The organism is Leifsonia sp. 71-9 (assembly GCF_001898805.1).
GTDB lineage: Bacteria > Actinomycetota > Actinomycetes > Actinomycetales > Microbacteriaceae > Leifsonia.
Window position 1 is genome coordinate 166,066 of sequence record NZ_MKVJ01000017.1, and the last position, 57,671, is coordinate 223,736.

A 57,671-nucleotide genomic window follows, 5' to 3' on the forward strand; every position below is an offset into this window, starting at 1 on the left:
GGCCACGCCGCTCAGTTCGCCGGAGTTCCGGCGTCGACCGCGGCCACGCCGCTCAGTTCGCCGGAGTTCCGCAGCGACCGCGGCCACGCCGCTCGGCTCGCCGAAGTCCCGGCGGCGACATTCCCCTGCCCGGCCGTCGGACGGCGGCGCGCCGGAACTCCGGCACCGACCGCCGCCACGCCGCTCAGCTCGCCGTAACTCCGGTGAACAGGCCGCGATGGTGCCGAATCTCCGGAGATCCGGCGCACTGGCGTGCGGGAGCGCCGCAGACGCGGGCACCGCGCACGCCTACTCGTCCCGGTGGTCGTCTCCATCCGTGCCCTGGTTCTCGTCCGCGCGGCGCGAGCGCAGCAGGGCGAAGGAGGTCTCGCCGACGATGACGCTCGGCTCGTCGGCGGCCACGGTCAGCTCGGGGTCGCTCGACAGCGCCAGCTCCCACGGCTGCCCGTCGGACGCGGGCAGGGTGAAGTCCACCCCGTTGCCCGCGGCGTTGAAGAGCAGGAGGAACGCGTCGGCGCCCTCGTGGCGCAGCACGAACCCGATCGAGCGGGCCTCCGGGTCGCCCCAGTCGTCGTCGCCGAAGGGCTCGCCGTCGGTGCGGACGATCTGCACGGTGTCGGGGCCGCCGACCTCGGGAGCGTGCCGGTACCACTCGGGGCGCAGCGCCGGCTCCGTGCGGCGCAGGCGGATGAGCTCCGTGGTGAAGCGGTGGAGGTCCCAGTCCGCGTTCTCCCAGTCGAACCAGGAGATCTCGTTGTCCTGGCAGTAGGCGTTGTTGTTGCCCTGCTGTGTGCGGCCGATCTCGTCGCCGCCCAGGATCATCGGCACGCCGGCCGAGAGCAGCACCGTCGCGAGGAAGTTCTTGCGCTGCCGGATGCGGACGGCGTTGATCGCCTCGTCGACGGTCGGGCCTTCGGCTCCGTAGTTGCGGGAGCGGTTGTCGGACTCCCCGTCGCGGTTGTCCTCGCCGTTGGCCTCGTTGTGCTTCTCCTCGTAGCTGGTGAGGTCGGCGAGGGTGAAGCCGTCGTGCGCGGTGACGAAGTTGACGCTCGAGAGCGGAGCCCGCCGCGAGTCCTCGTAGATGTCCGGGCTGCCCAACACGCGCTGCGACAGGGTCGAGAGCACCCCGGGCTCCCCGCGCCAGAAGTCGCGCACGTCGTCCCGGAACTTGCCGTTCCACTCGGACCAGTCGGCCGGGAAGCCGCCCAGCTGGTAGCCGGCGACATCCCACGGCTCCGCGATCAGCTTGACCTCGGCGAGCGTCGGGTCCTGCTGGATGAGCGTGAGGAACGCGCTGTGGAGGCTGGCGTCGCCGCCCTGGCGGGTCAGCGTCGTCGCGAGGTCGAAGCGGAACCCGTCGATGTGCATGTCCTCGACCCAGTAGCGCAGCGAGTCCATGATCAGCTGCAGCGCGGCCGGGTGGCTCACGTTGACGCTGTTGCCCGTGCCCGTGGTGTCGAAGTAGTGGGCGGCGTCGCCCTCCACCAGCCGGTAGTACGAGGGGTTGTCGATGCCCTTGTAGCTGTAGGTCGGGCCGAGGTCGTTGCCCTCCGCGGTGTGGTTGTAGACCACGTCGAGGATGACCTCGATGCCCGCGGCGTGCAGCGCCTTGACCATGCCCTTGAACTCGTCGACCTGGTGGCCGGTGTCGCCGGTGGCGGCGTACTCGTTGTGCGGGGCGAAGAAGCCGATGGAGTTGTAGCCCCAGTAGTTGCGCAGGCCCTTCTCGAGCAGGTGCGCATCCTGGACGAACTGGTGGATGGGCAGCAGCTCGACCGCGGTGACACCGAGGTTCTTGAGGTACTCGACGGCGGCGGGATGCGCGAGCCCGGCGTAGCTGCCGCGGAACTCCTCCGGCACCCACTCCATCAGCTTCGTGAAGCCCTTCACGTGCAGCTCGTAGATGATGGTCTCGCTCAGCGGCGTGTGCGGGCGCTCGTGGTCGCCCCAGTCGAACTCCTGCCGGTCGACGGCGACGCCGAGCGCCACGTGCCGGGCGCCGTTCGTATCGCTGCGGCGGCGCGGGCGACCGAGCTGGTGCCCGAAAACGGCCTGGGTGTTGTCCCACGACCCGGTGACGGCACGGGAGCGGGGAGGCAGCAGCACCTTCGCGGGGGAGAAGCGGAGGCCGTTGGCCGGGTCCCACGGCCCGTGCACGCGCAGGCCGTGACGCGTGCCCGCGGTCAGGCCCGGGACGAAGCCGTGGAAGACGTGCCCGGTGCGCTCGGTGAGCACGGTCTGCTTCTCGCGTCCACGATGGTCGAAGATCGAGACGACCACCTTGTCGGCGCGCTCGCTGTAGACGGCGACGTTCGCGCCGCCCTCCACCAGCGTGACACCCAGAGGGTACGGCCGAGACCGCTCAGCGGTCACCTGTGGGCCCCGCGTGCGCGGGCTGCAGGTGCTGCAGTGCGGGGGTGGGATGGGCTGGGCTCGCTCACGGCGCCTCCGATCGTGGAACCGTCAGATTACCGGGCGCCGATGGGCGCTCACCAGCGGTTGACAGCGCGGGCGCGGGCCGTTATCGGGGCGCAGGCCAGGCGCGATCACTCCTCTTCGCTTGTATTATGGTGTCATTAATGGCACCATAGTGGATGGCTGGCGTCGAGAAGATCCTTGTTCGGATGCGCTCCAACCCGAGGGGCGTGTTCTTCGACGACCTGGTCAAAGTGTGCGAGGAATTCTTCGGGCCGCCGCGGCAGACGGGGTCCAGCCACATGGTGTTCCGGATGCCGTGGCCCGGTGATCCGCGCGTGAACATTCAGAATGGTCGCGGAATAGCGAAGCCGTACCAGGTGCGTCAGGTGCTGGCGGCGATCGACCGGCTGAAGGGAGAGGGACGATGAGCGAATACCTGCACTACACGTATCGAGTCGAGTGGTCGGCGGAGGATGGCGAGTTCGTCGGCAAGGTGGCGGAGCTCCCCGCGCTCTCCTGGCTCGCGGAGACGCAGGCCGAGGCTCTGGCCGGGATCGTGAACCTCGTGCGCGAGGTGGTGGCCGACCTCGAGATTGCCGGAGAACCCGTGCCGGTCCCGTTCTCGGAGCGACGGTACAGCGGAGAGTTCAAAGTCCGCGTCCCGCCCGAGCTGCACCGCGCACTCGTCGTCCGGGCGGCGGAGGAGCACGTCAGTCTCAACCGCCTGGTCAGCATGAAGCTCGCCTCTTAGAGCGAGGCGCGCGTCACCCGCACGGCGTCCGCGAAGGAGGCCACGACCTCCCCGTCCGCCGCGTCCCGGGGCAGGCCGCTGCCGCTGAGCGCCGCCTCCACCCGCAGGCCGCCGCGCGTGAACGCGAACACGCCGTCGTCGAACTCGACTTCGGTCGCCGGGGCGAGCGCCGGGATGCCGCTGCGCAGCGCGGTGAGCGTGCGGTACCAGTCGAGGAGGCGGGCGTGGTCGGGCTGCTCCGGCTCCGACCAATCCAGCTTCGAGCGCTGGAAGGTCTGCGGATCCTGGGGGTCGGGCACGGTCTCCGGGTCCCAGCCCATGCGGGCGAACTCGGCGATGCGGCCGCGGGCGGTGGCCTCGCCGAGCTCCTTCTCGGGGTGGGAGGTGAAGAACTGCCACGGGGTGGTCGCGCCCCACTCCTCGCCCATGAAGAGCATCGGCGTGAACGGGCCGAGCAGGGTGAGGGCGGCGGCGACGGCGAGGGAGCCCGCGCCGAGGGTGGCGGTGAGGCGGTCGCCGGCGGCGCGGTTGCCGATCTGGTCGTGGTCCTGGCTGAAGGCGACGAGCCGGGTGAACGGGATGTCGGCGTCGAGCGGGCGGCCGTGGTGCCGCTCGCGGAAGCTCGACCAGGTGCCGTCGTGGAAGAAGCCGCGCTCGAACACCTTCACCAGGGCGGCCGGGTCGCCGAAGTCGGCGTAGTAGCCGGTGACCTCCCCGGTCAGGTTGGCGTGCAGCGCGTGGTGCACGTCGTCGTCCCACTGGGCGTCGAGGCCGTACCCGTGGTGGGCACGGGAGCGGATGAGCTTCGGGTCGTTGAGGTCGCTCTCGGCGATGAGAGTCGCGGGGCGGCCGGTCCGCTCGGCGACGGCGGCGGCCTCCCGTGCCATCGCCTCCAGGATGTGCTCGGCCCGCGAATCGTGGAGGGCGTGCACGGCATCGAGCCGCAGCCCGTCGACGTGCATGTCGTCGAGCCAGTAGCGCACGTTGTCGAGGATGTACCGGCGCACCTCGTCCGACTGCGGACCGTCGAGGTTGACGGAGGCGCCCCAGGTGCTGTGCGCGTCGCCGAGATACGGCCCGAAGACGGGGAGGTAGTTACCGCTGGGGCCGAGGTGGTTGTAGACGACGTCCTGGATGACGGCCACTCCGCGCGCGTGGCAGGCGTCGACGAAGCGCTGGTACGCCTCCGGCCCGCCGTACGGCTCGTGCACGGCGTACCAGAGCACGCCGTCGTAACCCCAGTTGTGCGTGCCGTTGAACGCGTTGACCGGCAGCAGCTCGATGGCCTCCACGCCGAGGTCGACGAGGTGGTCGAGCCGGCCGGCCGCGGCGTCGAGGGTGCCCTCGGGGGTGAAGGTGCCGAGGTGCAGCTCGTAGATCACCGCGCCGGTGAGGTCGCGGCCGCGCCAGGCGGTGTCGCCCCAGGCGTACGCGCCCGGGTCGAACTCGCGGCCGGGGGCGTGCACGCCGTTCGGCTGCCGTCGCGACCGGGGATCGGGACGCGGGTCGGACCCGTCGACCGAGAACGCGTAGTCGAGGGGGTCGGGGGAGGCGGCGAGGGGCTCGGCCAGCCGCCACCAGCCGCCGTCGCCGCGGGTGAGCGGCAGGGGATCGCGGCCGGTCACGACGAGGTCGACGCGCTCGGCGTCGGTCGCCCAGACGGGGAAGGAGCGGGCAGGGAAGGTGCGGTCGTCGCTCATCGTGCGTCCTCCTCGGTGGCGTCGGTCGCGACCAGCAGTGCGACCGGGTATCGCTCGAACACGTCGGCCAGCCGGGTGCGCCCGCTGTGCGTGCGCGCGGTGAACGCGTCGCGCAGCCTCCCCTCGCCGAGCTCGACCGTGGTCTCGCCCCAGCCTCCCGCCTCGGCGAGCCCGTGCGGCAGGCGCGTCGCGAGCGTGATCGCGCCGCCGCGGTCGAAGCCGACGAGGTGCCCGGCCGCGGGTCCGTCGGCGAGTACAGGGCGGTAGTCGGCGAAGAGGTCCGGGCGGTCGCGGCGCAGCCGCAGGGCTCGGGAGGCGACCAGCACCTTCGCCGCGCCCGACGAGTCGATCGGCGGCAGCCAGCCGTCGTCCACGTGCGCGAGGAGCGCCTCGGCCGCCTCGAACTCGACGGGGCGCCGGTTGTCGGGGTCGACCAGCGAGCGGTCCCAGCGCTCGGTGCCCTGGTAGACATCCGGGACGCCCGGCATGGTCAGTTGGATCAGCTTGGCGGCGAGGCCGTTGCTCGCGCCCGGGGCCTCCACGATCGCGGCGATCGCCTCCACCTCGGCCCGCACGCGGTCGTCGTCGAAGGCGGCGTCGACGAGGCCGGCCATCCGCTCCTCGAACGCGGCGTCGGGGTCGATCCAGGAGGTCGAGGCTCCGGCCTCCCGTGCCGCCTTCAGTGCGTAGTCGTGCAGCCGCTCGCGCGAGGCCGGCCACGCGCCGACGATCGACTGCCAGAGCAGGTCCTCCAGCGGCTCATCGCCGAGCGCGACCCGCTCGCGCACGGCGTGCAGGAAGCGCGCCCAGCGCTCCGGCAGCTCCGCCAGCACAGCGACGCGCGCCCGGGTGTCCTCGCTGCGCTTGGTGTCGTGCGTCGTCAGAGCCGTGAGCGAGTGCGGGAGGTCGGCCGCGCGCTCCGCCTGCCGGCGATGGAAGTCGTCCACCGACACGGCGAAGACGTTCGGCTCGCCGCCCACCTCCGTCAGCGAGACGAGGCGCGGATAGCGGTAGAAGGCGTTGTCCTCCACGCCCTTCGCCATGATCGCGCCGGTGGTCTGCTCGAAGCGCGCCGTCGGGGCGCCCGGGCCCGGGGTGCCGACGCGCTCGACGACGGACGCGATGGTCGCGGCGAGGTCGGGGCGGGAGGCGGTGGCCGCCTCCTGCGCTTCGGCCAGGTGATCGGCGCCGAACGGCAGGTAGCTGCGGTACACGGGGAAGTTCGCGGCGAGCTCGGCGACGGCGTCGGCGGTGCGCTCGGCGACGTCGGCGGGCTGCTCGGCCTCGGCCGCACCCAGCTCGCGCACGACGCGCAGCACCTCCGAGCGCAGGATCCCGTCGGCCACGGCGCGCTTGCGCTCGCGCACCAGGCCCGTCCACTCCGGGGCGCCCGCGAGAGCGGTCAGCTCGTCCTCCCCGGCGGGGTCGGTGAGCACGCGGTCGACCAGGCCGAGCGCGTCGTAGCCGGTCGTGCCGTCGACCGGCCAGGCCGGCATCCGCTCGTCGCCCTCGAGGATCTTCTCGACCCAGATCGGGGCGCCGTCCGCCAGGCGCGCGAGCCGGTCCAGGTAGGCGCCGGGGTCGCGCAGCCCGTCCGGGTGGTCGACGCGGAGGCCGTCGACCAGTCCCTCCCGCAGCCACCGGCCGATCTCGGCGTGGGTCTCGTCGAAGACGCGGTCGTCCTCCACGCGCAGCCCGGCCAGCGTGTTCACGGCGAAGAAGCGCCGGTAGTTCAGCTCGTCGTCCGCTCGGCGCCACGACATCAGCTCGTAGTGCTGCCGGTCGTGCACCTCGCGGGGACTGCCGTCGCCGGTGCCGGGCGCGATCGGGAAGCGGTGGTCGTAGTAGCGCAGCTCGCCGTCCTCCACGCGCAGCGCATCCAGCTCGTCCGGGCCGTCGCCCAGGATCGGGAGCCGCAGCCTCCCGCCGCCGAACTCCCAGTCGATGTCGAAGAACCCTGCGTGCTCGGCGTCGCGGCCGTGGGTGAGCACCTCCCACCACCAGGCGTTGTCGCGGGGCGTCGCGACGCCCATGTGGTTCGGGACGATGTCGACCAGCACGCGCAGACCGCGCTCGTGCGCCGCAGCGGAGAAGTCGCGCAGCGCCTCCGGGCCGCCGCGGGACTCGTCCACGCGGCTGTGGTCGATCACGTCGTACCCGTGCGCCGAGCCGTGCTCGGACTGCAGCAGAGGCGACAGGTACACCCAGTCGGCGCCGAGGCGGTGCACGTGATCGAGCACCTGCGCGGCGTCGCGGAGGGTGAAGGCGGGGGAGATCTGGAGACGGTAGGTGCTGGCGGGGCGCGGGATGCTCACAGGCATTCATTCTGTCCGTCGCGCCGGGGCAGGTGAAGAGGCGCACCGTCCGGGTGCGGGGGGTTGATTTCCCAGGCGTGCCGTGCGGACTGGACGAGGGCCCGAGGCGGTGGGAACGTCGAAGGTGTCCGGTCAGACGGACGACATGAACTCACGGACGAAAGGGGACGACATGGGACTCGACGACAAGATCGAGAACGCGGGGGAGAAGCTCGGCGGTCAGGCCAAGGAGACCACCGGCAAGGCCACCGGCGACGAGCGCCTCGAAGCCGAAGGCAAGGGCGACCAGGTCAAGGCCGACATCAAGCAGGCCGCTGAGAAGGTCAAGGACGCTTTCAAGCACTGACCCACGCGTATCGAACGCCCCCGCCCGCACTGCGGCCGGGGGCGCCGCGCGTTCGGGGACGGCGTCGCGCGTTCGGGGAGCGTGAGGATGTCCGCCTCGGCCGTGAGGATCTCGTGAGGATCGCTCCACGGCACCCCGCCCCGGCGTAGACCGGGATGCGTGACAACCACGATCCACCTCCCCGCACCGCGCACCCGCACCACCCGCCTCCTCGAAGGCGCGTACCGCTGGGGCCGGATCGAGGAGAGCACCGCCCTCTTCACCGCGCGCACCGGCGTGTGCGTGCGGCGCCTCGTCGTCTACGCGCCCGGTTCGGACGCCGCCGACCGCCGCATCCTGACGCTCTGGCGCTCCTGGCCCGTCGTCGGCGGCGCGCTGGCGTTCGCCGTCGCGCTGGCGCTCGCCCCCGTGGCGCCGCCGGCCGCCCTGGTCGGGATGCTCGCCGTCTACATCGGCGGCCTCGCGATCGTCGGGAGGCTGTCGAAGCGGGCGCGGCACGGCTGCCGCTCGCTGAAGTCGTCCAGCGTGCAGCTCACCACCGGCGTCGAGACCATCGGGGACGAGGAGCAGCTGGAGGAGGCGTTCGCCGAGCTCGCCCTGCTCGAGAGTCTGCGCGACCGTGGGCGCCTCGACGAGGTCGCCTTCGAGCTCGGCTGGGCGCGGGTCTACGACCGCCTCGGAACCGGCCGTTAACTGCGCGTTCATCTGGCGTCAACCGCTCAGGCGGAGTAGTTTGCGCCGCATGGGAGACCGTGCGGAGCGCGCCCGGGCGTGGCGCGGAGTGAGTGCGGGGACCGTGCTCGCGGTCCTGGCGCTGATCGCCACGGCGGCGCTCGCCGTGGCCATCCCGACCCAGGGCGAGAACCCGCGGGCCTGGGGAATCATCGTGTGCGGCGTCGTGACCGCGGGGCTGTGCGCCTCGGTCGCGCGCCGCAATTGGCTGCTGCTGCGGCACTTCCGCGGCGACGACCTGAAAGCGGTCGCCGCCGCGCGCGTGCGGCATCACTGAGCCGGGGCGGGTCGCCCCGGCCGCACCGATCAGTAGCGGTAGAAGCCTTCGCCGGTGGCGAGGCCCAGCTTGCCCTTGTCGATGTAGTTCTCCTTGAGGTACGCGGCGAACTCGCGCTGCTTCGGTCCGGAGACCGAGGCGATGTTGTAGGCCGTGGTGAGGCCGACGATGTCGTAGATCTCGAACGGCCCCTTGGGGGCGCCGGTGCCGATGCGCCAGGTCTTGTCGATCGTCTCGGGGTCGGCGATGCCGTCGACGAGCAGCTCGGCCGCGGCATCCAGCAGCGGGACGAGGAGGGAGTTGAGCACGTAGCCCGCCTTCTCCTTCTTCAGCTCGATCGGCACCATCCCGATCGCGGACGCGAAGTCGACGACCTGCTGGTACACGTCGGGGTCGGTCTTCGTCGTGCCCATCACCTCGGCGGTGTTGTTCACCCACACGTGGTTGGCGAAGTGGAGGGCGAGGAACTTGTCGCCGCGGCCGGTGTAGCCGACCAGGTCACTCGGCAGCAGGGTGGAGGAGTTGGTGGCGAAGATCGTCTTCGCCGGCGCCAGCTCGCCCAGCTTCGTGTAGATGTCGCGCTTGAGGTCGAGGCTCTCGGGAACCGCCTCGATGACGAGGTCGGCGTCCTTCACGGCCTGCGCAAGGTCGTCGGAGTAGCGGATGCCGCCCAGCGCCTTGTGCGCGGCGCCGTCCGCAGCGCCCGCGACCTCCTTCTCGTACACGGCCGCGAGGCCCTCGAAGCGCTTCTTGGCGGCGTCGAGCGCGTCGGAGTTGATGTCGTACGCGGTGACGGCGAAGCCGTGGAACGCGGTCTGGTACGCGATCTGCGAACCCAGCACGCCGGTTCCGAGAACGGTGACATTCGTGATGCCGGTCATTTCTCTTCCTGTCCTGACTGTCCTGAGGTGGTCGGGTCTGTCTCGTAGCCGCGGACGATCACCTCGAAGTCCGCGGCGAGGTCGGTGAGCAGCTCGCTCGTGGAGCGGCCGTGGGCCGCCGCATCCGCGATGGCGAAGTGCAGCATGGCGGAGAGCGCGCGGGAGGCGGCGGCCGGGTCGGGCGCGGCCGCTTCGGGTGCGGCCGCGACGGCCCGTGCGCGTTCCCAGCTGTCGGAGAGCAGCGCGCCCATCCGCTCGCGGAGCTCGCCGAACAGGGCCAGCCCCTCCTCCCGGTACCGCTCGCCCTGGTCGCCGAACAGCAGCTCGCGCTGGTACGCGAGCGTGTTCTCGTCGTTGTCGCGACCGGCGAGGACCAGCGGGGTGATGAGGGAGAGGATGCGTGCGGTCGCAGGAGCGGACGGGTCGTCCGCCTCGACGCCGGCGCGGATGCGCTCCCGGCTGCGCTCGTTGCTGACCATCATCAGCAGCTCGGCCTTGGTGGCCGCGTAGCGGAACACGGTCCCGGCGGCGACGTCCGCCTCGTCGGCGATGCGCTGCGTGGTGACGTTCGCGAAGCCCAGCTCGTCGAAGAGGCGCTCCGCGGCATCGAAGATGCGCGTCTGCTTCTCCTCCTTGTTGCGCTCGCGGCGCCCTGCCGGCATCGTCCTCAACTCCTTAAGTGAGTTTGCTCATTTATGAGTGTACTCACTTTTTGGGAATCCGCCAGTGCTGCGAAGCGGTGGAGCGGGGTGCGGCGTGCGGGGTGCGGGAGCGGTCAGCGGAACTCGACGGTGCCGCTCGGGAGGCCCGACTCGTCCGAGACGGTCAGGCTGAATCCCGTGGCGGTGCGCGTGTACTCCAGCAGCATCCCGGGCGGAAGAGCGCCGATCGGTCCCGACGGGGAGCTGACGGTCCTGTCCTCGGCCACGGCGAGCGACTCCGGGTACGCACCGCCCGCGGCCTGGACGCAGACGGCATCCGCGAGCACCGCCACGGTGCTCTGCACCGCATCCGAGCGCTGCTGTTCGGCGTCGCCCGGCTCGGCCGCCGGAACGGGCTCGGGCGTGTCCGCGCGGCACGCGGGAGCGCCGGCTCCCGCGTCGCCTGACGCTCCGCCGTGCGCCGAGGCCGCGGCCCCGAACACTGACGGAAGCGGGGGAACGGTGCCGGGCAGCCCCGCCGCCGCGAGGCTCCAGATGCACAGGATGCTCCCGAGGAAGCCGAGCGTCGCGGCGATCGACGGGAGCACCTTCCCGCCGCCCGCGTGCCGGTACCAGAGCGCGATCGACACCGCGCTGACGCCGGCCGACGTGACGGCGACGCCGAGGCCGGCCGAGGAGGCCGACGACATCCCGAGCGGCCACAGGACCGAGAAGACACCCATCAGCAGGGCGACGGCCATCCACCAGCCGGTGGGCCGGGTGCGGCCGGAGCCGCGAGGCTGCCGCTCCGGTGCGGCCGACTCATCCCAGTAACCCGCCGGCGACCAGTCCCGTGGTCCGCTCATCCTCGCCCCCGCCCTTCGCCCCGTCGGGTTCCGTCCGCTCGGGCTCCGACCCCTCAGGCTCGCCCCGTCGGGCTCCGCCCCGTCAGGTTCCGTCCGCTCGGGGTCCGCCCCCGCGGGCCTCCCAGCCGACCACGATCGGGCAGCGCAGCCCATCCGAGCGCAGGCGGGCGAACATCCGCCGAACCCCGGGTTGCGTGGCGGTGACGGCTGGCTAGGCTCGGACCATGGCCTCCCACCGCCTCTTCGCGACGCCGTTCGCGAGCATCCACCCGCTCTACGTGGCCAAGGTCGAGCGCAAGGGACGCGACGCGCAGGACGTCGACCGCGTCATCCGCTGGCTCACCGGCTACGACGACGCCGGCCTGCGCGGAGCCATCGCCGACGGCGCCTCCCTCGAGGAGTTCTTCGACCGCGCGCCGGCCATGAACCCCGACGCCGCCCTCATCACCGGCGTCATCTGCGGCGTGCGCGTGGAGGAGATCGACGACCCGCTCATGCAGCGCATCCGGTACATGGACAAGCTGGTCGACGAGGTCGCCCGCGGCAAGAAGATGGAGTCGATCCTGCGGTCGCCCGCCGCCTCCTGAGCCGCGCGAGGGCGGGACGCTGGGCGCGGCTCAGGGGCGGCGCTTCACGTTCAGGGCCGCAGGACGACCTTGCCGCCGGGATGGCCGGACTCGACGAGCCGGGCGGCCTCCGCGGCCTCGGCGAGCGGGAACGTGCGGGCGATGTCCACCTCGAACTCCCCGCGCGCGATCAGGTCGAGCACCAGCCCGTAGGCGTCGTCGCGGAGCGCGCTCTGCTCGGCCGTCAGCGGCACCGGGTTGCCGCCCGCCCACGCCTGGATGCCCAGCTCGGCCGCGCGCCCGCCGACCACGACCGTCCCGATCCCCGACCGGTCGTCGACCAGCGCGAACGACGTCTCCAGGGCCTCGTCGGTGCCCACGGCATCCAGGATGCGGTCGTAGCCCTGCGGGGCGGCCGCGCGCAGGCGCTCCAGCAGACCGTCGCCGTATGCGACCGGAGTGGCGCCGAGCTCCCGCAGCCGCTGGTGGTTGGCGGGGGAGGCCGTCGCGACGACCGTCGCGCCGGTGCGTCGCGCGAGCTGCACCGCCGCCCGGCCGACCGCACCCGACCCGCCGTGGATCAGGAGCGTCTCGCCCTCCGCCACGCCGAGCGACACGAGCGCCTGGTATGCCGTGCTCACCGGGATGCCGATCGACGCGGCCTGCTCCCAGCTCACCTCCGCCGGCTTGCGCACCAGCTGCGCCGCATCCGCCACGAGATGGGTCGCGTAGGCGCCCTTCGCCCCGCGGACCACCACCTCGTCGCCGACGGCCCAGCCATCGACACCGTCGCCGACCTCCACGATCGTCCCGGCCGCGTCGCCTCCCGGCACCCGCGGCCCGGTGAACGGACCGCTCGGGCGGCCGCCGCTGCGCAGCTTGCCGTCGATCGGGTTCACGCCCGCCGCGTGCACCCGCACGACCACGCCGCCCGCCGGCGCCGCGGGATCCGGGACCTCGACGACCTCCAGGACCTCCGGTCCGCCCAACTGCTCGTACTGCACCACGGTCGCCATCGCGCATCCTCTCGTCGTCGGCCGGCGCCTCCGGCCCTCCCCAGGATGCAGCCCGCGCGGGCCCCCGGGCATTCCCGTGTGACGCCGTCTTGCGTGGGGCCGCCCATCCACTTGTCGCAACATGCCGCGTCGCGCCGTCCGCCTCATCCACTCGTCGCAACACGCCGTCTCGCGCGCTGCCGACCGCATCTGGTCGTCGCAACACGCCGCCTTGCACGCTGCCGACCGCATCTGGTCGTCGCAACACGCCGCCTTGCACGCTGCCGACCGCATCTGGTCGTCGCAACACGCCGTCTTGCACGCTGCCGACCGCATCTGGTCGTCGCAACACGCCGTCGGCGCAAGGGGGCGCACGGCGTGTTGTGACCACCCGATCTGTGCGGTGACCACCGGTTCACCGCCGCCGCACGCGGATCAGCGCACAGGCATCGGATCAGCGCACAGGCATCGGATCAGCGCACAGGCACCGGATCAGCGCACAGGTACCGGCTGCGCCTCGCGCTGCGCGAACGCGGCGCGGTAGCGGGTGGGCGGCACGCCGACCTCCTGGTCGAAGTGGTGGCGCAGGAGGGTGGCGCTGCCGAAGCCGCAGCGGCGGGCGACCTCGTCGATCGGGAGGTCGGTGGTCTCGAGCAGCAGGCGCGCGTGCAGCACGCGCTGCGTGGTGAGCCACTGCATCGGCGAGACGCCGGTCTCGGCCACGAACTTGCGCGAGAAGCTGCGCGTGGACATGTGGATGCGGGCGGCGAGCCGGCTGACGGTGTGGTTCTCGTCGAGGCGATCGGTCAGGTAGGCGATCAGCTCGCTGAAAGTGTCGTCCTCGCAGTCGGAGACCGGCTTGTCGATGTACTGGCGCTGGCCGCCGTCCCGCTGCGGCGGGACGACCATGTTGCGCGCGATCGTGTTGGCGGTGGCGCTCCCGAGCTCGCGGCGCACGAGGTGCAGGCACGCGTCGATGCCGGCGGAGGTGCCGGCGCTGGTGATCACGTCGCCGTCGTCGATGAAGAGCACGTCGGGGTTGACCCGGGCCTTCGGGAACCGGCGCTGCAGCGCATCCGCGTACCGCCAGTGGGTGGTGCACTCGCGGCCGTCGAGCAGACCGGCTTCGCCGAGCACGAAGGCGCCCGAGCAGACGCTGAGCAGCGTCGCGCCGCGTGCGGAGGCCCGGCGCAGCGCGTCGAGCAGCTCCTCGGGGTAGGTGTCGCGGATGTCGGCCGCGGGCAGGGCGATGAGGTCGGCATCCTCCATCGCGCTCAGGTCGTAGGGGGCGATCAGCTGCACGCCGTTGCGTCCGTTGAGGGGCTGGGCGGGGTCGATCGCGCAGACGCGGAAGTCGAACGGCTCCAGCCCGGCGTAGCTGCGGTCGAGGCCGAACACCTCGCACACCACTCCGAACTCGAACATGGCGAACTCGTCGATGAGCGGCACCGCGACGGATCTCAACATCCCCTCATGCTACTGGCCGTATCTTTGCGAAGATAGACCCAGAGCCATCTCGTGGCCGATTCTTTACGCTCGTAACGTCTATGACATGGCAAACACGACATGGACTTCGGGCATCGACCACGGCTGGATCGCCCATCCGGCCCGCACCGTGGACGGCGGCACGTCGCCGCGACGCCGCCGCTTCGTGCTGAGCGACTGGTTCGCCGCAGCGATCGCCGCCCGCGGTGGAACCCCCTCCCGCGAGACCGACCGCGCGCTCTCCGACCTGCGCGCCGCCCGCGACATCCAGGACCCGCGCCGCTGAACCCGTTCATCCCCGGCCCCTAGGGTGAGGGGATGGATGTGACAGCGCGCGGATTCCTCTTCGACATGGACGGCACCCTCGTCGACTCGACGCCGGTGGTCGAGCACGTGTGGGGCGAGTTCAGTGCGGCGCACGGGCTGGATGCTGCCGCTGTGCTCGATTACGCGCACGGCCGGCCCGCCCCCTCGACGGTGGCGCACTTCCTCCCGCAGCACTCGGCGGAGGAGCGCGAGCGGATGACCGACCACCTGCTCGAGGAGGAGGTCACGCGCACCGACGGCATCGTCGAGATCCCCGGCGCCGCCGCCCTCATCGCGGCACTGACCGAGGCGGGCGCCCCGGTGGCGCTGGTCACGAGTGCCCCGCGCGCGCTGGCGGTCGCCCGCATGGAGGCGGCCGGCATCCCGCTCCCCGCCGTCGTCGTCACGCCCGCCGACGTCGAGCACGGCAAGCCCGCTCCCGACCCGTACCTGCTCGGCGCCCGGAGGCTGGGCGTGCCGATCGCGGACTGCGTGGTCTTCGAGGACGTCGAGGCGGGCCTCCGCGCCGGCCTCGACGCGGGCGCCCGCACGGTCGTGGTCGGGACGTACGCGTCGCCGACGACCGAGGGACTGACGCGCCTCCCCGACCACGACGGCGTCACCGTCACCCGCGACGGCGACGCCTTCCGCCTCCGCACCGCGTAGGCGGGCGCGCCCGCTGCGCTGGCCCGGCGCTGGCGCTGGGCAGGAGTTCCCCGCATTTGGCACAAATGTCGCGAATCGCCTTCGCTTTCTCGACATTTGGCACAAGTGTCGCGGCGGCGGCGGCGGCGACGACGAATCTGGGATGGCGGCGCTGGGGTTCTCCACATTTGGCACAAATGTCGCGAATCGCCTCCTCTTTCTCGACATTTGGCACAAATCTCGCGACGGCAACGGCGACGGCAACGGCAACGGCAACGGCGATGGCGGCGCGGGCGTTCTCCACATTCGGCACGAATGTCGCGGGGGCGCCCTGTGGTGGGACCGGTCCCGCGATGTTGCTAGGTTGTGTGCGTGACTCATCTCGCCGACGCGAACCGCTACGACCGCATCCCGTACCGCCGAGCCGGACGGAGCGGCCTCGTGCTGCCCGAGCTCTCGCTCGGTCTCTGGCAGAACTTCGGGCACGCCCGCGCCTATGAGGTGCAGCGCGCCATCGTGCTCCGCGCCTTCGACCTCGGCATCACGCACTTCGACCTCGCCAACAACTACGGGCCGCCTCCCGGTGCCGCCGAGGAGGTCTTCGGCCGCATCCTCGCCACCGACCTGAAGGCGTACCGGGACGAGATCGTCGTCTCCACCAAGGCCGGTTACGGGATGTGGCCCGGCTCGTACGGCGATGGAGGCTCGCGCAAGTACCTGCTGTCGTCCCTCGACCAGTCGCTCAAGCGCCTCGGCCTCGACTACGTCGACGTCTTCTACCACCACCGTCCCGACCACGAGACCCCGCTCGAGGAGAGCATGGGCGCCCTGGTCACCGCGGTGACGAGCGGCAAGTCGCTCTACCCGGCGATCTCGAACTACGACGCCGAGCGCACGGTGCAGGCCGCCGAACTGCTCGCCGCCGCCGGCACCCCGCTGCTGCTGCACCAGCCGCGCTACTCGATGTTCGACCGCACGGTCGAGCAGGGCGTCCTGGATGCGGTGGACGAGGTCGGCGCCGCCGCGATCGTCTACTCGCCGCTGGCGCAGGGGATGCTGACCGACCGCTACCTCGACGGCGTGCCCGAGGGCTCCCGCGCCCTCACGAGCGTGTTCCTGCACGAGTCCGACATCACCGAGACCTACCTGGAGCGCGCCCGCGGCCTCAACGACATCGCGGCCGGCCGCGGCCAGAGCCTCGCGCAGCTCGCCCTCCAGTGGGTGCTGCGCCGCCGCACCGTCGTCTCGGCGATCATCGGCGCGAGCAGCGTCGCCCAGCTCGAGCAGAACGTCGGCGCCCTCGACGGCGCCCCGCTCACCGACGCCGAGCTCGCCGCGATCGACGAGTTCGCCGTCCACGGGACGCTCGGCTAGCCTCCCGCACGCGCCTCGACCGGCCCCCGAGGCGGCCGAATGTGGCACGAATCGCGCCGAGGCGGCGGACAGTCCGCCGCTTCGGCGCGCTCACAACGCTCAGAACGCGAACAGCTGCCCGAGCACGACCAGCAGGATTAGCAGGATCACCACGACCGCGCCGATCACGGTGATGGTCCGGGCCGAGAGCTTCGCGATCCCGAACCCGACGATGAACGGCAGCGCCAGGCAGGCCAGGGCGAGCACCCACCAGAACGCCTGGAAGCCGAACTGCGACGCCGACTCGAGCCGCCCGCCGAACAGGCGCTGCGTGGCGGGATGCGTCGCGAACGCGATGCTGGCCGACAGCGGGTACGCGATCAGGACGGCCGTGACCAGACCGGCCAGCGCGCCCCACAGCCCGCGGTGATCGCGGACCTCGAGAGTGGTCTCCGGATGCGGCCCCTGACGGCTCTTCGTGCTCATGCGGCACAGCATATCCAGCAGGCCCAGCGGTGACGAGAGGGCATCTCAGGTTGACTGCACCGTCTACTCCACCGTTACCCTGGAAGGGTCAGCCGGTCCGCGCAGTGCGCGCTAGGGGGCGTCTCGAACGGACCGGTGGCTTACCCGAATGCCCGTATGGGGGTGGTCCTCCACTCCCATACGGCCACGGGGTGGGGTGGTTGCAATGGTCGCCCAAATCATTTGCAATAGGGCAAGAGGGCGTCTCGGCTGATAGGAATTCCGCCGGTGACCTCGTCGAAGGCTCCCTTACGATCGCTCCTGACGACTCGAACCGGTTTCGTGTAACGCAAAAGGCGTCTCGAATGCCTGATTCCGGGGATTCTGGGCAGGGCGAGACGCCTGGTAATGCGGGTACTGGTGTTGGGGACGGCCCGCAGCGGGCCTAGCGTTTGTCGGGCGGTGAACCCCCGACCTCGGCTTCGCGTTCCCGGAAGTTGTTCCACGGTGCGATTCGCACGGGCCCGTCTTTCCGTCGGGTGAGTTTCGTGTTGAGCTTTCGTTCGAAGTACGCCTCGAGCGCTTCGTCGGACTCGTGGTCGAGGTATTCGTCGCGGAAGCTTTCGAGGGCGCGCAGGTTGCTCGCTGCGTACATCAGCCCGATCAGGAAGTACTGGCCGGTGTAGCCGCGGAGGCGACGACGTGTGGGATCGCCGAGGCTCTCTTTCGAGCCGTCCTTGAGGAACGCGTTCTTCCCTTCGATGGTGCCGCGATCGGCGTGGTACAGGTTTGCCCACTCGGCGCTGCCGTAGTGCGGGGTCTGGAAGCTTTTGATCCCGGCTTCGATCGGGAAGCTGACCGAGGACTTGTTCGCGCAGATCGGCAGGATTCCGCCGGTGTTCTCGTCGACTGCGGCGTCACCGTAGATCGGCACGAGATCGTCGTCAGGTTTGCCCGAGGGCTTCACGCCCCCGCACGCGTTGGCGATCGGGCAGTAGGCAGTGGCACCTGGGCCGCGGGCCGGGCACATCATTGGGACGCGTCCTTTTGCGTCCGGCTTTTCCTTCGCGCGCATTTTGTAGAGCAGGCGTCGCCGGATGAGATCGCGGTACTCGGACCCGGTGATCTCGTGCCTGCGGTAGCGTGCGGTTGCCTCGATGAGGTCTTCGGGCATGTTGGGGCAGTAGAAGGCGCCTTCGACCATGATCGCGCCGGCGTATTGCCCCTGCTTCGCACCGAGCTGGTTGTCCTTGTAATCCATGACGAGGTCGTAGCCGAGCTCCTGGCGCATCGGGATCTGGTACTTCTCAACGTCTGTGCCGGGACCATATGCTCGGTCGCCGGTCGCGCGGCCGGTCTTGTAGCCGCGAGCCTTGATGTCCCGGTAGACAACCAGGGCCGACTCGGCGACCTCGGCAGACGGGACGGTCAGCGCGATGCCGAGGACGAGGAGCGGGTGCGGCGGGGTACTGTTCGGGTCGTTTGCCGTCATGGTGACAACGGACGCGTCGAAGCCGAAGACAGACTTCCTTGCCTTGGTGTGGTCTGAGGTGTAGTCGTTCTTCCCGGTGCGTAGGTGCCAGCCTCCGTCGAACTCAAGGGCGCCTCGGCGGGATGCGGCCTTCGCCTCCTTGTTCGACCAGGGGGCGCCGTTCTTGCCGTGCACGCCGACGACGGTGCCGTCGACAGCGGTGTCGCCTTGCCACAGGTCGAAGATCTCTGCGGGGATCTCCTTGACGGTCGCGTCGATCAGCCGGTTGATAAACCACTCGAGGCGAACCTGCTTGCGTGAGTCGCCGTGCTTTTCACGCGCCGCCTTGATGAGCTCGATCTCTTCGAGTGTCGGAAACTTCCGTCGGTTTCCGCTTCGGGCCGGCTTCGGGTCGATCGGATCGATGATCCGTTGGGTCGCGTGGTAGAGCGGCCAGTACCAGTTGGCCTTCTTCTTACGTCGGTTGCGCGGGTCCCATAGCCCGAGGTACTGCTTCGACTCGTTGGATAGTCGGACGGCGCAGAGCTTTGCCATGTCGTCGACGAGTTGCGGGGAGTGTTCGGCCGATAGGAGGAGGTAAAGGATGAGGGCGGTCCGAGTGGACACGATCCGTGGTTTGCCTGAAGCTTTTCGGCCGCCACGGTCCTCCCAGTACCATTCGTCGGATTGTTCGACGAGACCGCTGCGGTCGACGATCCCGGCGATGTACTCGATGTGTCGTTGAGGGATGCGGGAGATGTTTCCGGTGATCGGTTCCGCTGGCAGGGAGGAGCTTCGGAGGATCTCTCGCAGAGCGGTTCGCTGGTTCTTCGCGCGGGTTCTCACTTCTCACGTCCGAGCTGGAGGGCGGTGAAGTAGGCCGAGTCGTCGATCGGGTCGACGTAGCGAAGGCAGCGCTCGATTTCGTTGTCGTCGCGCCTAGCCCGCGCAGGATCGCCTGAACCGGTGTGCCCGCTTCGAGATGACGGACGATCCACGTTGTCCGGAGCCGTTCGACAACGAACCGGTCCTGGCGCGCGGTCGTCGCAGCCAGCCGAAGGAAGTTGTGGAGGAACGTTGCAGGATCGCTTGGCAGCTCGTCCACCAGCAGCCAGGCGTGGTCAGGGCGACGACGCACAGCGGCTAGAACCTCGCGCTCCCACTCTGGTAGGCAGGTGACGGTACGCCCACGGACGGTGAGGATTAGGCCTCGTTCGTCCTCAACGAGATCATCAGGCCTGACTTCAAAGAGCTCGGGGGTGATGAGGCCAAACCCAGCACCGAGGGCGAGAGCGGTAGTCCAGACGTGCTGCCGGTGATCAGTTGAAACGGTCTGCCCGGTCAGACGGAAGTTTGCGTACTCCGCCGGCGTGTACGGCGCGTACCGGTCGACCGTGACCTTCTTGCGGGCGCGTCGCCGCGCTTCGTCTCCGTGTCCTAGCTCAGCGCTGAGGATATGGAGATAGTTGCGGATGCTGCTCTTCCGAGACTGTTCGGCTACGGGGTAGCCGCGTTTGATGAAGTCGTCGATGTTGCGAGGGTCGAGGACGATCTCTCGTTTCAGGGAGTGGCCTGCAGTGTGATGCGTCCAATCGGCGAGGCGGGCGATTCCGAACAGGACGTTCCGGGCTTCATCCTCATGGCGTGGGCTGAAGTCTGTCGCGGCGGAGCGGGTGAACTCCGCGATAGCTGCCCAGCGGACGCGCGAGATCATGATCGGTTGGTACGAGGCGATGATTGACACAACGTCGCCCCCGTGGCGGTTAATATAACCGTCGTGGTCCGGGTCGGCAAGAGCGTCGGTCATCGAAAAGGTCCTTCATTGGTGCGGGAAGAGGCTCCGCGAGGAGATGATGCCGACGCTATTTCGGTTGGTGTATAGGTGTCGTCGTGTCAGGCGGAATCGGTAGTCGGGGGATGGCGACTCATCCCGATCCAGATCGCAGTTCGAGAGCTTCTCGGTCCATGACTTTCCGCGCTCCCCGAACGACGACGGCATTGAGCAGGCCTGCGACACTTGAACGGCGCGACGTGACGTGACGAGTGCGGCCAACACCAGCCCGCACCGCACTCGTCACGATTGCTGCTGACACCTCTTCGAATTACGCCACGCCACCGCGAGCCCAATATCCGGGAATCGGCTTGTGAGTCGGGTTGAGGTTGATCGCGTTGCGGCGTCGTTGTCGGATCTGACGGAACGACAGAAATCACGAACGTGTCGATGACGCCGGCGGAAGCTGAAGAGTTCGTCAAGGGTGCAGACGTCGCGCTGAAGCGAGTGCTCAAGAAATTAAACCCTCGGGACTAAAGTCTCAGCGCAGCTCGCGGCTCGCGCTTTCGCTAGCTGCCCGGTTTCGGACTAGTGATCGAAGCCCGAACCGCAACGCGCGTCGAAGCGCAGATCGCGGCACCGAAGAGAGCGACGCATCTCGAAGTTTGCTGACGCGCCCTTGATCCCAGATCTGCTCGAGTTCACGCGTTACACGGCCATTTGGAGTCTGTAACATACTGGAAACATGAGTACCGCCTTTTGGGGGTGCTCGATGAGCTATTGCTTAGGTTTCTTGCTAGACGTACAGAAATCAAACCCTCTAGATTGATCTCGCGCTCGACTATCGGGCCGCTTACCGTTAGTCGAGGGGTTCTGAATGCGGTCTTTCGCGCGCTCTTTCGGGTCCGTGGCCCTTGCTTCAGTTGCAGCGATGGCACTCGTCGTTGGTACGGTTTCGCCAGCGAACGCCGCAGACACGCAAGCTCAGATTGAGGCGCCATCGAGTCGATCTGCAGCGGATCTGCCGCCCCTGCCGTCGACTGCAGCGCCCGTTGGTGGGGGTCCGGTCGACGACCTAAGCGCCCGCCCGATGCGGGAAACGGAAGCGGCGAAGCCCGCCAAACTCTCCCTCGGTGAGCCGGATGCGGCAGCCGAGGAGTCGGCCTCCTCGGAAGCTGTCGCCGATGCGGTGGTCACGTCCCGCGACGAATACTCCACGACCTACACGAAGGACGACGGATCGCACGTCACTCAGCTGTCGGCGTCGCCTGTGAACGTTTTCCAGAATGGCGAGTGGAGGGAGTCCTCGACCCGCCTCAAGGCCGACAGCGCCACTGGCGGGCTGAGCGTTCCGCAGAACGTGCTGCGGCCGGAGTTCAAGAGGGACGGCGCCGCCGACGGAGTGATGTCGGTCGAGAAGGACGGCTACCGTGTCTCCTACACGTTGAAGGGTGCCGCTACTTCGGCGATGAAGGCACCCCTCCCTTTCGCTTCCCGCAACGGCGTCGGAACCGACAAGGTGACGTACCCCGAGGTGTTCGACGGAGTGGACCTGGAGTATCAGGTGCAGCCGTCGTCGGTTAAGGAGACGCTGAAGCTCGACGCCCTGCCCTCTAAGTCGGACGACGAGTACATGTGGGGAGTTGACGCCCCGGGTCTGACCTTGTCGGTCAACGCTGAAGGCGGTGTGGACTTTGCCGATGTCAACGGCACGGTGCGGTTTCAGATCCCGACGCCCCTGATGTGGGATTCCTCGGGTGTGGAGGGCGAGTCCTCCGATGCGACCGCGAACGTGCCGGTGACGGTCGAGCGCGCCGGCAACAGCTGGACGCTCACGCTGTCGCCGTCGCGGGAGTGGTTGGCTGACAGCGACCGCGTCTACCCCGTGTACGTCGACCCGACCACCTGGGGCCCCGCGGGGACCACCGACATCCGCTCCTACAAGTCCGATGGCGTCCTGCGCACCGATACCATCCTCGTCGGCAACGCCCGCGACCCCGGCGACCACTATTGGCGGTCGATCGTCAAGTTCCCCTACGAGCAACTGTTCGGCAAGCAGATACTCGATGCCGAGGTGTATGCCGCCATGAACGGCGTCGTCGGCACCGCTGCCGGCCCATACACCGGAGGCGTCTACTACGCGTCCTCATTCGGATACAACGGCCTTAGTGGAGGGCTCCTCGCGACGCTGCCCGTAACCGTTGACGGTGACTCCAACGGCAACGGCCTCAGCCAGCAGATCTCGTCCTGGGTCAACTCGGGAAGCTCTGGCGCTTACCTCATGCTTACTGGACAGGAGCAGGCCGGCGCATACACCCTGAAGAGCCTCAACGCGTATCTCTATGTGTCGTGGAAGGATTACCCGGCCGTACCGACGGCCGTCACACCCTCGCCCGTTGGCGGCGCGAGAGCCAGCTTGACGCCGACGCTGAAGATCGCCTCCACAGATCCGGAAGGCACCGGACTCGGATACTACTTCCGCGTGACGACCGGCTCCGACGGGGAAACGGGCGTCGTGTGGCAGTCCGGTTGGACCAGCACCAACCCGGTCACGGTGCCAGCAACGTACTTGCAACCGAACACGACGTACTACTACCACCTCTATGTCAAAGACGGATACTGCACCAGCGATACACCAATCCCTGCGGGTTCCTGCTCGCAGCGCGTCTCCCAGGTGTATTCATTCAAGACCAACACTCCCGCGGTTGTCGCGCAGTCGGCGGCTGCACCAATTGACGGATCCATCCTGGTGAACGCCACTCCGACGCTGACTGGTGGTGCAGGTACAGACGCCAACGGCGACACGCTGAAGTACCAGTTCCGTCTGACGACCGGGTCCGACGGAAAGAGTGGCATCGTCGCCGTCTCGGACGTCAAGACAACCGCTCCGTATACGTGGACTGTGCCCGCGGGGGTGTTACAGGACGGTGTCCGCTATTCGTGGGTGATCGTCGTCGACGACGGCTTCGACAAGTCGCCTGGCACCTGGATCAACCACTTCACCTATACGGCGCGCACGGGCACCAACGGTCCGTCCCCGACGGACAGCGCCGGCGGGGTGACGGTCAATCTCGCCAACGGCAACGCCAACATCTCCTTCGCCTCTCCCACCGTCTCCACGTTGGGCGGTCCGATGGGGTTGTCGTTCGCCTACAACTCCCAGCAGGCATCGGTGTCTGGCCTCACGGGAACCTACTACGACATCTCGGCCGATGCGACGCCGAACTACTCGTTCGCCCGCACCGACCTTCCCGACAAAGTTCGACTCGTTCGCACCGACTCCCTGGTCCGATTCGACTGGGGCACCAACGCTCCGACGCCGGCCATGCCTGCCGCGCATTACATGGTGCAGTGGCAGGGATTCATCACTCCTCCGGCAAGCGGTTCGTACACGTTCGGGTTCGTTCGCGATGACGGTGCCAAACTCATCCTGAACGGAACGACCGCAGTCGATCAATGGAACAACGCGCATCAGGAGAACGTCGTCTGGGGTGCCGGAACATCGCTCACAACCGCGGCGACCGGGTCGATCGTCCCGACACCGATCGCCGTGCAGTTCTACAACAACAACGGCAGCGGACTCGTCGAGCTCTGGGTGAAGGGCACCTACAAGGACGCCAACGGCGTCCAGCAGACACTTGACCCAACCGTTGTTCCCGCCTCCTGGCTGACCCGCAAGGTTGAAACCCTCCCGCCGGGATGGGGCGCTACCACCGCGCTGACAGGGTCCAACACCGCGTATGTTCGCGCGGAGGTCAAGGAGAGCTCCGTCACCCTGACGGACACCACCGGAACCGCGCACACCTACAACCGCACCTCCGCAGGTGGCTACACGCCTCCGCCTGGAGAGCAGGGAGTGTTGGCACAAGACACGACCAAAGCCATCACGCTGACCGACGAGGACGGAACGATCTACCAATTCGACCCGTCCGGCAAGGTCGCAAGCATCACCGATGCGATGGACGCGAAGAAGCGTGCTGCTCCGATCGCGGCTTACAAGCCGGGAACCAACCAGTTGGACAGTATTTCCGACCCGCTCTCTAAGTCGGGAACCATCTACACCCGTCAGGTCAAGTTCGCTTACGCCGGCGACAGTGCCGCATCTGTCGGCCTCACAACGACGGACACCGGCTCACCGTTGGCATGCCCCGTCGCGCCAGGGTTCACCGCGGCGCCGCCGGGGATGATCTGTCGCATCGTGTACCCCGGTCATGTCTCCGGAGTCAGCGACACCACGCAGCTGCTCTACACGCAGCTGGACGCCACCGTGGACGCCGCATCGGGCGGTGTGCAACTTGCGCGAATCATCGATCCGGGTGATGAGGTCACCGACTTCGGGTACACGAATGGTCTGCTCTCGACGATCCGCTCGGCCACGGTCAACGACTGGCTGGCGGCGCACCCGAGGCACGATCCGGAAGCCGCAGTCAAAACGGAGATCGCGTACGACAGTACGAAGCGTGTCCAGCAGATCACACTCCCGGCGCCGGACGGTGTGAATGAAGACGAGCAACCGCAGAAGACTTACTCCTACAACCGCAACGCCGACGGCTCGGGAACCACCTTCGTCGATGCAACGGGTCTCACTCCCTCCACCACTTCCCCGGCAAACGGACACGCGGCGACAGCAGCATTCGACACCGCCTGGCGAGGAACCACGACATTGTCCGCTGCGGGATTGCTCACTTCCAAAACCTGGACGGTGAAGGATCAGAACACGTCCGTCACCGACGCCGCCGGACGAAAGTCCACCACCTTGTTCGACCAACTGGATCGCCCGACCGACGCGTACGGTCCCGCCCCCGTGTCGTGCTACGGGGCCGACCTGCGCCCTACAGCGGCGTGTGCTCTGACAACAGCGCACACGTCGACCGCCTACGACGAGGGAATGCGAGGGCTGAACGCCACGTACTATCCCAACTCGACGCTCAGCGGCGTCCCCAGCAACTACGCGCTCGGTGTCGGCACGGCCGATGGAACAGTCAACGCCAACTGGGGAACGGCAGCCCCGTACACAGGTGGCCCCGCCGATAACTGGACACTTCGGCTGACGGGAACGATCACCTTCCCCACAGCCGGGACTTACACTCTGAACACCAATGCCGACGACGGCTCACAGCTCTGGCTGGACGACGTCCTCAAGGTCAGCGACTGGGTCTCCAGCTCTGCTCACCTCTCTCCGACCGCAACGGTGACCGCCACCGCCGGTCAATCGATGCGTGTCCGACTCGAGTACAAGGAAGATACGTCCACTGCTAGCCTCCAATTGCTTTGGACACCGCCTGGGGGCAGCCGAGTCGTCGTGCCGGGGACCGCATTGTCGCCGGCCTACGGCCTCGTCACCACCACCCAGACCGACGATGCCGTACCCGCGGGTGTCACGGGTCTCGGCACGGCTCAGACGCCTCCGTCGAAGACCACGACCGGTTACGGGACCACACCTTGGCTCGGAATGGCCACCACCACGACGGCCGTCGGGACGACGGCTCCCCTCACCACCACGAACACCTACGAAGCCTTCGGTACCGCAGGCTATCTTCGGCAGCTCTCCCAGACGCTCCCCGCCGGCAACACCGCCGTCTCGAACACCTACTACACCGAGCTCGGCGGCTATGCCGACCAGGTCAACAGCGGGGTAGCCGTCTGCGAACTCGCCGCCACGACGCCGCAGTTTGGTCGCCTGATGAGTGCCACTGGTCCGAGTCCGGCAACGGGTGTACCAATCACGACAAGCTACGTCTACGACCTCCTCGGCCGCGTCGTCGGCAGTAAGAAGACTGGCGATACGAAATGGTCCTGCTCCACCTACGACGACCGCGGGCGCGTGACTAAGCAGACCTATTCGGCAACAGCGACGACCACCGAACGAACGGTGCTCTCCAGCTTCGCCACAAGCAACGGTGACCCACTGACGACTTCGTCAGAGGATGATGCGGGCCGGATCACGACAGTTACGGACCTCCTCGGGCGAACTGTGTCTTACACCGACGTGTGGGGAACCGTCACGACCAGCAACTACAACCGCTTGAACCAACTCATCACACAGGCAAGCACTCCCACGGGCCAGCCCCCGCAAGGCGAGAAGTACACTTACGACGATGACGGCCGAGTCAAAACGGTTGCCGACCTCAGCGGGAAGACCCTCGCAATCTCCACCTACGTCAACGGGGAGCTTGCAACCACGAGCTACCCCTCAGGCACGGGCAACGCCGGAAACGGCAGCACCGGCACCTGGACCCGAAACTCCGCCGGCGCCACCACTTCCATCCGGTGGAACGACCAAACCGGCACAGGTACCGTCGACACGGTCGACCGCAGCCAAGCCGGCCGAGTCGTCAAGGACACTGTCACCCAAGGACCCAAGACCATCGGAACCAGCGTGTACTCCTACGACACCGTGGGCAGGCTCGCCTCCGCCCAAGTGGCAGGCCACACCCTGGGATACGAGTTCGCCGAGTCCGGCGGCTGCGGTGCCAACACCGCCGCTGGCAAGAACGGCAACCGAACCAAATTCACCGACACCACAACCGCCGGCACCGCCGTAACGACATACTGCTACGACAACGCAGACCGACTGACCTCCACCACAGTCGGCGCCACTCCTCCAGCAACGGCAACCGAAGACGGCCGAGCAAGCGCGAATAGCACCACTGCGGCCGCGTCCGTGACCGCGACGATCTCCACGACAAAGCCCAATGACCTCCTCGTTGCGTTCTACCAGTCCGACGGCCCGGACATCAGCCACGGACAGACGGGAACGGTCACCGGCGGTGGCCTCACCTGGACCCTGGCGAAACGAGAGAACACTCAACGTGGCACAAGCGAGGTGTGGACGGCGACCTCCGCCAACACGCTCACAAACGCCGCCATCACCGGCACACAGACGGACTCAACAGCGGAATACCACCAACTCATGAGCATCGTCGCGTTCTCCGGAGCATCCGGAGTAGGTGCAAGCAACACCTCCAACGGGCGTGCAGGCGCTCCAACCGTCAACGTCACGACAACAGCACCGGGGTCGCTTGTTTACGGTGCAGGACACGCCAGCAGCGGCAACGAACGATGGATCAGCGGCGATCAGCAGATGTACGACATGCTGATGGATGATCCGAGCCAATGGAATCTGGTCAGCCCCGGTAGCCCGGCCACAGAGGCGAAGACGTCGACGTCGGCATCGGCGCTGGCTGACCCGCAATTTAACTTCTTCTGGGCGCAGCGCTCAACTGCCATCGTGCCGACTGGAAGCCCGGTCAGTGTCGGGGTCAGCGACGGGGACAGCCCGTGGAACATAGTCGCGGTTGAGATCCTCGCCGCACCCGAGCCCGGCGCAACCCCCAACCCCGTCAGCGCAACCAGCCTGAACGCGACGAACCTCACCTACGACAACCGAGGCAACACCACGACCCTCGCCGACCAAATCATCAGTTACGACCAGTCCGATCGCCACATCACCACCAGCATCGCCGGCGGCGCGGTCATTAGCTACACCCGCGATGTCACCGATCGCATCGTTGCGCGAACGGTCACCCCAGTGGGCGGACCCGCCACGACCGTGCGCTACGGATTCAGCGGCGACGGAGACAGCCCCGACTGGACGCTCACGACGACCGGCGCAGTCGTTGAACACACACTGGTCCTCCCCGGCGGAGTCGTGGTCTCCCAACAAACCGGCACCACCTCCTGGTCGTACCCGAACATCCACGGAGACGTCCTCCTTCAGATGGATGGAGCAGGTGCAGTCCAAGGTGCACTCGCGCTCTACGACCCGTTCGGCAACCCGATTGACTTGGCGACCTCACGCATCGGGACGCTCGGGGCTGACGATGCAGTACCAGCCAACACGCCCCAGGGCGCAAGCTACGGATGGGTCGGAAGTAACCAGAAGCTCTACGAGCACGAAGGAAGCATCGCCACCATCGAAATGGGAGCGAGACAGTACGTCGCCGCGCTCGGCCGTTTCCTCTCAGTCGACCCCGTCCTCGGCGGAAACACAAACGCATACACCTACCCGAACGACCCGATCAACATGTTCGACCTGAACGGCGACTTCGCCGCCCTCCTCGTCGGACTCGCAGCCTTCGGAGCCGCCGATTTCTGGAACCCCGTCGGATGGGTCGCCCTTGCCGCGGTCGTTGTCATCGGAGCGGTCTACCTGGGCACACTCGTGGCAGACCGAATCAGCCGCGACAACCGAATTGCGCAGGCAAAGAAGAACACCTCGAACACGTCGAAAACTAAGGCCGCAGCCAAAGCGAAGGCGAAGCAGGATGCCAAGCGACTCCGAAAGGACGGGTACTGTGCCGACTTCCGAGATCTCTGCGGAGCCGGCGATCATTACCATGTCGATGTGAAGACAAAGAATGGACGTGACCAGGGGACGCGGCATTATCGGTGGAGGAAGTTCTGATGTGGAATCCGCCCGGGAAGGGGTACAACACGCTCGACCCCGACGACGCCGCCGAGTACTTCGACGATGATCTTCGCGCTCGGATCGGCTCCCTTTCACCCCGCGAGATGGTGGAACTCAGTAGCCAGTTCAACAGAGTCACCGAGCTGGTGTACGAGCAACTCGACAATGAGTTCACGCGTGAAGATGAAGATGAGTTCTCGATGCAGCTTCCGCCTGTTGATCTTCTGTTTCGCGATATCGATCCGGAAGAGGGTCTCTTTGAAGGGTTGACTAAGCAAATCGAGGCCGCACCTCTGCGGTGGCGACTTGACCTCGCTCAGATGGTCGGAAGCTATGTACGCGACTACGGTCCATCGCAAAGAAAGTACATCCGGATTCTGAAGCGCATCCAGCGCGAATCTCGTAGGTGACGAAACGTGGCGATCCTTGCTGTCTCGATGTGAAAACGAACAACGTGCGGGATCAGGGTACGAGACCGTCTCGACGACCTCCTTCGTGTAGCTGAGCGAAGGCACGGGCTTCGAAGATCTCGTCGCTCTTCTCGCCGGCCGCATGCTCATCGACGACGTTCCGCTGGCGGTCGCGTTGATCGAGAAGACGGTGGAATTTCTCCGCGCTCGAAACCCGAGAGCTGCGACGAGCAGCAGCAATCGATCGCCATCGAAGGCCGAGATGGCAGCGGCAGCACGGGCAGAGCTCGAGGAGCTTCACGGTGACCTGTGACGGGCCCCGCGCGAAGCAACGGCCACGGTCAAGTCGGCGTTGCTGAAACCAGTCTGTGGCGCCTCCACGTCTATCGATGATGTCTAAAGCCGGGGCCGGTTTCGTGGCGCCCGTCCGGCGGCCTCCTGGCAATCGGGCAAGCCTTTGGTAGCGGCGGCAATGACGATCTCGTGTCAGTTGCTTGAGCCTGCTGGTGGAGGCGGTCCCGTTAGCTTGGGCGATCATGAGACTCGCCCGTCAGCGCACTCCGATGGAGTCGTTCCTAACCAGAAAGTGACGCGGAAACGGGGGACTCACAGCGTCCCTTTCGGGGGATTCAGCGCGGCAACCCAGGCCGCTAGCATCGGGCGAGTCCGATAGGGCGAGACGGGTTGATGGAGGGATCAGCGAGATGGTGCACCACTCACGGAAACTGGCATGACTCCTGCTGCCCATCGCGCTGACGGCTCTGCTGGGAACAGCGGGGGCGGTGTCGTCCGCCTCCGCAGTCGCGGCGACCGTCGACAATGGCTCGTCTGTCTATGTGGGCGCGCGTCAGGGCTACGGCGGTACCGGCGTGTTCCCGATCTACGCGAGCGTGCCGTCTGATCCGGCGAACCCTGGTGAGCCGGATCTGTGGGCGTACTGCATCGAACACGATGTGCACGCCGAGACCGGGCTCGAGGGAGTCGTCGGCGATACGGGCAGCTTCCTCGGCACCAATTACTTTACCGACCCGGCCGTCCAGAGCAAGGTCTACTGGGTCCTCGCCCACAGCTATCCGGCGCTTAGCCTGGCGGACTTCGGCGCCGCAGCCGGAGTCCCCGGCATCTCGCGTAATGACGCGATTGAGGCGACGCAGTACGCGATCTGGCGCTACACCGAACTCACCTTCGACGCGGCCTGGAGCTTCGAGACCCCCGACTCCGAGGCGGCGTACTGGCACCTTCTGGCCGGCGCGAACACAAGCACCGGCACCGTCCCCGACAAGTCGTACGTCGCCATCATGGCGTCGGCGGACGCGCAGTTCGCCGGGCAGTTGATCGGACCCTTCATCGTCACAACCAATCGGTCGTCCGCGCAGGTCTCGGTCTCGCCTGCCGTCCCGGTCACCGACGCCGCGGGTGATCCGGTCGACCTGAACGCCGTCACCGACGGTCAGGAGCTCTACCTCGACCTGCGCGGCGATACCGCGGCGGGAAAGGCGACGATCAATGCCACGGTCTCGGGCTCGTCCGTCGACGGGCATATCGTCTCTGTCCCGACGATGGCCGGCGGCACGGCGACGGCCGCGGACCACGCGCAGTCGATCGTCCTCGTCGCGGGATCCACCTCGATGACCGACGTGCAGACCGCATTCGAGTGGGCGGCCGTTCCCGTCCCCGCGATCGGCACGGTGCTGACCGACGTCGCCGACGGCGACCACACTCTCCCAGCGACCGGCGGCACGGCGGTCGACACGATCGCCTATGAGAACCTCACTCCGGGTGTCGAGTACACCGCGACCGGTGAGCTCGTTCGCGCGACGGACGGCACGACTACCGGAATCACCGGGAGCACGACGTTCACCCCGACCAGTCCCAGTGGCACGGCGACGGTGCGCTTCGACATCCCGAGCGGATATGCGGGTCAGCGGCTCGTGGCCTTCGAGTCGCTTTTCGAGGCGGGCAGCTCGACCGCTGCCGCTGTGCACCGGGATCTCACCGACGCCGGCCAGACGATCACCGTCGCATCCTCGCCCGGCACATCCTCGCCGTCGACGCCCACGAGCACCTCGGCGACGGGCGGCTCGTCGAACTCGGGATCGACCGAAGGGTCCACCGCGCTGGCCTCGACCGGATCGGAGCTCCCGACCGGCATCGCTGTCGGCGGCCTCGTCGCGGTCCTTGCAGGCCTGGTCATCACCGTGCTGGCCCGACGCGAACGGACCCGCCACGAATCCTGATCGGAGACGTGGCCGGCCGCGTCACGTCGTGGGCCGGCCGGACTCCTTGGGGCTGAGAGCTGCGAAGTGCCTCCCCGCCTCCGCGGTTTCTCGTCGGTGCGGTCCGCGCGTGCGTCGAAGGTGGGACGGCAGTGCAATGGCATACGAGGGAGGGAAAGCGGCGGTGGACTCCGATCACGCCTCTCTGGTCGAAGCCGCGGCCTCTCGAGGTCGTCACGCGGCACAGCAACAACAAGGTGATGACGATCCGTTCGTGGGTGGAGCGTGAAAAGACGGCCAGATCATCTAACGATGAGTAGCTAATCAAGCGCATTGGCGACGGAGACACGTTCAACCGAGACGTGACGTACGCCAACTCCGCTGCTTCGCCTTCGTTGAGGTGCGAGTCGATTCCGATGTCGGTCGCCTCGAGGGGCCGATGGCGTGACGGCGACACCGAATCTCGATTCATCGAAGCGATCGACGCCGGGACAGCTCTCAGCCATCCCGAGTACTCGATGTCCTTGCTCAGATCCCGATCCAAGCCAAGCGTGAACGACATATCGCCGGTCGGTGAGAGGATACTGATCGCCTGCCGCACCGCCTCGGTAGGGTGGAGGTATGGCGGGGATAGAAGCGGCTAAAGGTGTTCCGAGGGGGCCCGTGAGCCTGATTGCGTTGGTGGGGTTTGCGCTTGCAGTGAGCGCAGTTTCAGGGGTGACATTCCTTTGGCTGACCATGTGGGGGCCGGTCTACTTTGCCGGGTTCGCGGGCGTGCTGCTGTTCTACCCAGTGATCATCATCTTCTGGCTGTTCTTCGAGGTCGCCGCAATTGCGGCGGTCATCGTGTCTATCATCGCGCTGGCCCGCTCGTCGTCGAAGACTCGATCCCGCCGCTACTCCGTGATTGGTCTGGTACTCGCCGGGGTTGTCGCGGCCTTCTCTCTTCCCGCACTGTGGTTTGGGAATGCTCCCCTCGTGATGCTGGGGGTGGACGTTCTTGCGTGAACGACCCACCCCCAGCATGTAATCAGAACTGCACGTTCACGTTGGCCACGCAGCCAGCGACACCGTAAAGGCAAGGCAGAGCGTAGAAGTCGTTCTGCCACGCGAGCCATGCTTGTGCCCACGCGTTGCCGTACCAAAGCTGGTGCCGCGGCATGAGATCGTGAAGTGCCTTCACTGACGACCCGCCTCGCTTGAGATCCCAGTACGCGGTCCCGTCGATCGCCGGAGCGATACTAACGAGGGGGTTCTTGGCGGAGACGAACTGCCCGACGACTGCTCTGGTGGCGCCGGCCTGGGTGACCCCACTGATCTTTGTAACGTCTTCAGTGGCTGACGCGACAAGCGTGCAACCGGTCAGGAAAGGCGTGCACTTGTACTTGTGTGTGGCGCCCATCTCTCGGTAATTGAGGATGTGTGCGCCCGTGCCGAAGTGAACTTCCGCCATGTTCCAGGAGCGGTTGGAGCCCCAGATCTCGTACCACGCGCGATTGTCACCACCGAAGGCTATTGCAGGCTTGGCGAGGTCCCCGGAAAAGTCGGGGAAGAGAACGTACTGGTCTGGAATGTACTGCATGTAGAAGACACGCATGATGGGCATGTCGTCGCCCGCTCCGAATGTGGACGCATCGGACTTCCTCGATGTAATTGCGTTCTGAGCATCTGCCTGACCACCGACGAACGACGCAGCCTCTCCGTTCTCAACGATGCTCTCTGCGGACTCGGTAAGCAGTTCCCGATCCGTGTTAGGGGTGGCTTCGCGGAGGGAGGCTGTGGCTTGGCCGCCTTGACTCAGCGCGAAGTCAGCAACCGTATAGCCGGGCTGGGCCAGCGGCGCGTCGGGCCCGGTCGCCTTTCGAGCGGCCGCGGAGGCCCAGGCCGGCCACTCGAGCATGGGGATGTTCGCACCTGCTCCGACGGGAGCGGTGAGAGCGGATCCCGCACTGTTGCAGGATGTGCCGGAGGTGCTCAGCATGTCGACCTGGTAAACCCACTGCTTCGTCTTATCCATCGCGGGGCTCGTGAACTCGCTCCCGCAGGTAATCGCCACGACTTCAGCAGTTGACGGGTTTCCCGTTGGGTTCATGGGGTCATCGGCAAAGATGTCGACCACATAGCGCGTGATCAGCCGCGGAACGCTGCTATCGTCGAGCCAGTTCAAGTGGTGCTTACCGCTGTCCCTGACACTCGAGACGAGCGCGGAAGGGCGGTCGTCGGCCTGCTGATACTGGTTGATGCGTGTCGGTACAACGTCGATCTGTGCACCGGCCGCATTGTAGGCAGCGATTGCGGTAACCGTGCCCGGGAGGCCGGGTACGGTGATCGAGGTGGTCGACGAACTCGCTACGACCTCGTCGTTCAGTGTCAGCGCTTTGTAGGTTGCGGCGCCGGCCTTGGCGCTCACGGTGAAGGTGTAGTTGGATGCCCCGAGCTGGACGTCGGTGACCGTCCAATCAGGAGTAGCGGTCCGTGTCACGGTCGTGGCGGAGGAAGCGACTGAAGAGAGTTGTGTGCTCGTGACGTTGGTCCCCGCGAGAACCACCTCGGTCAGCTCCGGGCCCCAAGCTTTTGCGTACTGCGCTGCGGCACTGTCCGTACCAATCGCAGAAGATGTTCCGGCAGGAGCGAAAACTGCGCCAGCCCGCTTCGCAGCCAGGCCGACCAGCGGGAGCGCGGTGGGCTGATCAGACGGCGTCGTCCACAGTTTGGTGCCGTTTGTGCCCGAGCGCACATAATCGAGCGCAATGGAGAAGGCCGTCTTCGTCGGCGCCGTAGGCGAGACAATAGTGAATAACTCCTCGTTGAGCGGAGGAAGTAGATGGAGTGGCAACGTCGATTCGCTGCCGATGACTGTAATCAGAAACGAACCCCGCGAAGCGAAGAATGTCTGAATGCTCGCGCTCGACTCACTTCCATCCAGCACGACGAAGCCAGACCCAGCGAGCGTCGCCATCGACGAGCCAATGGCAGCTGAGTTGGCCACGGCGCTCGAGGCAACGACAAGCCGCCCGGCAGGAAGGCTCCCAACCGCCTGGGAAGTTCGAGCGAACGACGTTGCACCACCGACCTCGAGCGTCACCGCGGCCAGGGACGGAAGACCTGCTTTGAAGCTGGCAGTGAAGGACCCGTAGAGCGTGAGCGAGGTCGTGTTGAGGCTCGTCAGAGCCCCAGCGGTGCTCCCGGCGTCGCTGGTCGAGTCTGCAACCAAGAGGGCGGCACTCAGGTTGCTCGCGAACGGAGCGGCTTCACGAATGAGGTTCGCGTCATTTGGCACAACGACTGCCTTGGCTGTACCCGTCGGGTACGTCTGCGTGGCTAGGTCACGTGAAAGCTGAGGAGCATTCGCTGCGGCTTTCAGAGATTGGGTGACAGCCGCATTTGCCGGCGGCGCCGGCTCGGTCGCGGCAAACGCTGCGCCAACGAGCGCGGTGGCAATGGAGAGCGCGACCAGATTCCTCGCTCGGAATCTGTGTCGTCCCCTCGATGTGGCTCTCAACTTCATTGTGGTTCCCCTTCTGCAAATGAATGCGCCAGGAGACCCGACAACTGCGCCCCCCAACGCCGTTCGAAGGCTAGCAGTAACCTGTGAAGATTCTCAAACACATCAATCTAAGCCGGTCACCTAAGCCCTCGAGATGCCGACCGTCCTTGCGGAAAGAGATCTAATCCGAAGGGGACAACCCGGAAGCGTGCCTACAGGCCTCGATTGCGAGGCGCAGGCTCGAGTCAGCCAATTCGCTGAACCTCGAGCACGTAGGTCGTGCTTCTGCGGGTCCACACCGCATCCGGCCGCAGCGGTTCCACATCGAACACCGCCCGTTTCCCCACCTCCAGCGCAATCACCCTCAGAAGCCGCAGGGTTTCTCCGTCGCGTCGCAATGTCGACGCCGGTGCCACCTCCGGATCCTTCTGTTCCTCCCGTCCCCGAACTCGGGTGAGCGTCCACTCGATCGTGTCGATGGCGTACCGTGATCCCGACTCGGTGACGACTTCCCACACCCCGCCCAGCCATTCCTCGGGCGCCGCCTGCGTCGGCTGAGTCGCTCGCAGTACGTCAGCGACATGTGCCGACGCGGCCGGCACCACAACGAACGGGACGTCCTCGGAGGAAGCAGTCTGGCCCTCGGCACCCTGCCGCAGCGCCTCCTCGGGCACGGATAGCGCTACCGTCCCGTCCGGTTCGCCGGCGCCTGGAACGATAACGTCGCGCATCCACCTTTCGAACTCTTCATCAGGCTTGTCGCTCATGCGTACCCTCGATTCTGATCCCGCCACACCCAGGCGGCTCTGCCCGCAGCTTGAATGACCTCGTCGACACGACCGTCGCGGAGGAGCTCCCACGGCGGCTTGCCGTCCGCCCAATCCGCGGGCCTGGTCAGCCATCGCCAGTGCAGCGGTGGGAAGTCAATCCCGTCGGCAAGCTCACCGAGGACGTTGCGTAGCCCGGGGAGCAGCTTTCCCCCGACCACTTGGAACGCCGGGTAGGCCGATTCGGTGATGATCCGCAGAACTACCCGGTCCTCCTCGAACCGTCGAAGCGTTTCCGGGCCGATACCGAGACGGTCGAGCAGCTCCTCCTCGGTGAGCAGTGGACCCAGGTCAGGCTCTTCGGCCGGCGGTTCAGTTGCGGGAACGCCGACCTCGATCGTGTCGATCCGTTTCCTCTGGAACGTCTTGTCGGTGAGGTCGTCGTCGAGGATCATGACCGTCCCCGCCTGGAAGTCGAACACCAGGGCGACGTTGTCGCCGACGGTGACTTGCCACGCGCCGGTGTCGGTGAGTGTCAGCTGAAGGCGAGGTTGCGGTTCAGATGGTGTCCGCATGGACGACCTCCCAACCGCGTGACTCCACCCACCGGCATCCGGGACAGATAGTCGAATGAATCGGATCACCAGGATCTGTGATCATCCGACGCGAACACCGCCGGCAATGGACGCGGGCATTCGCCTCCAACCGTTCGTTCAAGGCGAGCAGCTGCGGGGATGGCGGAAACGCCTCGTCATCGAACGCCAACGACACGGTCTCGTCCGTGACCGTGAAGGTGACGGTGTCGGCGAGCTCCGGTGTTGGCATGTCGCGCAGCGTTGAGTTGACGAGGCGTGCCCAGCCTGTGGGGATGACCGCGAATCGGCCGGGTGTGTTCCGTGCACTCAAGCTCTGGGCGGCTTGGATCGTTTCGTCGAGGAGTGGAAGTCTTGGGGTGAACGGGAGTCCCGTCGCGGTGGGGGCCGTGGCAAGGTATGCGCAGGCGTCGCATCGGACTCCGACCGGTTCGGTGCGACGTCGCCCCGGTCGGCCACAGGCTTCACAGGTGAGAGCGATCGTTCTGTCAACGGTGAACCATGCGCTCATCTGGGGGTCCACGCCGCTGTCACCGACGACCACTATCCCTCCCTCGGTTTCGAGCTTGATAGAGGTGCCGACGACATTCAGGTGAATTCGAACCCCAGGGCGAACAGCATGGACAGTCGTCACCAGAGCGAGGCACGCGGGCGCCCAGCCGATGGGGGCGTCGATGTGGACGCCGAGCTCGCGGAGCGTCATCGAAGCGACAACGCACTCCGGGAGCGGCTTGAGATGTTGGGCCATTGGAGAGACTCCCGCCAATCGCGTTTACACGGCTACTCTGGTTAAAAATATAACCATTCGGTTGTGAAGGGAAGGAGGCGACCGTGGAAGAAGAAGGAGAGAGGATCTGGGGCGACGACGACCTGATCGCTGCCCGACTCATCATCAATATCCATCTACTCGTCGCCCATGAGGATCGGGAGGAGATTTCCCGAAAGACGGGGATCGAGCCGGAACGACTGCAGGAGATCCTCACCCTTCGCGAGTACCCCGATGGATACGAAATCGCCCTGTTTCAGAACGCATACGGGCGCAACATCTGGCCAGGCCCAAACGAACCGCCATTGGAGAGGTAGGGGGATCGCGCTGGCCGGTACGCTCGACTCATGGCCAGACCACCCCGACCGAACCCCAACGCGGGCTCCGTCGAGACGTGGCCAAACACCAAACTTGACGACCCCATCCATGAGACCGCGCGCCAGTTCGTCCTCAACGTGCGAAAAGCGATGGGAGACGCCAGCGTTCGAGCAACCGCCGGCGCTGCGGGGATCGACCACAACACGCTCAGATATGTCCTCTCCGGCGAGTCCTGGCCGGACCTCATCGTCATCTCTCGGCTGGAGCGATCTCTCGGCGTCCGCCTTTGGCCAGACGCCGGCAACTGACCCGCCCCAGCATGGGGCGATCGGTCGCAATCTAACGCCGCCAGTTCAGCCGCCGATAGTCGTAGGGGCACCCATCCAAGTCGACACCGGGGGAAACGATGACGGGCAACGCAAACGAGACGGCCACACCCACCAACAACGAAACCTACGTGGACCGCGGCCTCCTCTCCATCTGCCCTATCTGCAATACAAGCGCCGAGCGAATTCGACTCGGAAGTGGCACACCCACAACAGATGGAACACCCCAGGATCGCTACAAATGCGAAGCTTGCGACAAAGAGTTCGACGGCGACGCCTGGGTGAAAGTTCCCACCAGCCAAGCAACCGTCGGCCAAGCGTTCAAACACTGAAGCCGAGCCCGCCGAAAACTCTATGGCGCCGAAGGAAAAACATGGCGACGTCGCCACGGACTCGGGTCGGGAGACAACAATGAAGACACCGCCACGGGCACAGCTCGTCATCCGCTTCGCACCCAACAGTAACACCGCCCAAGCACTCACCGAACTCCGGACAGCAGGCTGGGATGCCTGGGAACGTAAGAGTCGAGCCTGGCAACGCGACGGGCCCGTCATCGAAGCGTGGACGAGCCGGCTGCGTGGCGAGCAGCTGGAGGTGGCTGACGCCTTTGCCGCGCAGGCGCAGGCGATCCTCTCCGACTTCGTCATCCGCTCGATCGAAGCCGACGCCAAGACCGGTGCGCCGGCGACGCTGGACGCCTGGCAGCTGCAATCCCAACCCGACGCGTCGAAAGGCGACGCGCAAAAGGCTCGAGATCTTGCCGGGGGAAGGCTGTACTTCGGAGATCGAGCTGATGCGGTCCGGTGGGCGTCACGGCTACTTCGAGACGCCGATGTGCCATCCGAGAGCTGGCATGTGACGCAGTACACGTCCTGGTCGCAACAGATAAGAACCGCCAGCTTCGCCATCCCGGTTGGGTTGGCGCTTGCTTCCGCTGTCATCGGGATGGTCGGCGGCTTTGTTCTCGGCGGAGAAGGAAATGACTCGAGCGTGCTCCCAATTCCGTCATTGACATGGATGCTTGGCGGAGTCGTCTTCCTCGTCGCAGCTACGGTTCGGCAATTGGGTTCGACGCCGCCAGCCTCGAACCGACTGGCCGTGATTCTCCTATATCTCGGTCTAGCCGCCCTGCTATGCGGTACTACGCAGCTGGGGATCGTGGTCGGATCCGCGTGGGCGTCGCCAGTAGCCGTCGTCGGTGTTGTGGTCGCGTTGTTGTTCCAAGCGATGATCGGGACCCCGGTGTTCGCCCGAATGCGGATGACGGGGTTCCGAGTTCCGACGACGGTCATCCTCACCGCGATCGGCGTCACTCTCTTCATCCTCGTCTTGAACGTCCCACTTGCGCTGTTCTACAACGCGGCCGGAGCTTTCCAACTCGTGGGGACCGCGACATGGGGTGTCGTCATCGGCACCGGCATTCCATTCGGCGCGGCCATAGTGCTCGCAGTACTCTTCGCGTGGTTCGCCCTCCACCGGTGGCGTAATTTCACCACGCTCTTCCGACCCCGGCTTGTCTTCGGACTGTTGGCCACCGGCATGTTCCTTTTCATCGCCGCCGCCTTCCTAGGACGGAATATCAGCGACGGGCAGCTGGCGAGACAAGGCGAATACGGAACCGACGGCCTCAGCGAGTACATGCTGCCTGTATGCATCTACGACCCGCAGACGACCGCCGAGAAGACACCGCTCTGGCTCGTCGGAACCGACGGTGAGACGAGTGTGCTCGTCGACCGTTCGAAAATGACCAGAGCAAAGAAGTCCGCTAACGGCTACCCGCGCATTCTCGACGCCGATCGGGAACTCACCTATGTGGAAATCGACGAACACTGCTGAGGTGGCGTCTAGCGTCCTCCGACCCTAGGCTGACCGAATACGCGCAGTCGGAGTGTTCGGGGGCGGTCCGGCTGTTGGACGCCGCAGCTATTGGGGGACGTACTGGCTACTTTGAAGGCTCGGCTGCGAGCGATACGGCGGCTTGGAACACCGCGATTCTGGCGACGGCGGATGCGGATTCGAAATCGAACACTGAAACTGGCGTTCGCCGCCGACCGGACGCGCACATGGATGTCGACTCAGGGTGCCCGTGCGACAGCCGCGCGACGGCTGACCAGGCAGAGTCTGGCGCTCGTCTCTGTGGCGATCGGCTTGGTTGTGGTCTCTGAAGTTGTCGCATTCACCCTTCGAACATCAGGAATCCTGCCTGACGTCCTGCCCGACGTGTCCCTCCTCGGGCCGGCGTCGAAAGATGGTGTCCTAGCGTTCGTCGGAGCCGGCGTGGCTGCGGCGGCAACGCTCCTCGGTCTCTACTACGCCACCGTCGGCGTCGTCGCATCAACTGTCTACAAAGATGTGCCGGGGGAGGTGCGGGACCTATTCGTTCGAGAGCGTGACGGTGAGACATACATTTACGCTCTCGTGCTCGCCGTCGCCGGAGGTCTCACCGTGCTCGCGTTGAGCGCGTTCGGCTACCCTGTCGCCGGCCTGACCATATTGGTTCTAGCGGGAGTCGCGATTCTCACAACCGTATGGTTGGCCGTCCTCGGCCAACGACTCTTCGGCTTCTTCGACCCAACGATGCTGAGTCGTTCGCTGCCGAAACAGATCGCTGGTGCGGTGCATGACGCTGCAGGGCGTAAGACTCGAGGAAACGAGAGTCGCCAGCGACGCGCACACGTCGACGCAGTCAACGGTTTGGCGATGTTCCGGCAGATCGCTGAGATCGTCGAACGTGCAAACTACGGTGACGCACGAGCTCCGCTGACGATCAGTTACCAGCTTTTGCGCTTGGTCGCTCGATACTCGCAGTCGAAAGACGCCATTCCGACCGAAAGTTCATGGTGGGCGAAAACCCCCAACCACCAGAACTGGCTAACGATCGACTTCTTTCAGCTGAACACCGCGTTGAGCACTGCCTCCGGAGTTGCCCCGAAACCTGTGCCCGACGCGTTTTGGTTCGAACGAAACGTCGCCGGCATTCTGAGAGTCGCGTTGCCTGCGTCGATGCGTGCGCGCGGGGGAACCGATTTGTTGGCCCTTGCTGAGACGGCGTCCAACGTCAGCTCCCTCCTCGTACGCCGCCTACAAGTGCGGGAGGCGCTCATGATGGAAGAGGCATGGGGCGACGCGATCCGCCGAATCGCGGACGAGCCCCTCGTTGACGGTCCAGAAGACCTTCGCAATACGCAACGCCTCGCGCAGCAGTCAGCCGCTGAGAGCTTGGTCATCCCACTGACCCGGATGTGGCTCGGGTTTCGTGAAGCAGCGGATGACCTGTTGAGGCGGGACCTTGACGCGCAGTTCGACGCGGCGATCACCGGCGAAGGTGCGGACCAGGCGGAACAGCTGCCAACTAAGACCCGGAGGATCGCCGAAACGTTTGCGGCGGCGATCACCCTCGAACGTCGGACGGAGGGCCGCCGAGTCACCCCGGCATGGTGGGCGAACCACTATCTCGCCCGCACGCTTTCGGACGAGTTCCTGACCACCCACAAATCCATAGTTGGCGCGATCGACGCGCGGACAACCGAGCAGGTTGCAGCATTTCGGACGGCAAGGAGGCCGGACCTTGCCGCCGTAACGGCGATCGCAGCGCTGGAACTGTTCCACAAAGTCGAAGTGCACACGCCGGCGATCACTGAAGCCCAGGCGAAGCTCGCGTCGCATCGCAATCCGAACACCGAGAACGAACTGTGGCCAGATACAAGCTCCGTCGAATCACGCGCCGAGGAGAAGAGGACTGCAACGACGGTCAGCCTGGGTGAACTGCTGCCGGAACTGCGTTCAGACAGGTTCGAATCCGACGCCCCCGACCTCTACGGGCAGGCGTACCAGTTCGTGCGGCAAGGTGCGTTCGACGCAATCTTGAACGGGGACAGAACTACAGCGGCACGGCTCTACGCAGCCATTTTCGACGAAGTCGGGCACCTCCAGGACCGAATCCAGGCGGACCTCTCAGACCGAACCACCCAACAGAGCCTGGGGTTGATCGTCGAACCGATCGTCGGTGCGATGGAACTCGCCGGTCTTGCTCTCTTCATGCAAGAGCTCGACGACGAAGGCATCTGGGCTCAGGTGCTCGCGCAATGGGATCTGCTCATCGCGGCAGCGCCTGGAACGCCCGGAATGTTGATGGCCGCAATCGCGGTAACGGACGACATTTTCCTCGGCGGACCCGGCGGGATGAACCGGACCGCGCGCGGCTCCGCATTCGCAGAGCTCCTTAGTGACCGAGGTCTCGACGATGCGCACGAATCGCGTACCCGGGGCTCGTATCCGTTCGGGCGGCCCAGGCATCGACCGCACCGCAGCCCGATCGTCTCCGCGATGATGCCGTCCTTTTACGGTCACACCGATGACTTCCATCACCTTTTCGTGGCCGCCTACCTCGCTGATCGGCTTCCGCCGGGAACGCAATATGACGCGCCAATCCAATCACTCATGCAGCAACTGAGCAGGTTCCGATCCCTCCCCTTCGCTGACGGCGATGCAGAAGACGGGGCCGCCCACGATGAATAGACCCACCGAACCGTTCGAAGGTCTGATCGGCGGTCGCAAGTCCATCGACTACCCTTTCGGGGCACACCCCACCAACGACCCCCACGAACGCGTACACGACAACACCCTCGAAGATGTGGGACACTCTCTACCGTTTGGTCGTGGCCTCGACGATGGATTCGACGTCCTGCTTGAGCCAGATGGCAAGGAAGCCACCGAAATGGTTGAGAACAGTCTGCAGCTCTTCAGCCGAGGGTATGGATCGCTGAGAGACAGCGTCCGTGCTTTTGTTGAAGCCATCACCGTCGACCTCATGTTCGGGCCCAGCTATCTGGAAATCGAGTTCTTCTGGCGCGAAGACGACATGGAAAAGAAACCTGTCGCGTTCCTCCTCCACGCGCCACCCGCTGAGACCATCACCGAACGACGAAACCGGTACACGCAGCGAGTGCAAGGGGCACCAGGTGGCGAGATTCAGCTCGTCTCAGCGGACATCGTGCGGATCGACCTGCCGAAGCAGTTGCGCGCTGACGCGGATGCACTCGTGGCGCTAAATCGTGCAGGGTCGCGGGAATCCTTAGTGTCCACAGACTTTGTCACGGGGGCGTTCGGGCGACGCACCGGCTTCGATGTGAAAGCTCATCGCGCACTGCTCGACGAAGTAGTGCTCACTGGTACGCGGGCCAGCGGGTGGACCGCGCGGGGATTCTATGCAGAAGGGCTCCTCGACCCTGCAAGAGCGTGGCGTGCGTTGACCTTAGCTAGGTTTCAGGTCGCCGTGCGAGACATCGCGATTGCCGCACTACAACGGGCGCTGGACCGGGCAGGAGAAGCGATCGGGTTCTCCGTGACTATGACGCTTTCCCGGGTACTGACCAGCGAGGACATCACCAAGATGGAAGCAGCTCTTGCCGACGGTAGCCGCCCAATCAGCGAACTTACCCATCCCTTCTTGCGGCCAGCCACGAGATCTCAGGACTGAACTAGCTATCGACATGCACCCAAGTAGTGAGGACCCTTGCACCGGGGCGTTCTGACCAAACTCCTATTAGCGAAGACGGCGACGGACCGCTCGACGTCGCGGTTCAACTCAGTATTCACGATTCACGCGGGTGGGTGACGCTCGCTTCCGAGACGCTGAGCGACTTGCCGTACGGTACCCGCCTTGCGCTCGGGCTCGCATCGACACGAAGCTGAATCGGCAGGTGCATGTTGGTTGGATGATTATCGGGCGCCATAAGCAAAGCAATCCGAGCAGACGGTCAGACTGAAGGCGCGTTCATCAGCAACGTGCAACGCCGTGGAGGAGGAAGCGTGCCGATCACCGCGGCGATGATCCACGCCACACTCGCAGCTGGACGCAGGCAATTGGCCAGCGACACCGATCGATAGATCGTGTTCGAGGCTGACGGCAGAATGAGACACCAGTCGGCGCGAAACCCGTGCGGGCCTTGCCGAGGCGGCAAAACGGCTGTGCCAGAGAGTGACGCAATCGCCGAATGAGTGACTGAATCGACGCCTCAAGCGGCAAACTCGCCCGCCTCGGCGGGGCAGTAGATCAGCCGGCGCTCCATCTCGTGCAGTATCGGCTACGTGTACTACACGCCGGCCGATAACGTGGTCCTAAGAATCAACCTGTTCGCACCGCATGAAAGAACCAACAATGTCGATGTCTACAACGACCGAATGTATCTGCGATGACTACCCTCGCGTTCTCAACCACCTTCACACGGAGCTGGGCTGCGAGGGATCAGAGGAACACACCGGTCAATTCTGCAAGTGTGACGTTCGGGGCTGACAGCCTCGGCAAGAGTTACTCGAAGCGCTCATGGGCGATCGCGTAGAACTCCTGAAGAGGAGTATCCCCGAAATACGCGTAGCCTCGTGCGTCGAGTTGGTCCGCGATGCGGATGAACCAGGCCGCTCGCCGCTCACCGTAGAGTTCGGTGCGCACAGCACGGGCCCTCAGCAACCGGGGCGACAAGCTCCCATATTTGCTGAGCACGGTATGTGCATGGTCGAGCTGAGTTGCGGTCAGTGGCCAGCCTGCCGAAGCGTCCGAGAGCTCCGCGCGGATTCTCAGCTCTTCCGAGGATAGAATTTCGGTCTCGATCATTGAACCAAATAGGTCCTGAGTTGTAGCAAGCATGGGAGTTCTTGCTGTGTCTTGTGGCCCCACAAGGCCAACTATGTGGGACGGCTAGCGGAGGATTTTCCGGTAGCCGGCGGAGGATCACACAAATCCTCGGGAGCACGGCGGGCATAGAGGCCAGTAAATGCAAGGGTCAGAGGCGACCGAAAACGAATTGCAACTAACCCGGGGTGGGGTGGTTGCGATGGATGCGATCGACGTCTCGATCTTCACGCAGGCGCTCGCACAGATGGGTTGGTCAGCAAACGAGCGAGGCCGGTGATCGGGGCTGCGCTGGCGACCCCACTCCTCCTCCTCCTGTGCGCCTGCACCCCTTCATCGAGCGACCTCGCGAAAAAGAATCTCGAGGATTCCGTGCGGCTCGCGATCGACCATGTCGACAGCGTTGCGCCCGACGTCCATTCGACGGCCGAGCTTGTGGCCGGCGGCTGAATCGCGGACTACTCCCGGTACTCCGAACAGGATTTCAGGGAGAACGCCTCGTGCACGTTCCCCGGCTACGAATCGGCGACCTGGTTCCGCTGCACGGAAATCGAAGCCACTCTCGGACGCTCTCAAGCCGACACCACCACGCGGACGGTCGCCTGTCCCGATTCGATTCGGCGCGCGATGCCGAAGGACTTCCACCAGGGATAGCCGCAAGTAGACCACTACTTGCCAGTTTGATACCATCGGGGATCGTCCAAGCAGAGGTGGCAGGGGAGCGGTTCAGGTGGCGCGTAGCCGTGGGGTGAGCCGGCGTTCGGCGGTGGCGGGCTACATCCTCCGGTCCCGGCTCCTGCGCGGCGTCTTCGTCTGCCTGGTCGTCTCGGGCATCGGCATCTCGATCACGTCGCCGCAGATGACGCTGTTCCTCGTCCGGGATGTGCAGCTGTCCGACACCGCGGCGGGTTTGTTCTATCTGACGAACCTCGCCGCTCCGATCGCGGGATACGCGGTCGGCTCGCTCTCCGACCGCACGGGGGCGCGCCTGAAAGTGTTCCGCATCTCGGCGCTGGCGGGGTTCCTCGGCTGGGTGCTGATGGCGTTCGTGACGCAGACCTGGATGCCGTTCGCCATCAACATCCTGCTGCTCAGCATCGCCGGAGCGGGCGCCGCGCAGCTGCAGGCGGCCGTGCGCGACGAGCTCGACCGACAGCCCACTCCGCTCGACAACAGTGTCGTCGCCGTCATGCGGATGGCGATGGCGGTCGGCTGGATCGTCGGGCCGGTGCTCGGCGCGGTGCTCGGCGCGCTGATCGGCCTTCGTCCGCTGCTGATCGTCACCGGGGTGAGCCTGCTGCTCTCCCTCGTTCCTCTGATCGGGGTCAGGGCGGCGCCGTACTCGCGGGTGACCACGGCGCCGGTGCTCGCGCGACGCTCCGGTGGTCGTCGGGAATCGCGGGCGTCCGGCGGCCGGTCCCTCGTGCCCCTGCTGCTGTTCACCGGCATCTACGTCCTCATCATGTGCGGGGAGACGGTCAAGCTCGCCTACCTGCCGCTCTACCTCGACGGCCAGCTCCACGCGGACGCCGCGGTGCGCGGTGCGATCATCGGCTTCCAGCCGCTCGTCGAGATCGCCCTGATGCCGCTCGCGGCGGCGGCGGCCGACCGGTGGGGGGTCGCGCCGGTCCTGCTGGCGGGCGGCATCATGGCGGTCGCCGCCCATGTCAGCTACGCCTCGGCCGAGCTGGTGGTGCCGCATCTCGTCCCGCTGATCGTCGGCCAGGTGCTGATGGCCGGTGTGATCGCGACGTTCGGGGTGCTCGGGATCACGGTGGCGCAGCGACTCCAGCCAGAACGGGTCGGGATGGCGTCGAGCGTCTTCCTGAGTGCGTTCGCGATCAACGCCGCCGTCGGCGGGCTCGTCGGGAGCATCGGGACGGCGTGGCTCGGGTTGCCGCACCTGTTCTGGATCTCGGCGACCATCGCGGCCGCCGGTGTCGTCTCCCTCGTGGTCCTGAACGCGGTCGCTCCGCTCGACCCGTCCCGTCGGAGCGGTCGCGCAGCGCGGGCGGCCGAGCCGGTCGCCGCCCCGGTGTGCGCCCCGACCGGCGACGCGTAACCGGCGACGCGTAACCGGCGACAAGTGACGGGCGCCCTCAGACCGCCAGCACGACCTTCCGCCCGGGTTCGACGCGCTCGGCCGCCCGGTCCGCTTCCCACAGGTCGTCGAACGCGTAGACCTCCGGCGCCGCGACCCGCAGCCTCCCGCCGTCGATCGCGGCGAGCAGACCGCTCAGCAGGGCGCGGTACTGCGGCCGCTTCCTGAGCACGAAGTACGGGACGCTGCACACGCGTTCGCGCGGATGCCCGCGTCGTCGCGCGGCCGCCTCCGCCGAGCCGCGCAGGGAGTCCGCGCGTTCGTGCCCGGCACGGCCGGCGAAGGCGGTGTGCACGAGGACGCCGTCGGGCGCGAGGGTCTGGCGCACCTGGGGCGCGCCGGTGTGGTCGATCGCGGCGTCGAAGGGACCGCCCGCGGCGCGGCGCGCCTGTCCCATCCAGTCGGCCGCGCGGTAGTCGACGACGGGGATGCCGAGCTCGTCGGCGAAGCCGCGGGTGCGGGAGGAGGCGGTGCCGACGACGGTGCGGTCGTCCTGCGTCGCGAGTTGCACGGCGATCGACCCGACGGCTCCGGAGGCGCCCTGCACGAGCACGCGCCGGCCTCCTCCTGTCATCCGCAGTGCGAGGCCGGCGGTGACCGCGTCGAGCGGGGCGGTCGCGGCGGCGGCGGAGTCCAGGCCGTCCGGCACGGCGACGAGGAAGGTGGGCGACAGCACGAGCCGGGTGGCGTGCGAGCCCATGCGGGGCAGCACCCCGGCGACGCGTGCGCCCGTGCGGAGGCCGAGGGCCAGCGAGACGGCCGACTCCGCCTCCAGGACGCCGACGAAGTCGTAGCCGGGGACGAACCCGGGCAGCGGCTGGAACACGTAACCGCCGCGGCGCGCGAGCACGTCGGTGGCGCCGACGGAGGCGTGCGTCACCCGCACCACGACCTCGTTGCCGCGGGGCGGCCGCAGGGACTGCTCGGCGAGCACCAGGGAGGTGGAGTCGCCGAATCGGGAGACCAGGGCCGCGCGTCTGTCCGCCATCGTCGCGCTCAGCCCGCGCTGCGCTGCTGCAGCAGGCCGGCGCGCTCGGGGTGGTCATCGAACCATTGGGCGACGTACCAGCACATCGGCACGATGCTCAGACCGCCCGTGCGCTCGATGTCGTCGACGGCGTACTCGACGAGCTGACCCGCGTACCCGTTCCCACGCTTCGCCGGGACGGTGAACGACCGGGTCAGCGAGATCGACCCGCCCAGGATGCGGTAGTCGAGCACCCCGACGAGCTCCCCGTCGATGTGCATCGCGTACCGGCTCGCGTCCGTCTCGTTGCTGAACTGGGTGACCATGCGCCCCATGGTACGACCGTCGCCTCCGCGCGGGCCGCCCGTCGCGCGTCCGGGGCGACGGAGGTAGGGTGTCGATGTGGGACCCGACCCGCACCGGGGTCCCGCGCGCAGTCCGCGACCGAGTCACAGCAGGCCAGGCCGCAGGCGACAGCCGTCGCCCGCGACGACGCGACCTGATGGAGAACATCCCGTGACGCTCGCCCGCCCGACCGCCCGTTCGACGACCCACCCGATCGTCCTCTCGCCCGCGCACGAGCGGCTGCTCGCCCAGGTGCCGGTCGGGGAGCACTCCGTCATCGAGACCGAGACGATCGCGTACGACCACGAAGGCCTGCCGCTCGAGGGCTACCTCGCGCGCGATGCGCAGGCCGACGAGCGACGGCCGGCCGTGCTGGTGCTCCACGACTGGCACGGCGTCGGGGACAACGTGCGGATGCGCGCCCAGATGCTCGCGCGGAGCGGCTACGTCGCCTTCGCCGCCGACCTCTACGGCGCCGACGTGCGGCCGGAGGGCGACGCGGCCCGGGAGGTCGCCGGCGGCTACTACCGCGACCTCGCCCTGCTGCGCGCCCGGGTCGCGGCCGGGTTCAGCTGGCTGCAGCAGCATCCCGCCGTCGACCCCGCCCGCCTCGCCGTCATCGGATACTGCTTCGGCGGCACCGCGGCGCTCGAGTTCGCCCGCACCGGAGCGCCCGCCCGCGGCGTCGTCTCCTTCCACGGCGGCCTCATCGCCCACGACCCGTCCGACGCCGCGGCGATCGCCGCCTCTCTGCTGGTGCTCACCGGCGGGGACGACGCGGTCGTGCCCGACTCGGCGGTCGCGGCGTTCCAGGAGGAGCTGCGCGGCGCCCCGCACGTCGACTGGCAGGTGACCACGTACTCGGGAGCGCCGCACGCGTTCACCATCCCCGGCCGCGACAGCTACCGGCCGGTCGCCGACGCCCGTAGCTGGCGCGCGCTGGTCTGCTTCCTCGACGAGATCTTCGCCTGATGGAGCACCCGCTGCTGTTCGACCCGGACGACGAGCTGGTCGCCCGGGTGCGCGCCCGCAGCCTCCACCTGCCGGAGGCCGTCGAGATCCTCACCCACGGCCGCCCCGCGTTCAAGGCGGGCGAGAAGGGCCGGGTCTTCGCCCTCGTCGGCGCCATGATGGACCGCGGCGACTCGGTGGTCTTCAAGCCCGATCCGGCCGAGGATCCGGCGCTCCGGCAGGATCCGCGCGTCTTCGTCCCCAAGTACTGGGGCGCCAGCGGCTGGCTCGGGATCGACATCGACCGCGCCTGGCCGGACGACGCCGACCAGTGGACCGAGATCGGCGAACTGATCGAGACCTCGTACCGGCAGGTCGCCCTCCGCCGCCAATTGGCGGTCTTGGATGCGGTCATGTAAGCTCTAATCCGGCCCGCGCGAGAGCGTGACGGTCATGCGCCACTAGCTCAACGGATAGAGCATCTGACTACGGATCAGAAGGTTGGGGGTTCGAATCCCTCGTGGCGCACACTGGTTGAGACAGTAGGAGAAGCCCCGGTTCGCCGGGGCTTTCTTCGTTCCCGGATGTTGCGCGAGATGTGACTTGTTGCGGGTCCTGGGAGGCTCGCACCCGCAACGAGTCACGTCTCGCGAGCGGCTCGGTAGGCTCGGCCGCATGAGTGATATCTCCGCCGATCTCGAGCACCTCCGCCGCGCCATCGCCGTCGCCGACGCGGCCCGCAGCCACGGGAACCACCCGTTCGGCGCCATCCTGGTCGGCCCCGACGGGTCGGTCGCGCTGGAGGCGGAGAACACGGTGAACACCGAGAAGGACATCACGGGGCACGCCGAGACGAACCTCGTGCGGCTGGCCGGCCGCGCCATCCCGGGCGATGAGCTGCCGGGCTACACGCTCTACACATCGTGCGAGCCGTGTGCGATGTGCTCGGGCGCGATCTACTGGTCCGGTATCGGCCGCGTGGTCTACGCGCTGCCGGAGGAGGCCCTCTACGCGATGACGGGCGACCACGCGGACAACCCGACGCTCGCCCTCCCGGCCCGCACCGTGCTGGCCGCGGGGAGCCGGGTCATCGAGGTCTCCGGCCCGCACCTCGAGGAGGAGGCCGCAGCCTCCCACCAGGGATTCTGGGGATAGCCGCCCGCGAGGGGTGAGTCGTTGCGGGTGAGGCGCGCGCCTCACCCGCACGGAGTCACTTCTCGGCGGACAGCTTCACGGGCGGCGGCGTCAGCCCGTAGGCGGCCTCGCGGTCCACGCGGCCGCGCACGAAGATCAGCGGGATGAGGGCGACGATCATCACGACGATGTTGCCCAGCCCGGCGACCCCCGCCAGCGGCCCCGGGTGGAGGGAGCCGCCCGTGGCATCCACGCCGCCGGTGAGCAGGAAGAGGCTCGGGTCGGTGGAGGCGTGCAGCAGGATGGGCCAGATCAGGTTGCCCGTCACCCGCAGGGCCGTGTACATCACCAGGCCGAAGGCGAAGGTGTAGACCACGGTGAACCCCACGGCCAGGGGGCTCTGGCCGCTGAAGATGTTGCCCGAGTGCATGGCGGCGAAGAGCAGCGACGACAGCAGCATCACGCTGCGCTCGCCGTAGCCGCCGCGGCGCAGCAGGTTGACGGCGAAGCCGCGGGTCAGGACTTCTTCGGCGAAACCGATGAACAGCCCGGAGATGAGCACGGCGACGACCGCTCCCGCGTCCCAGCCGGGGTAGTCCGCGCTGACGAAGCGCAGGACGTTGAAGAGGACCACGACGACGACGCCGATCCACATCCACCACGAACCGCGGATCGGCTGCGGGCCGAACAGCTCCTTCAGCCAGCCGAGCGAGAGCGCGAAGACGATCAGCAGGATGCTGCCGACGACGATCGGCGCGCCCACCGCGATGAACGTGCTGAGCCCGTTCGCGAAGAAGTCGTGCTTGTCGATCAGGCCGCCGAACGCCAGCCCGATCAGCCAGCCAGCGAGCTGGTAGAGGCCGTAATAGACGGCGATGACGAGCAGCGCCTTCCACCAGCCTCCGCGGTTCCAGAACCGCCGCCAGCCCGACTCTGTCGTGTGCGCGAGCTGCGTGCGCCGCGCGCCGTGCGGCTCCTGGTCGACCTGCTCCTGCTGCTCCGAACTCACGGGGCTCCCTCCGCCTCGTCTCGTGAGCCGGCCGGCTCGGATCACACTTTATCCGGGGTGCCGGCGCTGTCGAGCGCGACGAGTGGAATACTCGCGATATGGCCGCGGACGCCGAGAACCTCTGGGACGACCACGCCGACGCCTTCGACGACGCCGCGGACCACGGCCTGCGCGATCCTGTCGTCCGCGAGGCCTGGCAGAGCCTCCTCACCCCGCTCCTCCCGGAGCCTCCTGCGCGGGTCTGCGACGTGGGATGCGGGACCGGGAGCCTCTCCGTCCTCGTTGCGGCCGCCGGGCTCGCGGTGACCGGGCTCGACATCTCCACGCGGATGCTCGGGATCGCCCGCGAGAAGGCCCGCGCCGCCGGGGTCGGCGTCGCGTTCGTGCACGGGGACGCCGCCGATCCGCCGTTCCCGGCCGGAACGTTCGACGCGGTGCTCTCGCGCCATGTGCTCTGGTCGTTCGCCGACCGGGACGCCGTGCTGGCGCGCTGGGTCGCCCTGCTCCGCCCGGGAGGCCGGCTCATCCTGGTCGAAGGGTCCTGGTCGACCGGCGCCGGGCTGACGGCGGACGAGTGCCGCGACGCGGTCCTCCGCCGGCGCCGGGAGGCCGAGGTCCGGTCGCTCTCCGCGGACGACCGGCTCTGGGGCGGTCCGGTGGACGACGAGCGCTACCTGATCGTCAGCCGGCGCTGACCCCCGCCTCCCGGCCCGGAACCCGCGGGCCGCCGCGGGCGCGAGGAGGTCGCCCGACGCAACATCGTGACGTCTCTTCGAGATAACCAGGGCGTAAAACCGGCTTTTCGCGTATCCTGGACATCGCGCTTTCCGTAAGCAGCTCCGGAACGGTTCCGGCGGCGTCGGTCATCGCAGATTGAAAGAAGAAAAAACGATGGCAACTGGCACCGTCAAGTGGTTCAACTCCGAAAAGGGCTTCGGCTTCATCGCCCCGGACGACGGCTCGGCCGACGTGTTCGCTCACTACAGCGAGATCACCGGCAACGGCTTCCGCAACCTCGAAGAGAACCAGAAGGTCGAGTTCGAGGTGACGCAGGGCAACAAGGGCCCGCAGGCCTCCAACATCCGCGCTCTCTGAGCCTCCCCGAAGCGCCCCGTCCGATTCGTCTGGCGGGGCGCTTCGTGTTTCCCGGGGCCGCTCAGGGCGGTCGCTCCGCGCATTGCCGCACCCCGGTGCCGCCGTTAGCATCGGCCCCATGACGCCTCAACGCTTCGTCCACGAAGGATCCGACACCCCGGCGTACACCGGGAGGCTCTCGCGCCAGAGCCCGCCCGACACGCTCCCGGCCGAGCCCACCGATCCGGACGGCGTCTACCGCCTCATCCACGACGAGTTGCTGCTCGACGGCAGCTCGCGCCTGAACCTCGCCACCTTCGTCACGACGTGGATGGAGCCCCAGGCCGAGGTGCTGATGGCGGAGTCGTTCGACAAGAACATGATCGACAAGGACGAGTACCCGTCCACCGCCGCGATCGAGCGCCGCTGCATCTCGATCGTCTCCGACCTCTTCCACGCCGAACCGGGGGAGCCGACCGGCGCGTCGACCGTCGGCTCGAGCGAAGCGGTCATGCTCGCCGGCCTCGCCCTCAAGTGGCGCTGGCGCGCCCGCCGCGGCCTCGCCTCCGGCGGCACCCCGAACCTCGTCCTCGGCTCGAACGTGCAGGTCGTGTGGGAGAAGTTCTGCCGCTACTTCGACGTGGAGCCGCGCTACCTCCCCATGGAGAAGGGCCGCTACGTCATTACGCCCGAGCAGGTGCGCGACGCGGTCGACGACGACACGATCGGTGTCGTCGGCATCCTGGGCACGACGTTCACCGGCGAGCTGGAGCCGATCGCCGAGATCTGCCAGGTGCTCGACACGCTCGCCGACACGGGCGGCCCCGACGTCCCGGTGCACGTGGATGCGGCCAGCGGCGGGTTCGTCGTCCCGTTCCTGCAGCCCGACCTGCCGTGGGACTTCCGGCTGCCGCGGGTGGTGTCGATCAACGTGAGCGGCCACAAGTACGGCCTCACCTACCCTGGCATCGGCTTCGTCGTCTGGCGGTCGCCCGACCATCTGCCGCCCGAGCTGGTGTTCAACGTGAACTACCTCGGCGGCGAGATGCCGACCTTCACCCTCAACTTCTCGCGCCCCGGCAACCAGGTCATCGGTCAGTACTACAACTTCGTGCGGCTGGGCCGGGGAGGCTACACGGCGATCATGAGCACCCTCCGCGACACGGCGGTGCGCATCTCCACCGGCCTGGCGAAGGAGGAGGACCTCCGGGTGCTGACCGACGGCACGGCCATCCCCGTGGTCGCGTTCGAGGTGGTGGAGGGCTCCGGCTTCACCGTCTTCCAGGTCTCGCACGAGCTGCGCGCCCGCGGCTGGCAGGTGCCGGCGTACACGATGCCGGCGAACGCGGAGGACGTCGCCGTCCTGCGCATCGTGGTGCGGGACGGTTTCAGCGCCGAGCTCGCGGACGACCTCGTCGCCGACCTGCGCGCGGTGTGCGCCGAGCTGCGCACGGGCGATCCCAGCCGCATCCCGAAGACCGCGTTCGCGCACTAGTTCCGCCGGCGCTCCCGCTCACATTGCACTTTCAGCTAGAGGGTGCAAGATTGCACTTCGTGAGCGAGAGTGCAATGTCGACGCGAGAGCGTCGCAAGGAGGAGACCGCCCGCGGTCTGCGCGAGGCGGCCCGACGGCTGACCATCGAGCGCGGGCTCGCCGGGTTCACGGTCGAGGAGCTCTGCGAGGAGGTCGGCGTCTCGCGCCGCACCCTCTTCAACTACTACGCGTCCAAAGAGAACGCGGTCATCGGCATCCCCGTCGACCTCGACGAGTCGGGAGCCGCCGAGCGCTTCCTCGCCGAGGGGCCGCGCGGCATCGAGCACCTCCTCGACGACCTCATCGCCCTCAACCTCGCGCGCTGGGACTACGGCGGACTGACCGCCGCCGACATCCACGAGCTCATCAAGGCCGTCGACCGCGAGCCGCGCCTCGCCGCCCACATGCTCAAGATGGCCGGCGAGGGCGAGCGGGAGGACATCCTGCTCGTCGAGCGCCGCGAAGGGCTCCCGTCGGGCGACCTGCGCGCCGCCGCCGCGGTCCAGCTCGCCGGCGGCCTGCTCCGGGCCAGCGCGGAGGAGTTCTTCCGACCCGAGGGCTCGGACGACCTCCCGGCCATCATCCGCCGCCGCATCGACGCCGTCCGCGAGCTCTTCGCCTGACGCGCGCCTGACGGCCGCCCCCTGATCCCGCCCCACGGCACCACCTGCATCCCACCCCCTGCACCACCCGAGAACGAACGGACCCCATGACCGCCATCGCGCCTGCGCCGCTGCTGCTGACCAAGCGGCGCATCTGGATCATCTTCAGCGCACTGATCGCCGGGATGCTGCTCAGCAGCCTCGACCAGACGATCGTCTCCACCGCCATGCCGACCATCGTCGGCGACCTCGGCGGCGTCGAGCACCAGGTGTGGATCACCACCGCGTACATCCTCGCCACTACCATCGTGATGCCGGTCTACGGCAAGCTCGGCGACGTGCTGGGCCGCCGGTGGCTGTTCATCATCGCCATCGCGATCTTCACCGCGGCCTCCATCGGCTGCGCGTTCGCGGGCGACTTCTGGACGTTCGTGGTGTTCCGCGCCATGCAGGGCCTCGGCGGCGGCGGTCTGATGATCCTGTCGCAGGCGATCATCGCCGACATCGTGCCCGCCAACGAGCGCGGCAAGTACCTCGGCCCGCTCGGCGCCATCTTCGGCCTCTCCGCCGTCGCCGGTCCGCTGCTCGGCGGCTTCTTCGTCGACCACCTGACCTGGCAGTGGGCGTTCTACATCAACATCCCGGTCGGCATCGCCGCGCTCGTCATCGCCCTCTTCGCGCTGACCCTGCCGAGCAAGCGCGCCACCAACCCGATCGACATCCTCGGCATCCTCTTCCTGTCGATCGCGACGACGTGCCTCATCTTCTTCACCGATTTCGGCGGCGACAAGGACCACGGCTGGGGCTCGTTCGCGACCTGGGCGTGGGGCATCGGGATGCTCCTCGCGGCCGTCGCGTTCGTGATCGCCGAGGCGCGCGCGAAGGACCCGATCATCCCGCTCAGCCTGTTCAAGAACCCGATCTTCATCAACGCGACCGCCATCGGCCTCGCGCTCGGCATCGGGATGTTCGCGGCCATCGGCTTCGTGCCGACCTTCCTGCAGATGTCGTCCGGCACCTCGGCGGCCGCGTCCGGCCTGCTGATGATCCCGATGATGGTCGGCCTGATCGGCACCTCGATCGTGTCGGGCATGGCGATCACCAAGACGGGCAAGTACAAGCTGTACCCGATCCTCGGCACGATCATCACCGGCATCGCCATGGTCTGCATGACGACGCTGGCCGCCTCCACCCCGATCTGGCTCATCTGCGTCTACCTGTTCATCTTCGGGGCCGGTCTCGGCCTGATCATGCAGGTCGTCGTGCTGGTGGTGCAGAACGCGGTGCCCGCCGCGCAGATCGGCACCGCGACCTCCACGAACAACTACTTCCGCGAGGTCGGAGCCGCGCTGGGCACCGCCGTGTTCGGCACGCTGTTCACCACCCGCCTGAGCGAGAACCTGAAGGATGTGTTCACCCAGGCCGGGGCCTCGCCCGCGGATGCGGCCGGCGCGACGGCGACGCTGAGCCCCGAGGCGCTGAACAAGCTCCCGGAGGCCGTGCACACCGGCGTCGTGAACGCCTACGCCGACGCGCTCGCCCCGGTGTTCTGGTACCTCGTGCCGTTCATCGCGGTCGCGCTCCTCCTGGCCCTCTTCCTCAAGCAGATCCCGCTGTCCGATCAGGCCGGGCTCGTCGCCCGCGGCGAGGCCATCAGCGGCGAAGAGGCGGAACGCCTCGAGGCCGAGCAGCGCGGTGGGCGCGTGCCCGCGGGGGCGGGTGCCGGGGCGGGCGCCGGATCGGGCGTTGGCACGGGGGCCGGTGGCGGGGGAGCCGCCGGACCGGGTGCCGGGGGCGCGAACGTCGCGCCGCCCACCGAGCCGGAGGCCTGACCCGCACGGACATCCATCCATCCGTCACGACACGCCGCTGAGGGGTCGACCCTCGCGGCGTGTCGTGACCAATGGATGAGGTTCCGGCCTAGACGCGCGCCCGGGACGGGGTGAGCATGTGCCGTATGAGCGGTCTCACCGTCGAGCGGCACATCCCGGCTCCTCCCGAGCGCGTCTGGCGCGCACTCACCGATCCCGCCGAGCTCGCGGCCTGGTTCTGGCCGCCGCGCTTCGAGACGGTGGCCGAGTTGGAGGCACGCGAGGGCGGTGCGCTCCGCATCGCGTCCGCCCCGGCGGAAATGGCCGTGACCGGCACGGTGACCGCCGTCGAGCCCGGTCACGGTTTCTCCACCACCTGGCGCTGGGACGGCGAGGATATCGAGACGCGCGTCACCATCGCGCTCACCCCGGACGGCGACGGCACCCGCGTCACCGTGCGCCACGACGGCTTCGCCGACGGGGAGGCCGCCGCCGAGCACGTCCGCGGCTGGAACGACTGCCTCGACCGCCTGCCCGGCATGCTCTGACAAATGGATGCCCCGGGCCTGACGGCCGCCTCCCTCCTGTCCTAAGCTGTTCGGCAGCGGACGGCCCTGCCCGTCCGCGGGCCGGAAGGGGATGCCATGGGGACCATCGCAGTGCACGAGTTCGTCTCGCTCGACGGGGTCTTCCAGGATCCGAGCTGGACCGCCGAGTACGGCTTCGACCCCGCGATGGGCGACGACATCGGCCGCATCACGCGCTCGGCGGACGCCATCCTGCTCGGTCGGCGCACCTTCGAGATGTTCGCCCCGGCGTGGTCGACGCGCACCGCGGCCGACGACCCCGGCGCCCCGTTCTTCAACGACTCCACGAAGGCCGTCGTCAGCAGCACCCTGGACGACGCGGCCGTCGAGGCCGCGTGGGGCAACTCGCGATCGCTCGGCGCCTACGACGCCGAGCGCATCCGGGAGTTCAAGGACAGCGTCTCCGGCGGCCTGTACATCAGCGGCAGCGGCACCCTCGTGCGCGCGCTGCTCGCCGACGGACTGGTCGACTCCCTCCACCTCTTCGTCTACCCGGTCGTGCTCGGCACCGGCGCGCGACTCTTCCCGGAGGGCTCGGCTTCGGCGAAGCTGCGCCTGCGGCACTCCGAGGCGTACGACAACGGCGTGCTGCACCTCCACTACTCACCCGCCTGAACCCCGTCCCGGCGGCGGATTGCGGTCACGACCTGACCGCATGACCGCATAGCGTCGGCACAGACAACACCTCCGGACACGGAGGTCGGAGGCCCGCGCTACCGTGATCGGTGTTCGAGTTCACTCAAACAACGGCGTCATGGTGGCGGCCTTCCGGCGTCGTGTTTGACTGGGGCGCTTCGCCCCGGCCCTCCCGGCACCTCACCAGCACTGCGACACTCAGGAACTCTCGTGACTCTTCTTCGAATGGCTCTGCGGTTCGGCCGTCCCTATTGGCGGTCGGCCCTCGCGGTCGTGATCCTCCAATTGATCGCGACCCTCGCCGCCCTCTACCTCCCCACCCTCAACAAAGACATCATCGACAAGGGCATCGTCACCGGCGACACCGGATTCATCTGGTCGACCGGCGGGATGATGCTCATGGTCTGCTTCGTGCAGGTCGTCGCGGCCATCGCCGCCACCTACTTCGGCGCCCGCGCGTCGATGTCGGTCGGTCGCGACATCCGCCGCGACTTCTACCGCAAGGTGGACTCCCTGCCCTCGCTCGACCTCGCCCGCTGGGGCATGCCGACACTGATCACCCGCAACACGAACGACGTGCAGCAGGTGCAGATGCTCGTGCTGCTGACGCTGAACTTCATGGTGTCGACGCCCATCATGTGCATCGCCGGCATCATCCTGGCCGTGCAGGTGGATGCGGGCCTCTCCTGGCTCATCTGGGTCTCGGTGGCCATCCTGTTCGTGGTCGTCGGCCTCCTGGTGTGGCTGCTGCTGCCGCTGTTCCGCCAGATGCAGGAGCGCATCGACGGCGTCAACGGCGTCATCCGCGAGCAGATCGTCGGCATCCGCGTGATCCGCGCGTTCGTCCGCGAGAAGTTCGAGAGCCTGCGCTACGACGAGGCGAACCTGGCGCTGACCCGCGTCTCGGTCCGCGTCGGCAACATCTTCGTGCTGATGTTCCCGCTCATCATGCTGATCCTCAACGCCGCCACCGCCGCAGTGCTGTGGTTCGGCGGCCACCGGGTCGGTGCGG

General features: G+C 67.2%; 51 protein-coding genes and 1 tRNA gene (1 of these 52 running past the window's edge). 34 read left to right on the forward strand and 18 right to left on the reverse strand.

Features of this window, described 5'->3' with window-relative positions; genetic code table 11:
* Positions 1 to 198 (forward strand): hypothetical protein (locus BGO91_RS10530; protein WP_290472717.1); only part of this gene is annotated, 198 nt, incomplete at its 5' end.
* 90 nt (positions 199 to 288) lie between these two features.
* Here the strand turns inward: BGO91_RS10530 and glgX are convergent.
* Positions 289 to 2,373 (reverse strand): glycogen debranching protein GlgX, encoded by a 2,085-nt coding sequence (gene glgX / locus BGO91_RS10535; protein WP_290472718.1) that lies wholly within the window; start codon positions 2,371 to 2,373, stop codon positions 289 to 291.
* 221 nt (positions 2,374 to 2,594) lie between these two features.
* Here glgX and BGO91_RS10540 point away from each other — a divergent pair, with 221 nt between their 5' ends.
* The gene (locus BGO91_RS10540) at positions 2,595 to 2,846 is read left to right on the forward strand and encodes a toxin HicA (RefSeq protein ID WP_290472719.1); all 252 of its coding nucleotides are present in this window, start codon (positions 2,595 to 2,597) and stop codon (positions 2,844 to 2,846) included.
* Positions 2,843 to 3,169 carry a toxin-antitoxin system HicB family antitoxin gene (locus tag BGO91_RS10545; RefSeq protein WP_290472720.1) on the forward strand — a complete coding sequence of 109 codons (327 nt, stop codon included), beginning with the start codon at positions 2,843 to 2,845 and terminating at the stop codon, positions 3,167 to 3,169. Before BGO91_RS10540 ends, BGO91_RS10545 begins: the two co-directional genes overlap by 4 nt.
* On the opposite strand, the gene treZ is transcribed toward BGO91_RS10545, so the two are convergent.
* Positions 3,166 to 4,869, reverse strand: coding sequence for a malto-oligosyltrehalose trehalohydrolase (gene treZ, locus BGO91_RS10550; RefSeq protein WP_290472721.1), 1,704 nt, complete (start codon positions 4,867 to 4,869; stop codon positions 3,166 to 3,168). The two genes, BGO91_RS10545 and treZ, sit on opposite strands and share 4 nt — an antisense overlap.
* Entirely contained in the window at positions 4,866 to 7,178 is a 2,313-nt protein-coding gene (treY, locus tag BGO91_RS10555) for a malto-oligosyltrehalose synthase (RefSeq protein WP_290473135.1), read from the reverse strand. The genes treZ and treY overlap by 4 nt, the downstream gene beginning before the upstream one ends.
* Positions 7,179 to 7,356: 178 nt before the next feature.
* Between treY and BGO91_RS10560 the strand changes: the two genes are divergently transcribed.
* The 3 genes from BGO91_RS10560 to BGO91_RS10570 all read left to right on the forward strand — a co-directional run bounded on the left by BGO91_RS10560 (position 7,357) and on the right by BGO91_RS10570 (position 8,539).
* A complete protein-coding gene (locus BGO91_RS10560) occupies positions 7,357 to 7,530 on the forward strand; it encodes a CsbD family protein (protein WP_021765607.1) in 174 nt (57 codons plus the stop codon).
* A gap of 159 nt (positions 7,531 to 7,689) precedes the next feature.
* A complete protein-coding gene (locus BGO91_RS10565; protein WP_290472722.1) occupies positions 7,690 to 8,223 on the forward strand; it encodes a DUF6611 family protein in 534 nt (177 codons plus the stop codon).
* A gap of 49 nt (positions 8,224 to 8,272) precedes the next feature.
* Positions 8,273 to 8,539, forward strand: a complete 267-nt coding sequence (locus BGO91_RS10570) for a hypothetical protein (RefSeq protein WP_290472723.1) — start codon at positions 8,273 to 8,275, stop codon at positions 8,537 to 8,539.
* A gap of 29 nt (positions 8,540 to 8,568) precedes the next feature.
* On the opposite strand, the gene BGO91_RS10575 is transcribed toward BGO91_RS10570, so the two are convergent.
* The 3 genes from BGO91_RS10575 to BGO91_RS10585 all read right to left on the reverse strand — a co-directional run bounded on the left by BGO91_RS10575 (position 8,569) and on the right by BGO91_RS10585 (position 10,927).
* Positions 8,569 to 9,420: a 3-hydroxyacyl-CoA dehydrogenase gene (locus BGO91_RS10575; RefSeq protein ID WP_290472724.1), complete on the reverse strand. Its 852-nt coding sequence runs from the start codon at positions 9,418 to 9,420 to the stop codon at positions 8,569 to 8,571.
* Positions 9,417 to 10,082 carry a TetR/AcrR family transcriptional regulator gene (locus BGO91_RS10580; protein ID WP_290472725.1) on the reverse strand — a complete coding sequence of 222 codons (666 nt, stop codon included), beginning with the start codon at positions 10,080 to 10,082 and terminating at the stop codon, positions 9,417 to 9,419. The genes BGO91_RS10575 and BGO91_RS10580 overlap by 4 nt, the downstream gene beginning before the upstream one ends.
* Positions 10,083 to 10,195: 113 nt before the next feature.
* The gene (locus BGO91_RS10585; protein ID WP_290472726.1) at positions 10,196 to 10,927 is read right to left on the reverse strand and encodes a hypothetical protein; all 732 of its coding nucleotides are present in this window, start codon (positions 10,925 to 10,927) and stop codon (positions 10,196 to 10,198) included.
* A 224-nt stretch (positions 10,928 to 11,151) separates the two neighbouring features.
* Between BGO91_RS10585 and BGO91_RS10590 the strand changes: the two genes are divergently transcribed.
* Complete coding sequence (locus tag BGO91_RS10590; protein WP_290472727.1) at positions 11,152 to 11,514, forward strand: DUF2200 domain-containing protein; 363 nt, start codon at positions 11,152 to 11,154, stop codon at positions 11,512 to 11,514.
* 50 nt (positions 11,515 to 11,564) lie between these two features.
* On the opposite strand, the gene BGO91_RS10595 is transcribed toward BGO91_RS10590, so the two are convergent.
* Positions 11,565 to 12,509, reverse strand: coding sequence for an NADP-dependent oxidoreductase (locus tag BGO91_RS10595; protein ID WP_290472728.1), 945 nt, complete (start codon positions 12,507 to 12,509; stop codon positions 11,565 to 11,567).
* A gap of 471 nt (positions 12,510 to 12,980) precedes the next feature.
* Positions 12,981 to 13,955 (reverse strand): helix-turn-helix domain-containing protein, encoded by a 975-nt coding sequence (locus BGO91_RS10600; protein ID WP_290472729.1) that lies wholly within the window; start codon positions 13,953 to 13,955, stop codon positions 12,981 to 12,983.
* Positions 13,956 to 14,040: 85 nt separating this feature from the next.
* On the opposite strand from BGO91_RS10600, the gene BGO91_RS10605 reads away from it, so the two are divergent.
* The 3 genes from BGO91_RS10605 (at position 14,041) to BGO91_RS10615 (ending at position 16,298) form a co-directional block, all read left to right on the forward strand.
* Positions 14,041 to 14,259: a hypothetical protein gene (locus BGO91_RS10605; protein WP_290472730.1), complete on the forward strand. Its 219-nt coding sequence runs from the start codon at positions 14,041 to 14,043 to the stop codon at positions 14,257 to 14,259.
* A gap of 32 nt (positions 14,260 to 14,291) precedes the next feature.
* Entirely contained in the window at positions 14,292 to 14,945 is a 654-nt protein-coding gene (locus BGO91_RS10610; protein WP_290472731.1) for an HAD-IA family hydrolase, read from the forward strand.
* A 351-nt stretch (positions 14,946 to 15,296) separates the two neighbouring features.
* Positions 15,297 to 16,298 carry an aldo/keto reductase gene (locus tag BGO91_RS10615; protein ID WP_290472732.1) on the forward strand — a complete coding sequence of 334 codons (1,002 nt, stop codon included), beginning with the start codon at positions 15,297 to 15,299 and terminating at the stop codon, positions 16,296 to 16,298.
* A gap of 99 nt (positions 16,299 to 16,397) precedes the next feature.
* On the opposite strand, the gene BGO91_RS10620 is transcribed toward BGO91_RS10615, so the two are convergent.
* Positions 16,398 to 16,763: a hypothetical protein gene (locus tag BGO91_RS10620; protein WP_290472733.1), complete on the reverse strand. Its 366-nt coding sequence runs from the start codon at positions 16,761 to 16,763 to the stop codon at positions 16,398 to 16,400.
* Between the two features lie 424 nt (positions 16,764 to 17,187).
* A complete protein-coding gene (locus BGO91_RS10625) occupies positions 17,188 to 19,059 on the reverse strand; it encodes a hypothetical protein (RefSeq protein ID WP_290472734.1) in 1,872 nt (623 codons plus the stop codon).
* A 1,856-nt stretch (positions 19,060 to 20,915) separates the two neighbouring features.
* Here BGO91_RS10625 and BGO91_RS10630 point away from each other — a divergent pair.
* The 5 genes from BGO91_RS10630 to BGO91_RS10650 all read left to right on the forward strand — a co-directional run bounded on the left by BGO91_RS10630 (position 20,916) and on the right by BGO91_RS10650 (position 32,028).
* Positions 20,916 to 28,391 (forward strand): PA14 domain-containing protein, encoded by a 7,476-nt coding sequence (locus tag BGO91_RS10630; protein WP_290472735.1) that lies wholly within the window; start codon positions 20,916 to 20,918, stop codon positions 28,389 to 28,391.
* Positions 28,391 to 28,804, forward strand: coding sequence for a hypothetical protein (locus BGO91_RS10635; RefSeq protein ID WP_290472736.1), 414 nt, complete (start codon positions 28,391 to 28,393; stop codon positions 28,802 to 28,804). Before BGO91_RS10630 ends, BGO91_RS10635 begins: the two co-directional genes overlap by 1 nt.
* A gap of 142 nt (positions 28,805 to 28,946) precedes the next feature.
* Positions 28,947 to 29,117 carry a hypothetical protein gene (locus BGO91_RS10640; RefSeq protein ID WP_290472737.1) on the forward strand — a complete coding sequence of 57 codons (171 nt, stop codon included), beginning with the start codon at positions 28,947 to 28,949 and terminating at the stop codon, positions 29,115 to 29,117.
* 523 nt (positions 29,118 to 29,640) lie between these two features.
* Positions 29,641 to 31,041 (forward strand): VaFE repeat-containing surface-anchored protein, encoded by a 1,401-nt coding sequence (locus BGO91_RS10645; protein WP_290472738.1) that lies wholly within the window; start codon positions 29,641 to 29,643, stop codon positions 31,039 to 31,041.
* Positions 31,042 to 31,683: 642 nt separating this feature from the next.
* Complete coding sequence (locus BGO91_RS10650) at positions 31,684 to 32,028, forward strand: hypothetical protein (RefSeq protein WP_290472739.1); 345 nt, start codon at positions 31,684 to 31,686, stop codon at positions 32,026 to 32,028.
* Between the two features lie 22 nt (positions 32,029 to 32,050).
* Here BGO91_RS10650 and BGO91_RS10655 read toward each other — a convergent pair whose 3' ends face one another.
* The 4 genes from BGO91_RS10655 to BGO91_RS10670 all read right to left on the reverse strand — a co-directional run bounded on the left by BGO91_RS10655 (position 32,051) and on the right by BGO91_RS10670 (position 36,615).
* Positions 32,051 to 34,300: a hypothetical protein gene (locus tag BGO91_RS10655; protein ID WP_290472740.1), complete on the reverse strand. Its 2,250-nt coding sequence runs from the start codon at positions 34,298 to 34,300 to the stop codon at positions 32,051 to 32,053.
* 452 nt (positions 34,301 to 34,752) lie between these two features.
* The gene (locus BGO91_RS10660) at positions 34,753 to 35,274 is read right to left on the reverse strand and encodes a hypothetical protein (RefSeq protein ID WP_290472741.1); all 522 of its coding nucleotides are present in this window, start codon (positions 35,272 to 35,274) and stop codon (positions 34,753 to 34,755) included.
* The gene (locus BGO91_RS10665) at positions 35,271 to 35,849 is read right to left on the reverse strand and encodes a hypothetical protein (protein ID WP_290472742.1); all 579 of its coding nucleotides are present in this window, start codon (positions 35,847 to 35,849) and stop codon (positions 35,271 to 35,273) included. The genes BGO91_RS10660 and BGO91_RS10665 overlap by 4 nt, the downstream gene beginning before the upstream one ends.
* Positions 35,833 to 36,615, reverse strand: coding sequence for a hypothetical protein (locus BGO91_RS10670; protein ID WP_290472743.1), 783 nt, complete (start codon positions 36,613 to 36,615; stop codon positions 35,833 to 35,835). Before BGO91_RS10670 ends, BGO91_RS10665 begins: the two co-directional genes overlap by 17 nt.
* 83 nt (positions 36,616 to 36,698) lie before the next feature.
* Between BGO91_RS10670 and BGO91_RS10675 the strand changes: the two genes are divergently transcribed.
* From BGO91_RS10675 to BGO91_RS10695, 5 genes are all read left to right on the forward strand, one after another.
* Positions 36,699 to 36,950 (forward strand): hypothetical protein, encoded by a 252-nt coding sequence (locus BGO91_RS10675; RefSeq protein WP_290472744.1) that lies wholly within the window; start codon positions 36,699 to 36,701, stop codon positions 36,948 to 36,950.
* A 30-nt stretch (positions 36,951 to 36,980) separates the two neighbouring features.
* On the forward strand, positions 36,981 to 37,259 hold the full coding sequence (locus BGO91_RS10680) for a helix-turn-helix transcriptional regulator (protein WP_290472745.1): 279 nt from the start codon (positions 36,981 to 36,983) through the stop codon (positions 37,257 to 37,259).
* Positions 37,260 to 37,631: 372 nt separating this feature from the next.
* A complete protein-coding gene (locus tag BGO91_RS10685; RefSeq protein WP_290472746.1) occupies positions 37,632 to 39,113 on the forward strand; it encodes a hypothetical protein in 1,482 nt (493 codons plus the stop codon).
* A 171-nt stretch (positions 39,114 to 39,284) separates the two neighbouring features.
* Positions 39,285 to 41,795 carry a hypothetical protein gene (locus tag BGO91_RS10690; RefSeq protein WP_290472747.1) on the forward strand — a complete coding sequence of 837 codons (2,511 nt, stop codon included), beginning with the start codon at positions 39,285 to 39,287 and terminating at the stop codon, positions 41,793 to 41,795.
* Positions 41,764 to 42,756: a hypothetical protein gene (locus tag BGO91_RS10695; RefSeq protein WP_290472748.1), complete on the forward strand. Its 993-nt coding sequence runs from the start codon at positions 41,764 to 41,766 to the stop codon at positions 42,754 to 42,756. The genes BGO91_RS10690 and BGO91_RS10695 overlap by 32 nt, the downstream gene beginning before the upstream one ends.
* 831 nt (positions 42,757 to 43,587) lie before the next feature.
* Here the strand turns inward: BGO91_RS10695 and BGO91_RS10700 are convergent.
* Positions 43,588 to 43,890 carry a hypothetical protein gene (locus BGO91_RS10700; RefSeq protein ID WP_290472749.1) on the reverse strand — a complete coding sequence of 101 codons (303 nt, stop codon included), beginning with the start codon at positions 43,888 to 43,890 and terminating at the stop codon, positions 43,588 to 43,590.
* A gap of 294 nt (positions 43,891 to 44,184) precedes the next feature.
* Between BGO91_RS10700 and BGO91_RS10705 the strand changes: the two genes are divergently transcribed.
* Both BGO91_RS10705 and BGO91_RS10710 read left to right on the forward strand, forming a co-directional pair.
* Positions 44,185 to 44,358, forward strand: a complete 174-nt coding sequence (locus tag BGO91_RS10705) for a hypothetical protein (protein ID WP_290472750.1) — start codon at positions 44,185 to 44,187, stop codon at positions 44,356 to 44,358.
* A 298-nt stretch (positions 44,359 to 44,656) separates the two neighbouring features.
* Positions 44,657 to 45,970, forward strand: a complete 1,314-nt coding sequence (locus tag BGO91_RS10710; protein WP_290472751.1) for an MFS transporter — start codon at positions 44,657 to 44,659, stop codon at positions 45,968 to 45,970.
* Between the two features lie 37 nt (positions 45,971 to 46,007).
* Here BGO91_RS10710 and BGO91_RS10715 read toward each other — a convergent pair whose 3' ends face one another.
* Together BGO91_RS10715 and BGO91_RS10720 are read right to left on the reverse strand one after the other, a co-directional pair.
* Positions 46,008 to 46,997 carry a zinc-binding dehydrogenase gene (locus BGO91_RS10715; protein WP_290472752.1) on the reverse strand — a complete coding sequence of 330 codons (990 nt, stop codon included), beginning with the start codon at positions 46,995 to 46,997 and terminating at the stop codon, positions 46,008 to 46,010.
* A gap of 8 nt (positions 46,998 to 47,005) precedes the next feature.
* Complete coding sequence (locus BGO91_RS10720) at positions 47,006 to 47,302, reverse strand: GNAT family N-acetyltransferase (protein ID WP_290472753.1); 297 nt, start codon at positions 47,300 to 47,302, stop codon at positions 47,006 to 47,008.
* Positions 47,303 to 47,492: 190 nt separating this feature from the next.
* On the opposite strand from BGO91_RS10720, the gene BGO91_RS10725 reads away from it, so the two are divergent.
* From BGO91_RS10725 to BGO91_RS10740, 4 genes are all read left to right on the forward strand, one after another.
* Positions 47,493 to 48,293 (forward strand): dienelactone hydrolase family protein, encoded by an 801-nt coding sequence (locus tag BGO91_RS10725; RefSeq protein WP_290472754.1) that lies wholly within the window; start codon positions 47,493 to 47,495, stop codon positions 48,291 to 48,293.
* Positions 48,293 to 48,691, forward strand: coding sequence for an MmcQ/YjbR family DNA-binding protein (locus BGO91_RS10730; RefSeq protein WP_290472755.1), 399 nt, complete (start codon positions 48,293 to 48,295; stop codon positions 48,689 to 48,691). Before BGO91_RS10725 ends, BGO91_RS10730 begins: the two co-directional genes overlap by 1 nt.
* Before the next feature lie 36 nt (positions 48,692 to 48,727).
* Positions 48,728 to 48,800: transfer RNA gene (locus tag BGO91_RS10735), tRNA-Arg, on the forward strand.
* 147 nt (positions 48,801 to 48,947) lie between these two features.
* A complete protein-coding gene (locus tag BGO91_RS10740) occupies positions 48,948 to 49,427 on the forward strand; it encodes a nucleoside deaminase (RefSeq protein ID WP_290472756.1) in 480 nt (159 codons plus the stop codon).
* 55 nt (positions 49,428 to 49,482) lie between these two features.
* Here the strand turns inward: BGO91_RS10740 and BGO91_RS10745 are convergent, their stop codons facing one another.
* Entirely contained in the window at positions 49,483 to 50,415 is a 933-nt protein-coding gene (locus BGO91_RS10745) for a type II CAAX endopeptidase family protein (protein WP_290472757.1), read from the reverse strand.
* A gap of 98 nt (positions 50,416 to 50,513) precedes the next feature.
* Here BGO91_RS10745 and BGO91_RS10750 point away from each other — a divergent pair, with 98 nt between their 5' ends.
* The 8 genes from BGO91_RS10750 to BGO91_RS10785 all read left to right on the forward strand — a co-directional run.
* Positions 50,514 to 51,110 carry a class I SAM-dependent methyltransferase gene (locus BGO91_RS10750; protein WP_290472758.1) on the forward strand — a complete coding sequence of 199 codons (597 nt, stop codon included), beginning with the start codon at positions 50,514 to 50,516 and terminating at the stop codon, positions 51,108 to 51,110.
* A gap of 196 nt (positions 51,111 to 51,306) precedes the next feature.
* Complete coding sequence (locus BGO91_RS10755; RefSeq protein ID WP_021760779.1) at positions 51,307 to 51,510, forward strand: cold-shock protein; 204 nt, start codon at positions 51,307 to 51,309, stop codon at positions 51,508 to 51,510.
* Between the two features lie 118 nt (positions 51,511 to 51,628).
* A complete protein-coding gene (locus tag BGO91_RS10760) occupies positions 51,629 to 52,984 on the forward strand; it encodes a glutamate decarboxylase (protein WP_290472759.1) in 1,356 nt (451 codons plus the stop codon).
* A gap of 59 nt (positions 52,985 to 53,043) precedes the next feature.
* Complete coding sequence (locus BGO91_RS10765) at positions 53,044 to 53,646, forward strand: TetR/AcrR family transcriptional regulator (protein ID WP_290472760.1); 603 nt, start codon at positions 53,044 to 53,046, stop codon at positions 53,644 to 53,646.
* Between the two features lie 86 nt (positions 53,647 to 53,732).
* Entirely contained in the window at positions 53,733 to 55,457 is a 1,725-nt protein-coding gene (locus tag BGO91_RS10770) for an MDR family MFS transporter (RefSeq protein ID WP_290472761.1), read from the forward strand.
* Positions 55,458 to 55,582: 125 nt separating this feature from the next.
* Positions 55,583 to 55,984 (forward strand): SRPBCC domain-containing protein, encoded by a 402-nt coding sequence (locus tag BGO91_RS10775; protein WP_290472762.1) that lies wholly within the window; start codon positions 55,583 to 55,585, stop codon positions 55,982 to 55,984.
* Between the two features lie 96 nt (positions 55,985 to 56,080).
* On the forward strand, positions 56,081 to 56,638 hold the full coding sequence (locus BGO91_RS10780) for a dihydrofolate reductase family protein (protein WP_290472763.1): 558 nt from the start codon (positions 56,081 to 56,083) through the stop codon (positions 56,636 to 56,638).
* 231 nt (positions 56,639 to 56,869) lie between these two features.
* Positions 56,870 to 57,671 carry the beginning of an ABC transporter ATP-binding protein gene (locus tag BGO91_RS10785; RefSeq protein ID WP_290472764.1) on the forward strand. Its footprint extends 929 nt past the window's final position, so the window shows 802 of its 1,731 coding nt (coding positions 1–802); the start codon lies at positions 56,870 to 56,872; its stop codon lies beyond the right edge, outside the window.

Coding starts and splice junctions, on each gene's coding strand:
- BGO91_RS10540 (WP_290472719.1), top strand. CDS start 2,595: ATGGCTGGCGTCGAGAAGATCCTTGTTCGGATGCGCTCCAACCCGAGG.
- BGO91_RS10545 (WP_290472720.1), top strand. CDS start 2,843: ATGAGCGAATACCTGCACTACACGTATCGAGTCGAGTGGTCGGCGGAG.
- treZ (WP_290472721.1), bottom strand. CDS start 4,869: ATGAGCGACGACCGCACCTTCCCTGCCCGCTCCTTCCCCGTCTGGGCG.
- BGO91_RS10560 (WP_021765607.1), top strand. CDS start 7,357: ATGGGACTCGACGACAAGATCGAGAACGCGGGGGAGAAGCTCGGCGGT.
- BGO91_RS10570 (WP_290472723.1), top strand. CDS start 8,273: ATGGGAGACCGTGCGGAGCGCGCCCGGGCGTGGCGCGGAGTGAGTGCG.
- BGO91_RS10575 (WP_290472724.1), bottom strand. CDS start 9,420: ATGACCGGCATCACGAATGTCACCGTTCTCGGAACCGGCGTGCTGGGT.
- BGO91_RS10580 (WP_290472725.1), bottom strand. CDS start 10,082: ATGCCGGCAGGGCGCCGCGAGCGCAACAAGGAGGAGAAGCAGACGCGC.
- BGO91_RS10585 (WP_290472726.1), bottom strand. CDS start 10,927: ATGAGCGGACCACGGGACTGGTCGCCGGCGGGTTACTGGGATGAGTCG.
- BGO91_RS10590 (WP_290472727.1), top strand. CDS start 11,152: ATGGCCTCCCACCGCCTCTTCGCGACGCCGTTCGCGAGCATCCACCCG.
- BGO91_RS10595 (WP_290472728.1), bottom strand. CDS start 12,509: ATGGCGACCGTGGTGCAGTACGAGCAGTTGGGCGGACCGGAGGTCCTG.
- BGO91_RS10600 (WP_290472729.1), bottom strand. CDS start 13,955: ATGTTGAGATCCGTCGCGGTGCCGCTCATCGACGAGTTCGCCATGTTC.
- BGO91_RS10605 (WP_290472730.1), top strand. CDS start 14,041: ATGGCAAACACGACATGGACTTCGGGCATCGACCACGGCTGGATCGCC.
- BGO91_RS10610 (WP_290472731.1), top strand. CDS start 14,292: ATGGATGTGACAGCGCGCGGATTCCTCTTCGACATGGACGGCACCCTC.
- BGO91_RS10620 (WP_290472733.1), bottom strand. CDS start 16,763: ATGAGCACGAAGAGCCGTCAGGGGCCGCATCCGGAGACCACTCTCGAG.
- BGO91_RS10630 (WP_290472735.1), top strand. CDS start 20,916: ATGGCACTCGTCGTTGGTACGGTTTCGCCAGCGAACGCCGCAGACACG.
- BGO91_RS10635 (WP_290472736.1), top strand. CDS start 28,391: ATGTGGAATCCGCCCGGGAAGGGGTACAACACGCTCGACCCCGACGAC.
- BGO91_RS10640 (WP_290472737.1), top strand. CDS start 28,947: ATGCTCATCGACGACGTTCCGCTGGCGGTCGCGTTGATCGAGAAGACG.
- BGO91_RS10660 (WP_290472741.1), bottom strand. CDS start 35,274: ATGAGCGACAAGCCTGATGAAGAGTTCGAAAGGTGGATGCGCGACGTT.
- BGO91_RS10665 (WP_290472742.1), bottom strand. CDS start 35,849: ATGCGGACACCATCTGAACCGCAACCTCGCCTTCAGCTGACACTCACC.
- BGO91_RS10670 (WP_290472743.1), bottom strand. CDS start 36,615: ATGGCCCAACATCTCAAGCCGCTCCCGGAGTGCGTTGTCGCTTCGATG.
- BGO91_RS10680 (WP_290472745.1), top strand. CDS start 36,981: ATGGCCAGACCACCCCGACCGAACCCCAACGCGGGCTCCGTCGAGACG.
- BGO91_RS10685 (WP_290472746.1), top strand. CDS start 37,632: ATGGCGCCGAAGGAAAAACATGGCGACGTCGCCACGGACTCGGGTCGG.
- BGO91_RS10690 (WP_290472747.1), top strand. CDS start 39,285: ATGCGGATTCGAAATCGAACACTGAAACTGGCGTTCGCCGCCGACCGG.
- BGO91_RS10695 (WP_290472748.1), top strand. CDS start 41,764: ATGCAGAAGACGGGGCCGCCCACGATGAATAGACCCACCGAACCGTTC.
- BGO91_RS10700 (WP_290472749.1), bottom strand. CDS start 43,890: ATGATCGAGACCGAAATTCTATCCTCGGAAGAGCTGAGAATCCGCGCG.
- BGO91_RS10715 (WP_290472752.1), bottom strand. CDS start 46,997: ATGGCGGACAGACGCGCGGCCCTGGTCTCCCGATTCGGCGACTCCACC.
- BGO91_RS10720 (WP_290472753.1), bottom strand. CDS start 47,302: ATGGTCACCCAGTTCAGCAACGAGACGGACGCGAGCCGGTACGCGATG.
- BGO91_RS10730 (WP_290472755.1), top strand. CDS start 48,293: ATGGAGCACCCGCTGCTGTTCGACCCGGACGACGAGCTGGTCGCCCGG.
- BGO91_RS10740 (WP_290472756.1), top strand. CDS start 48,948: ATGAGTGATATCTCCGCCGATCTCGAGCACCTCCGCCGCGCCATCGCC.
- BGO91_RS10750 (WP_290472758.1), top strand. CDS start 50,514: ATGGCCGCGGACGCCGAGAACCTCTGGGACGACCACGCCGACGCCTTC.
- BGO91_RS10755 (WP_021760779.1), top strand. CDS start 51,307: ATGGCAACTGGCACCGTCAAGTGGTTCAACTCCGAAAAGGGCTTCGGC.
- BGO91_RS10760 (WP_290472759.1), top strand. CDS start 51,629: ATGACGCCTCAACGCTTCGTCCACGAAGGATCCGACACCCCGGCGTAC.
- BGO91_RS10770 (WP_290472761.1), top strand. CDS start 53,733: ATGACCGCCATCGCGCCTGCGCCGCTGCTGCTGACCAAGCGGCGCATC.
- BGO91_RS10775 (WP_290472762.1), top strand. CDS start 55,583: ATGAGCGGTCTCACCGTCGAGCGGCACATCCCGGCTCCTCCCGAGCGC.
- BGO91_RS10780 (WP_290472763.1), top strand. CDS start 56,081: ATGGGGACCATCGCAGTGCACGAGTTCGTCTCGCTCGACGGGGTCTTC.